The 57,002-nt window shown below is 71.9% G+C and carries 49 protein-coding genes (2 of these 49 cut by a window edge); 19 read left to right on the forward strand and 30 right to left on the reverse strand.

Annotated features, from left to right (window positions below; all coding sequences use genetic code 11):
- Positions 1-201, forward strand: partial view of a hypothetical protein gene (locus Sru01_RS10090; protein WP_203983736.1) — the 3' portion only. The gene continues 39 nt to the left of window position 1, outside the view; 201 of the gene's 240 nt are visible here — the last part of the coding sequence; its start codon lies beyond the left edge, outside the window; it ends in the stop codon at positions 199-201.
- Between the two features lie 187 nt (positions 202-388).
- Here the strand turns inward: Sru01_RS10090 and Sru01_RS10095 are convergent, their stop codons facing one another.
- The 12 genes from Sru01_RS10095 to Sru01_RS10150 all read right to left on the reverse strand — a co-directional run bounded on the left by Sru01_RS10095 (position 389) and on the right by Sru01_RS10150 (position 12,497).
- On the reverse strand, positions 389-1,132 hold the full coding sequence (locus Sru01_RS10095; RefSeq protein WP_203983737.1) for an MBL fold metallo-hydrolase: 744 nt from the start codon (positions 1,130-1,132) through the stop codon (positions 389-391).
- A 307-nt stretch (positions 1,133-1,439) separates the two neighbouring features.
- The gene (locus Sru01_RS10100) at positions 1,440-1,988 is read right to left on the reverse strand and encodes a DUF8788 domain-containing protein (RefSeq protein WP_203983738.1); all 549 of its coding nucleotides are present in this window, start codon (positions 1,986-1,988) and stop codon (positions 1,440-1,442) included.
- On the reverse strand, positions 1,985-2,443 hold the full coding sequence (locus tag Sru01_RS10105) for a DUF8788 domain-containing protein (protein ID WP_203983739.1): 459 nt from the start codon (positions 2,441-2,443) through the stop codon (positions 1,985-1,987). The genes Sru01_RS10100 and Sru01_RS10105 overlap by 4 nt, the downstream gene beginning before the upstream one ends.
- A 54-nt stretch (positions 2,444-2,497) precedes the next feature.
- Positions 2,498-3,277 (reverse strand): hypothetical protein, encoded by a 780-nt coding sequence (locus Sru01_RS10110; RefSeq protein ID WP_203983740.1) that lies wholly within the window; start codon positions 3,275-3,277, stop codon positions 2,498-2,500.
- A 25-nt stretch (positions 3,278-3,302) separates the two neighbouring features.
- Positions 3,303-3,782 carry a DUF8788 domain-containing protein gene (locus Sru01_RS10115; RefSeq protein WP_203983741.1) on the reverse strand — a complete coding sequence of 160 codons (480 nt, stop codon included), beginning with the start codon at positions 3,780-3,782 and terminating at the stop codon, positions 3,303-3,305.
- Positions 3,783-3,825: 43 nt separating this feature from the next.
- On the reverse strand, positions 3,826-5,367 hold the full coding sequence (locus Sru01_RS10120) for a phenylacetate--CoA ligase family protein (protein ID WP_203983743.1): 1,542 nt from the start codon (positions 5,365-5,367) through the stop codon (positions 3,826-3,828).
- Positions 5,364-6,935 (reverse strand): pyridoxal phosphate-dependent decarboxylase family protein, encoded by a 1,572-nt coding sequence (locus Sru01_RS10125; RefSeq protein ID WP_203983745.1) that lies wholly within the window; start codon positions 6,933-6,935, stop codon positions 5,364-5,366. Before Sru01_RS10125 ends, Sru01_RS10120 begins: the two co-directional genes overlap by 4 nt.
- A 651-nt stretch (positions 6,936-7,586) precedes the next feature.
- Positions 7,587-8,288, reverse strand: a complete 702-nt coding sequence (locus tag Sru01_RS10130; protein ID WP_203983747.1) for a hypothetical protein — start codon at positions 8,286-8,288, stop codon at positions 7,587-7,589.
- A complete protein-coding gene (locus Sru01_RS10135; RefSeq protein ID WP_203983749.1) occupies positions 8,285-9,184 on the reverse strand; it encodes a carbohydrate ABC transporter permease in 900 nt (299 codons plus the stop codon). Before Sru01_RS10135 ends, Sru01_RS10130 begins: the two co-directional genes overlap by 4 nt.
- The gene (locus Sru01_RS10140) at positions 9,181-10,101 is read right to left on the reverse strand and encodes a carbohydrate ABC transporter permease (RefSeq protein WP_203983751.1); all 921 of its coding nucleotides are present in this window, start codon (positions 10,099-10,101) and stop codon (positions 9,181-9,183) included. The genes Sru01_RS10135 and Sru01_RS10140 overlap by 4 nt, the downstream gene beginning before the upstream one ends.
- 58 nt (positions 10,102-10,159) lie before the next feature.
- Positions 10,160-11,455, reverse strand: a complete 1,296-nt coding sequence (locus Sru01_RS10145; protein ID WP_203983753.1) for an ABC transporter substrate-binding protein — start codon at positions 11,453-11,455, stop codon at positions 10,160-10,162.
- A gap of 25 nt (positions 11,456-11,480) precedes the next feature.
- Positions 11,481-12,497, reverse strand: coding sequence for a hydroxyacid dehydrogenase (locus tag Sru01_RS10150; RefSeq protein WP_239137225.1), 1,017 nt, complete (start codon positions 12,495-12,497; stop codon positions 11,481-11,483).
- Between the two features lie 189 nt (positions 12,498-12,686).
- Between Sru01_RS10150 and Sru01_RS10155 the strand changes: the two genes are divergently transcribed.
- Positions 12,687-14,645 (forward strand): DUF2264 domain-containing protein, encoded by a 1,959-nt coding sequence (locus Sru01_RS10155; protein WP_203983755.1) that lies wholly within the window; start codon positions 12,687-12,689, stop codon positions 14,643-14,645.
- Here Sru01_RS10155 and Sru01_RS10160 read toward each other — a convergent pair.
- The 3 genes from Sru01_RS10160 to Sru01_RS10170 all read right to left on the reverse strand — a co-directional run bounded on the left by Sru01_RS10160 (position 14,605) and on the right by Sru01_RS10170 (position 18,700).
- Positions 14,605-15,807, reverse strand: coding sequence for a substrate-binding domain-containing protein (locus Sru01_RS10160; protein ID WP_203983757.1), 1,203 nt, complete (start codon positions 15,805-15,807; stop codon positions 14,605-14,607). The genes Sru01_RS10155 and Sru01_RS10160 overlap by 41 nt on opposite strands.
- Positions 15,808-16,177: 370 nt before the next feature.
- A complete protein-coding gene (locus tag Sru01_RS10165) occupies positions 16,178-17,629 on the reverse strand; it encodes an RICIN domain-containing protein (RefSeq protein ID WP_203983759.1) in 1,452 nt (483 codons plus the stop codon).
- 507 nt (positions 17,630-18,136) lie between these two features.
- Entirely contained in the window at positions 18,137-18,700 is a 564-nt protein-coding gene (locus Sru01_RS10170; protein ID WP_203983761.1) for a dihydrofolate reductase family protein, read from the reverse strand.
- Positions 18,701-19,677: 977 nt separating this feature from the next.
- On the opposite strand from Sru01_RS10170, the gene Sru01_RS10175 reads away from it, so the two are divergent.
- From Sru01_RS10175 to Sru01_RS10185, 3 genes are all read left to right on the forward strand, one after another.
- Positions 19,678-20,061: a hypothetical protein gene (locus Sru01_RS10175; protein ID WP_203983763.1), complete on the forward strand. Its 384-nt coding sequence runs from the start codon at positions 19,678-19,680 to the stop codon at positions 20,059-20,061.
- A gap of 132 nt (positions 20,062-20,193) precedes the next feature.
- Positions 20,194-20,799 carry a carbonic anhydrase gene (locus Sru01_RS10180; protein WP_203983765.1) on the forward strand — a complete coding sequence of 202 codons (606 nt, stop codon included), beginning with the start codon at positions 20,194-20,196 and terminating at the stop codon, positions 20,797-20,799.
- A gap of 71 nt (positions 20,800-20,870) precedes the next feature.
- Complete coding sequence (locus Sru01_RS10185) at positions 20,871-22,340, forward strand: SulP family inorganic anion transporter (protein WP_239137226.1); 1,470 nt, start codon at positions 20,871-20,873, stop codon at positions 22,338-22,340.
- A 202-nt stretch (positions 22,341-22,542) separates the two neighbouring features.
- On the opposite strand, the gene Sru01_RS10190 is transcribed toward Sru01_RS10185, so the two are convergent.
- The 3 genes from Sru01_RS10190 to Sru01_RS10200 all read right to left on the reverse strand — a co-directional run bounded on the left by Sru01_RS10190 (position 22,543) and on the right by Sru01_RS10200 (position 25,013).
- Positions 22,543-24,027 carry a DUF1593 domain-containing protein gene (locus Sru01_RS10190; protein WP_203983767.1) on the reverse strand — a complete coding sequence of 495 codons (1,485 nt, stop codon included), beginning with the start codon at positions 24,025-24,027 and terminating at the stop codon, positions 22,543-22,545.
- A 253-nt stretch (positions 24,028-24,280) separates the two neighbouring features.
- Positions 24,281-24,631, reverse strand: a complete 351-nt coding sequence (locus Sru01_RS10195) for an SRPBCC family protein (protein ID WP_203983769.1) — start codon at positions 24,629-24,631, stop codon at positions 24,281-24,283.
- Between the two features lie 106 nt (positions 24,632-24,737).
- Complete coding sequence (locus Sru01_RS10200; RefSeq protein WP_203983770.1) at positions 24,738-25,013, reverse strand: hypothetical protein; 276 nt, start codon at positions 25,011-25,013, stop codon at positions 24,738-24,740.
- A gap of 79 nt (positions 25,014-25,092) precedes the next feature.
- Here Sru01_RS10200 and Sru01_RS10205 point away from each other — a divergent pair, with 79 nt between their 5' ends.
- From Sru01_RS10205 to Sru01_RS10215, 3 genes are all read left to right on the forward strand, one after another.
- Entirely contained in the window at positions 25,093-25,278 is a 186-nt protein-coding gene (locus Sru01_RS10205) for a hypothetical protein (RefSeq protein WP_203983771.1), read from the forward strand.
- 246 nt (positions 25,279-25,524) lie between these two features.
- Entirely contained in the window at positions 25,525-27,126 is a 1,602-nt protein-coding gene (locus Sru01_RS10210) for a BNR repeat-containing protein (protein WP_239137228.1), read from the forward strand.
- Positions 27,127-27,282: 156 nt separating this feature from the next.
- Entirely contained in the window at positions 27,283-28,035 is a 753-nt protein-coding gene (locus Sru01_RS10215) for an rRNA methyltransferase (protein ID WP_203983772.1), read from the forward strand.
- A gap of 77 nt (positions 28,036-28,112) precedes the next feature.
- Here Sru01_RS10215 and Sru01_RS10220 read toward each other — a convergent pair whose 3' ends face one another.
- Positions 28,113-28,640 (reverse strand): ATP-binding protein, encoded by a 528-nt coding sequence (locus Sru01_RS10220; protein WP_203983773.1) that lies wholly within the window; start codon positions 28,638-28,640, stop codon positions 28,113-28,115.
- A gap of 209 nt (positions 28,641-28,849) precedes the next feature.
- Here Sru01_RS10220 and Sru01_RS10225 point away from each other — a divergent pair, with 209 nt between their 5' ends.
- From Sru01_RS10225 to Sru01_RS10240, 4 genes are all read left to right on the forward strand, one after another.
- Complete coding sequence (locus Sru01_RS10225; protein ID WP_203983774.1) at positions 28,850-29,713, forward strand: helix-turn-helix domain-containing protein; 864 nt, start codon at positions 28,850-28,852, stop codon at positions 29,711-29,713.
- A 34-nt stretch (positions 29,714-29,747) separates the two neighbouring features.
- Positions 29,748-30,125, forward strand: coding sequence for a DUF397 domain-containing protein (locus tag Sru01_RS36455; RefSeq protein ID WP_307812002.1), 378 nt, complete (start codon positions 29,748-29,750; stop codon positions 30,123-30,125).
- A gap of 172 nt (positions 30,126-30,297) precedes the next feature.
- Positions 30,298-31,158, forward strand: coding sequence for an SDR family NAD(P)-dependent oxidoreductase (locus tag Sru01_RS10235; RefSeq protein ID WP_239137230.1), 861 nt, complete (start codon positions 30,298-30,300; stop codon positions 31,156-31,158).
- 10 nt (positions 31,159-31,168) lie between these two features.
- Complete coding sequence (locus Sru01_RS10240; protein ID WP_203983775.1) at positions 31,169-31,741, forward strand: MerR family transcriptional regulator; 573 nt, start codon at positions 31,169-31,171, stop codon at positions 31,739-31,741.
- Between the two features lie 268 nt (positions 31,742-32,009).
- Here the strand turns inward: Sru01_RS10240 and Sru01_RS10245 are convergent, their stop codons facing one another.
- Complete coding sequence (locus Sru01_RS10245) at positions 32,010-32,840, reverse strand: transglutaminase-like domain-containing protein (protein ID WP_203983776.1); 831 nt, start codon at positions 32,838-32,840, stop codon at positions 32,010-32,012.
- Positions 32,841-33,012: 172 nt separating this feature from the next.
- Here Sru01_RS10245 and Sru01_RS10250 point away from each other — a divergent pair, with 172 nt between their 5' ends.
- Positions 33,013-33,663 carry a uridine kinase family protein gene (locus tag Sru01_RS10250; protein WP_203983778.1) on the forward strand — a complete coding sequence of 217 codons (651 nt, stop codon included), beginning with the start codon at positions 33,013-33,015 and terminating at the stop codon, positions 33,661-33,663.
- Between the two features lie 433 nt (positions 33,664-34,096).
- Here Sru01_RS10250 and Sru01_RS10255 read toward each other — a convergent pair whose 3' ends face one another.
- Positions 34,097-36,160 carry an alpha-galactosidase gene (locus tag Sru01_RS10255; protein ID WP_239137232.1) on the reverse strand — a complete coding sequence of 688 codons (2,064 nt, stop codon included), beginning with the start codon at positions 36,158-36,160 and terminating at the stop codon, positions 34,097-34,099.
- A 453-nt stretch (positions 36,161-36,613) separates the two neighbouring features.
- Between Sru01_RS10255 and Sru01_RS10260 the strand changes: the two genes are divergently transcribed.
- Both Sru01_RS10260 and Sru01_RS10265 read left to right on the forward strand, forming a co-directional pair.
- On the forward strand, positions 36,614-38,044 hold the full coding sequence (locus Sru01_RS10260; protein ID WP_203983780.1) for a glycoside hydrolase family 10 protein: 1,431 nt from the start codon (positions 36,614-36,616) through the stop codon (positions 38,042-38,044).
- Positions 38,045-38,402: 358 nt separating this feature from the next.
- On the forward strand, positions 38,403-39,452 hold the full coding sequence (locus Sru01_RS10265) for a LacI family DNA-binding transcriptional regulator (RefSeq protein ID WP_203983781.1): 1,050 nt from the start codon (positions 38,403-38,405) through the stop codon (positions 39,450-39,452).
- A gap of 125 nt (positions 39,453-39,577) precedes the next feature.
- On the opposite strand, the gene Sru01_RS10270 is transcribed toward Sru01_RS10265, so the two are convergent.
- Genes Sru01_RS10270 through Sru01_RS10290 form a run of 5 tightly spaced genes read right to left on the reverse strand, consistent with a single transcriptional unit; the run spans position 39,578 to position 46,423 of the window.
- Positions 39,578-42,307, reverse strand: coding sequence for an exo-rhamnogalacturonan lyase family protein (locus tag Sru01_RS10270; RefSeq protein WP_239137234.1), 2,730 nt, complete (start codon positions 42,305-42,307; stop codon positions 39,578-39,580).
- Between the two features lie 33 nt (positions 42,308-42,340).
- Positions 42,341-43,228 (reverse strand): carbohydrate ABC transporter permease, encoded by an 888-nt coding sequence (locus Sru01_RS10275; RefSeq protein WP_203983783.1) that lies wholly within the window; start codon positions 43,226-43,228, stop codon positions 42,341-42,343.
- Between the two features lie 11 nt (positions 43,229-43,239).
- Entirely contained in the window at positions 43,240-44,208 is a 969-nt protein-coding gene (locus Sru01_RS10280) for an ABC transporter permease (RefSeq protein WP_203983784.1), read from the reverse strand.
- A 50-nt stretch (positions 44,209-44,258) separates the two neighbouring features.
- Complete coding sequence (locus tag Sru01_RS10285) at positions 44,259-45,809, reverse strand: extracellular solute-binding protein (RefSeq protein WP_239137235.1); 1,551 nt, start codon at positions 45,807-45,809, stop codon at positions 44,259-44,261.
- Entirely contained in the window at positions 45,806-46,423 is a 618-nt protein-coding gene (locus Sru01_RS10290) for a YesL family protein (protein WP_239137237.1), read from the reverse strand. The genes Sru01_RS10285 and Sru01_RS10290 overlap by 4 nt, the downstream gene beginning before the upstream one ends.
- A 387-nt stretch (positions 46,424-46,810) precedes the next feature.
- On the opposite strand from Sru01_RS10290, the gene Sru01_RS10295 reads away from it, so the two are divergent.
- Entirely contained in the window at positions 46,811-48,088 is a 1,278-nt protein-coding gene (locus Sru01_RS10295) for a Gfo/Idh/MocA family oxidoreductase (RefSeq protein ID WP_203983785.1), read from the forward strand.
- A gap of 95 nt (positions 48,089-48,183) precedes the next feature.
- On the opposite strand, the gene Sru01_RS10300 is transcribed toward Sru01_RS10295, so the two are convergent.
- From Sru01_RS10300 to Sru01_RS10310, 3 genes are all read right to left on the reverse strand, one after another.
- Entirely contained in the window at positions 48,184-50,232 is a 2,049-nt protein-coding gene (locus tag Sru01_RS10300; protein ID WP_203983786.1) for a bifunctional aldolase/short-chain dehydrogenase, read from the reverse strand.
- Between the two features lie 67 nt (positions 50,233-50,299).
- Positions 50,300-51,454: an L-rhamnose isomerase gene (gene rhaI / locus Sru01_RS10305; protein WP_203983787.1), complete on the reverse strand. Its 1,155-nt coding sequence runs from the start codon at positions 51,452-51,454 to the stop codon at positions 50,300-50,302.
- 13 nt (positions 51,455-51,467) lie between these two features.
- Complete coding sequence (locus Sru01_RS10310; RefSeq protein ID WP_203983788.1) at positions 51,468-51,785, reverse strand: L-rhamnose mutarotase; 318 nt, start codon at positions 51,783-51,785, stop codon at positions 51,468-51,470.
- Between the two features lie 277 nt (positions 51,786-52,062).
- Here Sru01_RS10310 and Sru01_RS10315 point away from each other — a divergent pair, with 277 nt between their 5' ends.
- Together Sru01_RS10315 and Sru01_RS10320 are read left to right on the forward strand one after the other, a co-directional pair.
- Positions 52,063-53,097 carry a LacI family DNA-binding transcriptional regulator gene (locus tag Sru01_RS10315; protein ID WP_203983789.1) on the forward strand — a complete coding sequence of 345 codons (1,035 nt, stop codon included), beginning with the start codon at positions 52,063-52,065 and terminating at the stop codon, positions 53,095-53,097.
- Positions 53,094-54,515, forward strand: a complete 1,422-nt coding sequence (locus tag Sru01_RS10320) for a rhamnulokinase (protein WP_203983790.1) — start codon at positions 53,094-53,096, stop codon at positions 54,513-54,515. Before Sru01_RS10315 ends, Sru01_RS10320 begins: the two co-directional genes overlap by 4 nt.
- Positions 54,516-54,608: 93 nt before the next feature.
- Here Sru01_RS10320 and Sru01_RS10325 read toward each other — a convergent pair whose 3' ends face one another.
- Entirely contained in the window at positions 54,609-55,640 is a 1,032-nt protein-coding gene (locus Sru01_RS10325) for a LacI family DNA-binding transcriptional regulator (protein ID WP_203983792.1), read from the reverse strand.
- A gap of 564 nt (positions 55,641-56,204) precedes the next feature.
- On the opposite strand from Sru01_RS10325, the gene Sru01_RS10330 reads away from it, so the two are divergent.
- Positions 56,205-57,002: the 5' portion of a cellulase family glycosylhydrolase gene (locus Sru01_RS10330; protein WP_203983793.1), read on the forward strand. It continues 741 nt past the right edge of the window; 798 of the gene's 1,539 nt are visible here — the first part of the coding sequence; it begins with the start codon at positions 56,205-56,207; its stop codon lies beyond the right edge, outside the window.

The following is a 57,002-nucleotide window of genomic DNA, read 5'->3' on the forward strand; positions in this document are numbered from 1 at the left end:
AACGCGGCCGGGCGCGACAAGCCGAGCTGGGCCGTGATCGCGACCGAGGACAGGGCGTTCGACCAGGCGATGCTGCAGCACATGGCCAAGCGCATCGGTGCGAAGATCACTGAGGTCCCGGCGAGCCACGCCCGGTACGCGACGCGGGCCGGTACCGTCGCCGACGTCATCGTCGCCGCCGCGCAGCACGCTCTCGGCTGACCGGCGGCCGCACCATCCGGGCCGGCTCGCGAGTCCCCGGAACGTGAGCCGGACTTCGGCGCCATCGGCGCCTCCAAGGCGCGCTCGCTCGGTGCCGGCGCGCGCCTTGAAAGCCGATGGGGCACCCGGTGAAGGTGAGAGATCAAGGTGGCCGGTCCGCGCGGTTCCCGCGAGGGCGGGCCGGTCGCTACAGGGTGACCGGCCGGCCCGGGGGCGGGGAGAGCAGGAGGTCGGTCAGGCCCGCCTCGGCGAAGGCGGCGTGGACGTCCGGCGGGCCCTCGGTGAAGTGGGCCCAGCCCTCGACGTGCAGCGGAACCACCTTTCCGGCCTTCAGCAGGCGGGCGGCGGCCGCCATGCCGGCGGCGTCCAGGGTGAGCGGCTCGTCGAACATCGGCGCCCGGGCGGCGCCGCCGAACAGCAGCGCGACGTCGACGGCCGGGAACCGGGCGGCGACCGCCTCCACGTGCTCCAGCGCGGCGTTGTCCCCGCTGATGTAGACGGTGGGCAGCCCGGCGCCGGTCAGCACGAAGCCGGTGACCTGGCCGACGACGGGCTCGCATCCCGGCGGGCCGTGCCGGGCGGGCACGGCGGTGACGCGGACCGGGCCGATGTCGTGGTGCTGCCACGGGCGCAGCGGGGTCGCCCCGGTACGCGCGGCGGCCTCGGGCGTGGTCAGGGTGAGCGGCGCGGCGGCCATCACCTCGCGCCCGAGGTCGTCGAGGTTGTCGGGATGCTGGTCGTGGCTGAGCAGCACCAGGTCCACCCGGCCGGCGCCCGCGGGGGGCACCGCCGGGCCGGTGGTCTTGGTGAGGGTGAGCGGCCCGGCGGGGTGCTCGCCCGGCGGGTCGAAGGTCGGGTCGGTGAGAATGCGCAGGCCGCCCAGTTCCAGCAGGGCGGTCGGACCGCCGATCACGGTGATCGTGGCCGTCATGGGCGGCTCCGTTCGGTGCGCGGTCCGGATCGTCCAGATCACGCTAACCGAACTGATCGCGGGGCACCAGGACACGCCGCGGCGGGGCGCGGGAGCGGCGGGACGCACCGGGCGGGGCGCAGGAGCATCGAGACGCCGGGGTGCGGGACCACCGGAAGCGACGGGTCGAGCGCGGGAGCATCTGGACCCGGCGCGGCCGTACGGGGCCGGCACCTGCCGCGTTCCCCGTTCCGACCGTGGTGGGCCGGTCGCCGGCGGGAGGAGGCCATGGCCGGCGGGCGGCCATGGCCTCCGGGTCAGGCGGCCGTCAGACGGGCAGCACCCGCAGTGCGGGGTAGCGGACCGAGTTCAGGTACAGCTTGTCGGTGCCGTGCTCCTTCTCCAGTTCCAGCACCATCCGGTAGCGGTAGAGTCCCGGCCGGGCGTCGCTCATCACCGCCCCGGCCCAGTAGTAGTAGACGGCGGTGTACTGGTCACGGATCCGGTCGGGGGCGCCGTACACCTTGAGCTCGGTCATGATCCGGCGTTCGGCGACGTCGTCCTCGTCGCCCTTCTCGATGTCCAGGAAGACCAGGTTGTTGATCTTCGGCATCGGCGGCCAGGTGCCGTCCGCGCGGCGGTGCATGTCGATCGGGCGGATGATCCAGTTGATCACCTGCCCCTGCTTGCAGATGGTCTCCAGGTGGTCGGCGCCCTGCCCGACCCCGCCGACGCTGTTGTCCATCATGTAGAGGCAGCCGTCCAAGGACTTGGTCGCGGCGGCCTTCTCCATGTCGACCAGCGTCACCACGTTGAGCTGGACGGAGTTGAGCTGGCCACGGTCGGCGAAGTCCGTCGCCGCGTACGCCTCGGTCATCGGCGTTCCTTTCCTTCGCCGGCGGCGCCGGCCAGGGCCGGACGCGCATTGGGGGTGAACGGGGTGCCGACCGTGCCGAGCAGGAACGAGAGCCGGTAGAGGGCCGGTTCGGTGAGGTCCTGCTTGACCTCGGCGGTCCAGAACACGATGTCGGTGCCGGGGTACACCTTGCGGGTGGGCTCGGCGATCCGCGGGTCGATCTCGATGTCGGCGAGCGCCACGAAGGTCTCGCACTCCAGCGGGATCACGTTCCACAGCAGGGTGTCGCCCTTGCGCACCCGGCTGTGCAGCGCGGGGGTGCCGAAGCCGCTGGACCCCGCGATGCGGTTGGTGTCGTAGAGGTAGAGGTTGTCGTCCAGGTTCTCCGACGCCAGCGCGGCCACCGGGTCGACCACCGCGGTGATCGTCACGGGCCGGGCCGGCCGGCGTTCTGCTTGCCTGCTCTTGGGGGGCATGCCGCTCCTCCGCTCGAAGGTGCTCCGGGTTGGACGGTGAACGGATCCGCCGGGTCAGCCGGCGGCCGGGACGGCGGGCAGCGGGAGCTCGCCCAGCCCGGCACCGGTGAACCCGTTGCGCTTCGGATCGCTGATGATCTTGAGGCTGGACTCGCAGGTCAGGTCCACCGACCGCCACACCATCTCGCCGCCCTGCTCGACCAGCTCGTGCAGCTGGACGTGCATCGTGTACGGGTAGACCCCGGGCCGGCTGGTGTCCACGGTCGCCGCCCAGTACCAGCCGTCGTAGATCATGTCGGGCGACCCGTACTGGGCCGGGTACATGATCTTCTCGACGACCGCCTGGCCGGTGATGTCGGTGATCACCGGGGCCGGGTAGTTGTACGCGGCGGCGCTGCCGGTGGTCCTGCCGGTGACGTCCAGCAGCTTGCCCTCGGTGAGTCCGCGCCCGGTGCCCGGGCGGGCCCGCTTGCCGACCCGGCGCTGCAACCGCTTGACGTCGGCCTCCTCGACGCCGCCCTCGGCGTCGAGCGAGGCCAGCTCGTCCAGCGTGCGCCGGTCGTCGGCGCGCTCCTGCTCGGCCAGGTAGTTGCGCGGCACCGTCGGGGGGATCGCCCCGAGGGCCGCGGGCAGCCAGTTGAGCACCTGCTCGGTCGCCTGCGATCCGTCGGAGAAGTAGGTGCCGGGCACGATCGTCACCAGCTTCTCGGTGCCGACCCCGGCGGAGCCGAACAGCTTCATGTTGTCGAACCAGTACGTGTTCCCGGCGAGCGTGCGCTCCTTGAGCGCGTTCTCGACGTCGAAGAGCACGATGATCCCGTGTTGCTGGGCCATGGAACCGCCTTTCCGGAGAGGTGGCTCACACCCGCAGCAGCGCGGGGGAGTCGACGTGCAGCACGGCGTTGGGTCCTTCGTGGAGCCGGACCGAAAGCCGGTACCGGTAGGGGACGCCGGGTGTCATGCCGTAGGGGACGACGCCCTCCCAGACCAGCAGGTCGTAGTTCTCGTGCCCGCCGGAGTCGGTGGCGTCGACCGTCGGCGCCGGGACGGCGGCGGGCGCCGCCGTCCCGGGCGCCGCGTCCGGCCCGGCCGGCGCGGGGACGGCCCCGGCGGGCAGGAACTCGATGGCCTGGATCTCGACCGGGGTCTGCACGTCCACGTGGATGGGGGTCCACTGGACGATCTGCCCCGGGGACACCACCGTGACGAGGTCGGGGGTGCCCTGGTGCCGGCTCGCCGGGCCGTCGTCGACCAGCGAGAGGTTCCCGTTGTGCAACGTGCGGTCGGACAACGCCCCCACGGCGTCGACCATCACGACGATGCTGATCCTGTCTGACATCGATCCTCCTCCTTGTCGAAGGTCAATCGGACGTTCCGCGTGTTCAGCCCCGGTCCCGGACCAGCGGCGTCTTGCCGACGGCGGTCCGCTCGATCCGCGGTGAGGAACGGGGGACGAACACCAGCCGGAACCCGTATCCGGTCTGCTCGATGGACGCGGCGTTGGCCTCCCGGTCGTTGAAGAGCGACAGGGAGTCCGGCAGCGCCTTGGTGAACAGCTCGCGCGTCCCGCCCTGGCCGAGGGCCTGCTCGACGGCCGCCGTCGTGCCCTCGGCGTCGTCCACCGCCGCCAGCAGGGTGAGCGTCCGGTCCTCGCGGTGGTTGTGGAACTGGACCTCGTGCGCCGCCACGTCCAGGTCGACGCCGGTCGCCGCGCGCAGCCGGCCGCGCAGCGCCGCGTAGGCCAGCGTCGCCGAGTACTGGCTGTCGTTGAGGTGCAGCACGTCGGCGGTGCGGCCGGCGAACTCGAACCGCTCGGTGCGCAGCCCGGGCCCGTCCAGCGCCGGACGGCGGATCATGCGGTCGCCGAGCTTGAGCCGCAGCAGCGGCGTCTCGTCGGCGTGCAGCCGGGTGACGACCAGCTCGCCTTCCTCGCCCTCGGCGACGGCGCGGCCGTGCTCGTCCACGATCTCCACCAGGTGCAGTCCCGGCACGGCGGACAGCGCCTGCGAGGTGTGGTCGAGCTGCAGACCGACGCACTCGGCCTGCGTCGCGGCGAAGTAGCTGAGGATCGACACGTTGGGGAAGAACTCCCGCAGCTCGTCGCGCTTGCGCCGCGGCAGCGAGCCGCTGCCGTACATCGCGACCCGGAAGCTCGCCCTGGCCTGCGGGGACAGGCCCGCGCCCAGCTCGGGAAGCAGCGCGATGCCGGCGGTGATGCCCATCAGCGCCTTCGGGCCCGGGTAGGAGAACATGTGCTCCAGCACCGGCGCGCTCACCGGCCCGGCGCCGATGTAGTTGACCCCCGGGACGTGCGACAGGACGCCGCCGACCATGGTCCCGCTGCTCCACATCTGGTAGTCGGCCAGGGTGGTGAACAGCCAGCGCGGCGCGGGGCCGCGCAGGTAGCGGCCGAGCTGGTAGGCGCCCATGAACGCCCCGGCGATGCGGTAGGTGTCGCGCAGCTCCCGCAGCGAGTACACGATCTCCAGGGGCATGCCGTCCCCGGTGCCGCCGCTGGCCACCACCTCGAACCCGCCGCGGTCGATCGGCACGACCATGCCGGCCCGCGTACCCATGAACATGTCCCGCTGCACGGCCTTGTCCGACAGCGGGATCCGCTCCCACTCGGCCAGGTCGGCGGGGGCGTCGCGGATCCCGAAGTAGTGCAGCCGCTCACGCCACAGCGGGTTGAGCAGCGCGATCCCGACCAGCTGCCGCAACCGGCGGAACACCAGCGCGTTCTGCACCTCGAGGGGGGCCTGGCAGTACGGGACGCCGGTGCGCCGCCCGTACTCTTCCAGCTTCCCCGCGAACGACGGCAGCCGGGTGACCTCGTCCACCGAGCGGGGCCGTAGCTCCTCGTCGGTGATCAGGCGTGCCGCCGGCTCCGCCGCGGCGGCGACGCCCGGATTCGTCATGGTCATGAAGGACTCCCGTTCCGGTGGCCGGGCCGGGCCGTGGCGCTCGCGCCCAGCACCCGCCGCCCGACGTCCCTGATCTCGGTGATGAGCATGGCCAGGTGGCCGGCGTCGATCAGGTGGTTCATCACGACCACCCGCAGCGCCGCCACCCCGTCGATGTCGACCTTGGAGATGAAGAAGCGCCCGCCGCTGCGGATCCGGTTGCGGATCTCCAGCTGGAGCCGGTGCGTGGTCGCCGGTTCCAGGCCGTCCGGCAGGTAGCGGAAGCACAGGATGTTGGACTCCGGCTCGTGCGCCACCGCGAAGTCCGGCTCGGCGTCGATCATGCGGTACGCCTGCCGGGCCACCGCGCACAGCCGGTCGATCTTCTGGGCGAACAGCGCCGGGCCGTAGACCGACCACACCGTCCAGAGCGGCATGATCATCGGGCGTTTCGTGCATTCGAGGGTCTTGTCCGCGCTGTCGTAGGCGCGGTAGATGTCCGGCTCCTCGTCGAAGACGTAGCTGGCGCGCTGCCGGAACGCGCCGCGGGCCGCCGCGCCGTCACGATAGAACAGCAGCGTGCACGGCGCCGGCATGAACAGCATCTTGTGCGCGTCCCAGGTCAGCGAGTCGGCCCGCTCGATGCCGCGCAGCCGGTCGCGGTGCCGGTCCGACAGCAGCAGGCTCGCCCCGTGCGCCCCGTCCACGTGCAGCCACAGCCCGTGCCGGTGTGCGACGGCCGCGAGGTCCTCCAGCGGGTCGAAGGCGCCCATCGAGGTGGTGCCCGCCGAGGCCACCAGGCAGAACAGCCGCAGGCCGCGCCGGGTCGCCTCCTGAAGCACCTTGCCCGCCAGGTCGGCGCGGATCCGCCCGGCATGGTCGACCGGGAGCCGGACGATCTGCCGTTCCCCGATGCCGAGCACTCCGGCCGCCCGGGTGACGCTGTAGTGGGCCTCCTCGCTGACCGCGATGGCCGGCGGTCCCGGCAGGCCGGCGGCGCCGCGCGTCCAGATCTGCGGGAAGGCGCGGTCGCGGGCGGCGAGCAGCGCGGTCAGGTTGGCCAGCGAGCCGCCCGAGGTCGTCACCATGGCGAACCGGTCGCGGTCCCAGCCGATGAACCGGTTGAGCTCCTCGGCCATCAGCCGCTCGGCGACGTTAGGGAGCTGCCCGGCCTCGTAGAAGGAGGAGGGCTGGTTGACCACCGAGCCGACCATGTCGATGAGACCGGCCAGCGGCACCACGCCGGAGAACTGCCGCCCCATGTAGCCGGGCGAGTGGACCGGGATGCCGGTCCCGGTGTACAGGTCGACGATCCGGTTCACCCGGTCGGCGTCGAAGTCGGCGACGCGCCGCCGCTCGGGGGTCATCAGGTCCCGGGCGGCCTTCAGCAGCACCGCCGGGTCCAGCAGGTCGAGCCCCCGGACCGACCGGTCGCGCAGGTGGCTCGTCAGGCGGCCGGCGATCTCGACGGCGCCGTCGTGGAAACGCTCGGGGTCGAAGGCCGCGGTGAGGCCCGGCGTGGGCGCCGGGGGACCTTCGGCGGTGGGCTCTGGCGGGGAACCGTGGACATCGGAAAGCGAACTCGTCACGAAGAATACTCCAACCGGTCCGGCGTCGGGACATCTTTATGGCCGCGACCGGGCGTGAATTCACAGACGACGAATCACGCCGGACGGCGGTCACATGAATGGTTCTCGCGGGCTGATTCCTGATCTTTTGCCGTTGCGTCGAGCGAGAAAACAACCCTCGGCCGGCGGAAGCGCGAGGTGAGGTGATGGCCGGGCCGCCCTGGCGCGGTGGGAACGGTCCAGTGATGGATGGAACATCGATCGATACCGGCGTGAGACGGCGCGGGGGATGTAATGTCCCCTGCTCACGCCCTTGTCGAGCGGTCGGGAGGTCCGGGGCGAGGTCTCGCCGGCGCTCGGGCCGCGAACGGTGCCGTCGCGGGCGGACCGCGGTCAACTCACATTGATTTCGCCTGTCATATCGGTCCGCACGCCTGTCATGTGACCGACCTAATCATTGATTGCGGGAGATACGCAAGGCCTCTGTCGCCGGCGGGATTGACAGATTCCGGCCATGGTTATCCAGGGATGACGATTGGGATGAGGAGACGTCCGGTCCGTCCCGGCCGATTCGGCGGCACGTGAGTTTTTCTCGCCGATGCGTCGGTTCCGATATTCTGGCATTGGTCCCGATATTCGAACTCTGGCGGCGCGGGATGACCATCCGGCCGGTCAGCGTGCCGGGTGCGGGGGGAGTAGCGGGGCGAGAGCGAACCGGGTGGTGGCCCAGGCGACGTACAGCAGGGGGGAGGCCGTCAGAAAGATGCCCGCCACCGGCTTCAGCAGGACGGCGGCCACGGCGAGGCCGAGCACGGCGAGGCCGAACGCCGGCAGGTACCAGCGCCGGACGACCAGATAGAGGCAGGGGAGGATGAGAGGGCGCAGCCGCACCGGCTCCGCCGCGCCGGCCACCAGCACCAGGAGCGCGAACACCACCGTCACGACCAGTGCCGACATCACGAGGAAGAACGGAACCAGCGCCGGTCCCCACGCGGTGGGCGCGACGGCGGCGACGTCCACGGCGAGCACGCCCACGGCCGCCGCGCCACCCGACCACAGCAGCAGCGCCCGCGGTGCCGCACGCCGGTAGCCGCGCCAGAACGAGCGCGCCACGTCCGCCGACCCGTCCCCGAGCGCGGCGAAGCCCCCGAACGCACCCGCCAGGGCCGGCCCGCACGGCAGCGAGAGCACGGCGAGGAAGGGCCACGAGGCGTCGCCCACGATCGCGAGCGCGGCGAGCAGCGGCGCGCACGTCAGCGCGAGCAGGACGTTGGTCATGAGCCCGGCGTAGACGGTGGCGAACAGCAGCTCGTAGGTCTCCTGCCGGGCCGGTCTGAGCAGGCGCGGTGTTCGCCGGTCGCCGCGGGCGCTCATCCCTTGAGCCCGCTCGTCGCGATGCCGCGGATGAAATACCGCTGCCCGAACAAGAAGACGACCAGGATCGGCAGTACCGACAGCACCGCGCCCGTCATGATCATCGCGTACTCGGCGTCGTACTGGCCGACGAACGAGCGCAGGCCGAGCTGGACGGTCCACAGATCGTTGCTCGTCAGGTAGATGAACGGCCCCATGTAGTCGTTCCAGGTGTTCACGAACGTGAGCATGGCGAGGCTGGCCAGCGCCGGTTTCGACAGCGGCAGCATGATGCGCCGGTAGATGCCGTACTCGCTCAGGCCGTCGATCCGGGCGGCCTCGCACAGGTCGTCGGGGATCGACAGGTAGTACTGCCGCATGAGGAACACGCCGAACGCGCCGAACGCCTGCAGCAGGATGATCGACCAGTACGTGTCGGTGAGCTCCGCGCGCTGCATCATGATGTACTGCGGCACCATGTACGCCTGCCAGGGCACCGCGATGGTGGCGATATAGGCCAGGAACAACGCGTCCCGGCCGGGAAAGCGCACCTTGGCGAACCCGTAGGCGGCGAAGCTGCCGGTCAGCACCTGCAGGACGGTGATGGCGGCCGACAGGAAGGCCGAGTTGCCCAGGTAGGTGAGCATCGGGATCCGGTCCCAGATCTCGACGAAGTTCGACCAGCGGAACTCCCGGGGGATCCACTCGATGGGCACGGTGAGGACCTGGTTGTCCCGCTTGAGGGAGGACGACACCATCCACCCGAAGGGCACCAGCACGAGCAGGGCGACGGCGAGGAGGGACGCGTACGCCAGTGCCGTCCTGAGCGGGCGTGGCCGTCGAGAGCGGGGGCCTGCTGGCCGGCCGGGCGGCGAGGGCGGGGCGACGACCGCCGGAGCGTCGGGCAGTGCGGTCATCGGTCGCTCCTGCGTTCGTTGAGGCGGAACTGGACGACGGTCACGGTGAGCACGATGACGAAGAGCACCAGGGCGATGGCCGAGGAGTAACCGAACCGTCCCTCGGTGATGCCCTCCCGGTAGACGAGCTGGGCCAGGACCAGGGTGCTGCGGCCCGGACCACCGTCGGTCATGACCACGATCAGGTCGAGCACCTTGAAGCTCTGGATCGTCAGCATGACCACGACGAAGAACGTCGTGGGGCGCAGGCACGGCAAGGTTATCCGCCGGAAGCGATGCCAGGCGTTCGCGCCGTCCACCCGGGCGGCCTCGTGGTACTCCTTCGGGATCGCCTGCAGGCCGGCGAGGAACAGCACCATGTAGTACCCCATGTCCCGCCACACGCTGGTGATGATCACGGCGGGCATCGCCCAGTCCGTACTGGCGGCCCACCGGGGCGGGTCGTCGACGCCGAGCGCCTGGAGGATCTGGTTGACCGGTCCGGCCGTCGGGTTGAACAGCATGTTCCACACGACGGCCACCGCGACCAGCGAGGTGATGTACGGGAAGAAGGCCGCGGTGCGGAAGAACCCCACCCCGCGCAGCCGGCGGTTCAGGGCGAGCGCCAGGCCGAGCGCCGCGGCCAGCGTGAGCGGGATGTGGCCGGCCGCGTAGTAGAGGGTGTTGCGCAGCGCGACGAAGAAGGTCTCGTCCCGCAGCAGCCGCTGGAAGTTGTCCAGGCCCACCCACTCCGGGGTGCGGTAGGAGTCCCAGTCGACGAACGCCAGCGCGAACGCCGCGAGCATCGGGACCAGGGTGAACAACGCGAAGCCGAGGAAGTTCGGGAGGATGAAGCTCCATCCGACCAGGACGCCGCGCCAGGCGCGCCGCTTTCGCGGCGGAGTCTCCGGCGCCGGTTGCGTTATCACTTGAGCCATGGCCGTCCTTGGTGTCTTCCCGCTCCGCCGCCGGCGCGGCCGGCGCCTGCCGGCTCCGCTAGTCGAGCACTTCGCTCTTGACGCGGTCCCCCATCGAGCCGATGCCCTCGTCGATCGACTTGTCGCCGACCATGATGAGCTCGTGCTCCTCGTTGAGGATCGTGTCGATGTCGGAGGTGTGCTCGCTGACCGGCATCTCCAGCACCACCTTGCCGGGCTGGAAGGCCTTCTTGGAGATCTCGTCGGCCGGCATCCCCTTGAGGGAGAAGTACGCCTTGGTGATCTCGGGGCTCTGCAGCGCCGGCACGACGCCCACCTTGCCGATCGCCTCCGCGCCGGCCGGGCCGGCGGCGAACCTCACGAACTTCTTGGCCGCGTCCGCGTGCTCGGTCCGCCTGTTCACCGCGAAGGCGGTCGGCGAGCCGAACGTGGTCGCGCCGGTGGCTCCCGGCCGTTGCGGCATCGGTGCCAGGGCCCAGTCGACGTCGGTGGCGCCCTTCTCCTTCGCCGACAGGATTCCGGCGATGTACCAGGTGCCCATCGGCAGCATCGCGGTGGCACCGCTCTCGAACATCGTCTTGTAGTCGGACTTCTGTGCCTTGGCCGTGCCGAAGTCGAGGGTCGCGCCGTCCTTCTGCAGCCCGAGCGCCAGCTGGTACTGGTCGCGGAAGAACGAGTAGTCGCCGCCGAGCTGGTCGCCGCCGGTCTGCGCGGCGGCGATGGCCTGCACCACCGACCGCCAGGTGTGGTGGTAGGCGCCGTAGACCTTCTTGCCGCCCTTCTCCTTGGTGAGGGTCCGGGCGAGCTTCGCGTACTCGTCCCAGGTCAGGTGGTCGGTCATCTTCACGCCCGCCTGCTCGAAGTACTTCTTGTTGTAGTACAGCAGCCAGAAGTCCTGCCGGTAGGGCAGCGCGTAGTACTTGCCCTGCACGTTGAAGGCGGGAAGCCCGGCCAGCTTGGCGCCGTCCGCCGAGGTGGCGAGGTCGGTGATGTCCACCAGCTGCCCGCGGCTGGAGTAGCGGGAGTAGTCCGTGACGTTCTTCATCGTGATGACGTCGGTCCGGTCACCGCCCGCGAGCATGGTCGTGACCTTCTCGGGATAGTCGTCGGCGAGGATGTCCACCGGCTTGATCGTGATGTCGGGGTTCGCGCGCTGGAAGGCGTCGAACAGCGCGGTGAACTCGGGGGTCTTGGCGAGGTTCCACACCGTGACGGTCAGGGTGGTCTTCCCGCCGCTCGCCTGCTCGCCGGAACCGCCGCCACCGCCGCACGCGGTCACCGCCAGCGCGAGCGCGGCCGCCACTCCGGTGCACCTGACGAAGCGGCGGCGCTTTCCCGCCTTCGAAGCGATCATCGTCCGGTCTCCTTTCCGGCGCCCGTCAGGCGCTGACCTTGAACTCGTCGGCGGTCACGGCCGCGCGCGGCGGCCGACCGGACAGATAGCGCTCGAGCTCGTCGAGGGCGCTCTCGCTCATCCGCCTGGTCTCCGAGCCGAGGGAGCCGGCGACATGCGGGGTGATCATGACATTGGGCAGGTCGTACAGCGGCGAGGTGGCCGGGAGCGGCTCGGGGTCGGTCACGTCGAGGATCGCGTCCAGCCGGCCCCGGGCGCACTCGCGCTCCAGCGCGGCGGTGTCCAGGACCGCGCCGCGCGCGGTGTTGATCACGGTGGCCCCGTCCGGCAGCAGCGCCAGCTCGGCCGCCCCGATGAGGTGGCGGGTGGCCGGAAGCGCGGGCACGTGCAGCGTCAGCACATCGGAGCGCGGCAGCAACTCGGGCAGCGGCACCAGGCGGGCGCCCGCGTCGCTCACTCCGGCCGGGTCCGCGTACGGGTCGGCGACGAGGATCTCCACCTCCAGGCCACGCAGCCGGTCGACCACCCGGCGTCCCACCCGGGAGAAGCCGACCACGCCGATCGTCCGCCCGCGGTTGGACAGCTCGCCGCGGCGCGCCGCGTACGACCAGTTCTGCCGGTGCCTGCGCGCGTCCTGGGCCAGGAACGGGGCCTTCTTCCCGGCGAAGATGATCGCGGCGAGGGTGAACTCGGCGACCGGGACGGCGTTCTCGTCGGCGGCGTTGGTGACCAGGATCCCGCGGCGCCAGATCTCGTCGGTGACGAAGCCGCGCACCGTGCCCGCGCAGTGGAAGATCGCCCGGAGCCGGGGCGCGTCCGCCAGCCGCTCGGCCGTCAGCGGCGGGCAGCCCCAGGAGGTGACGAGCACCTCGACCTCGCGCAGCCGGCGTCGCACGTGCGGCGCGTCGAGGTCGCCGGTCACCAGTGGCTCGCCGAGCTCGACCAGGCCGCGCAGCCGGCGCAGCTGCGGCTCCTGGAACTGCACGGCGAACTTCGCGGGGTCCATGACCAGCAGGGCGTGGGGCGGATGTTCGTTCGTCACGCACGATCCTTAGGGAAAGCGCTTACCGGTCCGCCGATCATCCCTGATCATTTCAATCAGGTCAATAACGTATTAATCGAAGTTTTCGCTCAATATGCTCAGCATTGATCAGTGGCCACCTGATCACCTGAACCTGCCATGGTGGACGGCGGTGCCGGCCGGCACCGCCCATCCGAAGGGACGTGCGGGATGCCGGGCGAATTCGATGACCTGCGGCTGTCACCGTTCACCGGGTGGACCAGGGCGCACTGGGCGGCCCTCGCCGATCGGCTGCTGCTGGCGGTGCGCCCGCACGCGTCGGCGTCGCACGCCCGCATCACATTGCCCGGAGCTCCCGGCGGGTACGGCACGGACGTCGACGGGCTGGAGGGCTTCGCGCGGACGTTCCTCGCCGCGGGCTTCCGGGTGGCGGGGGAGCACGGGCGCGACCCGCTGAACCTCATGGAGTGGTACGCCGAGGGCCTGGCCGCGGGCACCGACCCCGCGTCGCCGGAGCGCTGGGTGCGGCTGGACGAGCACGACCAGGCCAAGGTCGAGGCCGCGTCGATCGCGTTGGTCCTGCACCTCACCCGGCCGTGGTTGTGGGACCGGCTCGGCCCGCGGGTGCGGGAGCGGGTCGTCGAGTACCTCGCGCCGGCGATCGGCGCGACCTATCCGCCGATCAACTGGATCTGGTTCCAGATCGTGGTCGAGCAGTTCCTCGCCTCCGTCGGCGGCCCCTTCGAACGTGCGGACATCGAGGCGGGGCTGGCCCTGACGGACGGCTTCGCCCGGGAGAACGGCTGGTACGCCGACGGCGCGGACCGCGCCTACGACCACTACGTCGGATGGGCCCTGCACTTCTACCCGCTCATCTGGACCGAGATGGCCGCCGGAGACCCGGACGCGGACGCGCGGCGGCCCGGCTACCTGCGCCGGCTCGAACGCTACCTCCACGACGCCGTCCACCTGGTGGGCGCCGACGGCTCGCCCCTCATCCAGGGCCGCAGCCTCACCTACCGCTTCGCCGCGGCGGCCCAGTTCTGGCTGGGCGCGCGCTCGGGCGTCGCGACGCCCGCGCCCGGCCTGCTGCGCCGCGCCGCCTCCGGCATCGCCCGGCACTTCGCCGACCACGGGGCACCCGACGAGGACGGCCTGCTGACGCTGGGCTGGCACCGGGCGTGGCGGCCGATCGCCCAGTCCTACTCCGGACCCGGGTCGCCGTACTGGGCGGCCAAGGGCTTCCTCGGACTGTCCCTTCCCGCGGATCACCCGGTGTGGACGGCGACGGAGGAGCCGCTGCCGGTCGAGTCCCGCGATTTCCACCTTGCCGTCGCCGCGCCCGGGTGGCTCGTCAGCGGGACGCGCGGAGACGGCATGGTGCGGGTGATCAACCACGGCACCGACCACTCCCGCCCCGGGTCCCGGCTGACCGACTCCCCGCTGTACGCCCGCCTCGGATACTCGACGGCCACCTCGCCCATCCTCGCCGGGGAGCACGCGACCCGGCCGGTGGACCAGTCGGTCGTGATCCTCGCGGCCGACGGCGAGCCCAGCCATCGCACCGGATTCGAGACCCTGGTCATCGGCCGCCTGCCCTCGGGGGCGCTGGTCGGCGCGTCCCGATGGCAGGCTCACTGGGTCACCCCCGACGGCCACGCCCCCGACCATGGATACGGACGCGGCGGGCGGGTGCGTCTCGGCCCGTGGCTGCACACGGTCTCGATCGTGCGCGGCGCCTGGGAGGTGCGCCTGATCCAGGTCGGCGACGCGGGGGACGGGCCGGGCTCGCTCCGCGTCGGCGGCTGGCCGCTGCCGGGTACCGGAGAGGTCCGCGAGGCGACGGCGACGGCGACGGTGTCGCACGACACCGGGCACTCGCTGGTGGCCGGCGGAGCGGGACTGGAGCTGTGCGGCCTGGTGTCCGCCGAGGACGCCTCGCCGCTCGCCTCCCGGGTCCTCGTCCCGTGGTGCGCCACGACCGGACCGGCCCGGGCCGGCACCTGGTACCACGCCGCGGTCTACCTCGGCGGCCGCGAACCGGGCGAGCCGCCGGCCGTCCACCGGAACGGCCCGGCCACCGTCGTCGGCTGGCCGGACGGGAGCACCGACGAGCTGGAACCCCGGTTCATGACGAGGACGACCGGACGATCAGGCGAGGTTCGATGACCACCCGATGCACGGGGCGGTGCGCGTCCCGATCGGCGATGCGGTCCGCCAGGAGCGCGAAGGCCGCCCGCCCGATGGCCGCCTTGGGCGGACGCACCGCGGTCAGCGGCGGGTCGCAGAGCTCCGCCACCTCGTCGTCGTAGGTGACGACGGCGAGATCCGCGGGTACCCGGACGCCGCGCTCCTGCACGCGTTCCACCAGGGAGATGGCCTCGGGGTCGGAGTGGACGAGCAGCGCGGTCGTCCGGGACGCGACGCACTCGTCGAGCAGGCCGTCCAGCACCCGGGACCACTCGCGATCTCTACGGTCGACCGTGTCGGCGTCCAGCACGCCGTCCGCCGGCAGGCCGAGCTCCTCGCAGGCGCGCCGCCACCCGCGCCGCACGTGCGGACTGGTCGGGCTCGCCATGGTGGTGACCACGCCGATCCGCCGGTGGCCCAGCGCGGCCAGGTGCCGCACCGCCATGGCGGCCCCGAACACGTGGTCGCTGACCACCGACTCCATCGCCTCCTGGTAGGGCCCGACGGCGGCGGCCCGCTCCACCAGGACCACCGGCACCTCGGCGTGCTGGAGCCAGCGCACCAGCGCCTCCCCATCCTGTCCGGTGGTGGTCGGCGCGACCAGCAGGCCGTCGACTCCCATGGAGTCGACGAGCCAGGAGAGCTGACGCCGTTCGTCGGCGGCCTGGTAGGTCGCCCCCCGCAGGACGACGCGCGTGCCGGCGGCGGCCGCGGCCTCGCGCACCCCGCGGATCACGTCGGGCCAGTAGTAGTCCAGCGACGGGACCACCATGCCGATCGTGAGCCGGGACCCGGGGTGGTGGGCGGTGCCCGGCACATTCTGCGGCACCGTTTGCGGCAGGGCCTGCGGCACCGGCTGCGGCGCGGCCTGGCCGATCGGCGGTTCCGCCGGGGCCGGGCGGGCGAGGGGGGCGGCTCCGCCGCGGACGCGGCGGATGAGCCCCTGGGAGGCGAGCAGGGCGATGTCGCGGCGGACGGTGATGGCCGAGACGTCCAGCTCGGCGGCCAGCTCGCTCACCCGCAGCACGCCGCGCCGCCGGAGCAACTCGACGGCCTGGGCCCGTCGCTCGTCCGGAAGCGGTGCGGCCGGGTCGGACACCGTCATAGGTCCGTCGCCGGAGCCGGTGCTGGTTCCAGTCATCGCCCTCCTCGCCGGCCCCAGTTTAGCGATCGAAGTTGATCGAAGGTGATGCGACGACCACGGGCGGCGCTGAAGACGCACCTATGACCGTGGTCGATCGATCAGATGGCCGCGACCACGACCAGGCGGTGCGCCGGCATCGGCCGGAATCGTGCCGTCAGGCCGATGCCGGCGATGATCCGGCTGAGGGCCGCCCCCGGCACGACGGGAGCCGAGGAGCCGAGGAGGCGATGAGACCGGACGGCCGGCGTGCCGGTTCGGGTGATCGGGGGCCGGACCGGGGCAGGCTGCGGTCCTGGCGCGAGTGCCGGTGTTCACCTCCCGACATCGCCGTCGTGGGCCCGGCCGCGCATCGGCCGGGCCCGGTACCTCATGATTCGGTGCGGGTCCACTGCTGGTTGGTGCCGCCGTTGCAGGTGTACTGGGTGATGTCGGCGCCGTCGGCGGTGGAGGCGTCGACGACGTCCAGGCACTTGCCGCTGTGCCGGGCCCTGAGCTGGTAGTAGCCGCCGGTCGCGACCCACTGCCACTGCTGGTTGGCGCCGCCGCCGCAGGTGTACTGGATGATGTTCGCCCCGTCGGCGGTGGACCCGTTCGCCACGTCCAGGCACTTGCCGCTGTTCTGGCTCACCAGCCGGTAGTAGCCGCCGCCGGCGTCCTGGAACTGCCACTTCTGGTTGCCGCCGCCGTTCCACGGATACTGCTTCACCTCGGCGTTGTTCGCCGTCGAGGCGTTGACCACGTCGATCACCTTGCCGCTGTGCCGGGCGGTGATCCGATGGTAGGGGGAGGTGGACCCGGCGCCGGCGACGACGCCGGTGGCGGTGTCGATGGTGATCTGCGGGTACCAGGTCAGGCTCATGCTGGTCTCGGACGGGAAGGTGATCGGCAGCCAGACGTACTGGGAGTCGTTCACCCGCCCGCCCCAGGCGCCGGCCCAGCGGTCGCCCAGGTACAGGTAGCTGGTCGTCGACGAGCCCTGCACGGGCAGCACGTACGCCGGCTGGGAGTTGAAGGTGGTGCCGTCGCCCACGTTGGTCCAGCCGGTCCAGGGTCCGGAGATGCTCGGCGCGGTCGCGTACCGCGCCTGGTTGGGGTTCCAGCCGGTCGCCGCCGAGGTCAGCAGGAAGTAGGTGTTCCCCCGTTTGAACATGGCCGGAGCCTCGCGAACGGCGTCGTTCCAGAAGTTGCCCACCAGCGTGCTGACGTTCAGGTAGTCGGAGGTGAGGCGGTAGATGAGCAGGTCGCGGTTCTCGTCGGCCGCGGAGATCATGTAGGCGGTGCCGTTGTCGTTGTAGAGGGTGATGTCCCGCGACATGTACTGGCCGAGCGGGCGGAAGCTGCCGTGGTAGGTGTAGTCGCCGTCCACGGTCGCCGAGGAGGCGACCGCGGCGCGGGCCTGGCCGTAGTCGGACCCGTTCTCCTTGTGCATCCACATGACGTATCTGCCGGTGGCGGCGTTGTAGATGACCTTCGGCCGCTCGATGTTGGCCACGTTGAGCTCGGCCGCCGACGAGCGGGTCAGCACGTCCCGGCGGAACTCCCAGCGGCTGAGGTCGGTCGACCGGTAGACCGACACCGCCCGGAAGGTGTTGTCCGGATTGCGGTTCTCCCCGAACCAGTAGTAATAGTCCCCCACCTTCAGGACGCCGCCGCCATGAGCGTGCACCACGGCCCCGCCGGTGTCGAGGAACTGGGTGCCGTTGGTCACGGTCACCGCTGCCGCGTGCGCCGTCCCGGCGGGAGCGGCGATCGCGGCGGCGAGCAGGATCAGCGCGGCGATCGCCCGGCGAACGCGCACGATGGGAACAGCGGGGGTCATCGTCTCTCCCGTCAACCTGTCGATACCGTCGTGCACGGCCGCCCGACGCGGTCGGCGCCCGCGTCCGCCGGTGTACCCGCACTACGACGAGCCGTCCGGGGAGCGGCCTGCCCTTCATCGCCGGCATCGCCGGGGCCGGATCGCGGTTCGGCGGCCCGACGGGTGCTTCGCCTCGATGGACTGAAACGATTGAAGAGGAGCATCGGGGCGTCAAGTGCCGGAGTCCCGGGTGCTCCGCCCGCAGCGGCCCACCAGCACCTTCCGGGATCGGCATGGACCCGGCGCGTGAAAGATTCAAGCCTACGGAGGGCGCGCGCGAGTCGCCCTCGCCCTTTGCCGGCCGGCTCACTTGACACGCGCGGAGCCGTGAGAGATCCCATGTAACTGGTCACAGAATGTGTTCCGCTGAAGAGCACGGGTCGCCGGTGGGTGTCACACGCTACCTCCGGCTCGCGGACCACGCGCGGTGCATCTCGCGGATCGGCCCCCAGGTCGGGCGGGTGCAGGTCAGCGGGGGCGGCGGTAGCGCAGCTCCAGCAGCTCGCCGCCGACGGCGGTGCTGGACACCAGGTCGAGCCGGTAGGACGGCGGGACGTCGTCGAACAGCCGGGTGCCCTCGCCCGCGACGTAGGAGAACAGGCTCAGACGCCACTCGTCGATCAGGTCGAGCCGCATCAGTGACCGCCACAGCCGGACGCCGCCCCAGACCACGATGTGGCCGTCGCCGCCGCGCCGCAGCCGGTCGATCTCCTCACCCGTGTCGCCGGCGGCGATGGTGGTGCCCGCCCACCCGGCCGTCCGCATCGTCCGGGAGAAGACGACCTTGCGGGCCGGGTTCAAGATGGCGGCGAAGGGATGGCCGGTGGACGTCGTCATGGCCCTGGACATGCCTTCGTAGGCGGTGCGCCCCATGACGTGCGCGTGCGCGCTCCGCAGGAAGTCCAGGTGCGCCGGGTCGTCGGGGACCTTGTTCTCCGGCACGTCGAAGCAGAACTTCCAGAAATCGGTGTCCTCGTCGGCGAGCAGGCCGTCGATCGACAGGTTGAACGCCGTCGCGATCATCGTCCGCATGGTCAGAACTCCTTGTTCGAGGTGGTCCACGGCCGGGTTCACCAGGGAACGCGCCGATCTTGGGCCGTACCGGCCGGCCGGTCGCATCGCCGGCGGCCCGCCGCCGGTGAGACAGACCTGATCGCCACCGGAAACTCATCGGTGCCCGGCGCGCGGTCCGGCGGCTGAAAGTTGCACGGCCTGGCGCGCTCCACTCTGCCGGCCACCGCCGCCGGGGTCGGCGGCGGCCGAGCCGGCATTCCGGTCGGAGGTCCGGCGGCCGGTGCCTGTCCTGTGGGTTCGTCCTGAGTCCACATGGTCTGGGGGCCTGCATGATTGATTGGAGGGCCGGCCCATTCATATCACGCTAGAGTATATATATTCATTGGTGAATGTGGCTTGAGGTAAGTTCGATTTCATGTGATGATGACGGTCGATCGCGCAGGAGCGGGTGAACCCCGTTCTCGACCGGGCGTCAAGGCGACATCAATCGCGGCGAACGGGCGGTTCACCCGTCGATCGACGCGGGCTCGCCGCGGAACGTTCAGTGAGGGAAAAGCGGTGTACGCATCTGCCGTGGTGTCGACGGGAAAGGAGTAGGCCGCATGAGGCCCGATGCCGGCTCTGCACGGTACGCCCTGGTGAAGCTCGGTTCCGGCAGTGCGAGAACGGCGCTCCGTCGATGGATGCGCGGCCGATGGCCTAGCAGGAGATCAGAAGGTTCTACCGTCCCGTTCGTATCATGATGAGCGGCCGCTATCACCTGGCGGTTCATGGGAATGCGTGGGTGAAGTCCGGCTGACATCGAGGTCGGTCCGGCAGCGCGAACAGATCCATGGGAAAGGGAAGAAGCAGATGCTTCTTCCGATCCGGCCGCGATTTTCGGCAGGCCGGGCGATGAACGACAGGCCCGTTGAGTTCCATTGTCCGCGAACTCGGTACGCCTGCTCGGATTACGTGATTTCCAGTGGAATTCGTGCTACGCGAGGAGGCGCCCGGTGCGCAGAGTGGCGGTTCTGGTCACCTTCCTGCTGTCGGTGATCGTCCTGGTCGTCATGCTCGCCGAGCAGGGGGCCGATCCGGCCGCGGCAGAGGCGCCGATCGTCACCTCGTCCCAGGTCCCGGCCGGGGGCCCGGAGACCCCACCCGACCGGCCGGACGACCACGGGGACCCGCCCGACGGTGACCCGGCCGACCAGGTCGTGCTCCAGGCCCTCGGCCACCGGCACACCTCCGCCCACCCGCCCCGCCGGCAGCCTCGCCGGCTCGCCGTTCTTCCGGTCCTCGCCACCGGGCCGGCTCCTTTCACCATGGGTGACAGATTCCCCGCCGGTGAGAGGTGGCGTCTGACGCCTGCCTCCCTCCAGGTCTTCCGCTGCTGATCGGCGGCGCGTTCGGGTGTACCGCCGAACCGTCGTTCGCCCGGTGGGTCCGGTCCGCCGGGCCGGGCGCGGGCCGCGGGACCCGGACGCCGCATGCCGAGTCCCGGTCGTCTGGAAGATCACGAGGTCATCATGAAAGCTCTCATCGACCATGCCCGCATGTTCCCGCAGCAGATCGAGGACAGGCGGGACGAGTTCGCCGAACTGGCGCACGGCCAGCGGCCGCAGGCGTTGTTCATCTCCTGCTCCGACTCCCGGGTGGTGCCGGCGCTGTTCACCGGCGCGCGTCCCGGAGAGATCTTCGAGCTGCGCACCGCCGGCAACATCGTGCCCCGGTACGGCTGGCCGGCCGCCTGCGCTGTGGCCGGGACGCTCGAGTTCGCCGTCGAGGCACTGCAGGTGCCCGAGATCGTGGTCTGCGGGCATTCCCACTGTGGTGCCGTGCGGGCCCTGATCAACCGGCGGAGCGTCCGGGACATGCCACTGGTGGAGCGCTGGATCACCCGGGCCGGTCACGCTCCCGACTCGCCGGCCGAGCACGACCTGTTACCGGACCCCGACCACGAGGCGGTGGCCAGGCGCCATCTGCTGACCCAGCTGGGGCACCTGACGACCTATCCCTGTGTCGCCCGGCGCCTCGCCGAAGGGCGGCTGCGCCTGCACGCCTGGTTCTACACGATCGACACGGGCCGGGTGTTCGCCCACCGGCCCGACACGGGCGCCTTCGACCCGCTGTGACCGCCCGGTGGCGGCCTCGCGCCGTATCCGATCCGGCAAGCCGCCATTCCCCTGTCGTGGAAGGACCTCCGTTGTCCGTCGTCAACTCAACGCTCCGCCGTGCCCTGCGCACCGACCTGACCGCCTCGATGGTGGTCTTCCTCGTCGCCCTGCCACTGTGCGTGGGCGTGGCCGTCGCCTCCGGCGTGCCGGCCGAACTGGGCCTGATCACCGGCATCGTCGGCGGCCTGGTCGTCGGCATGCTCCCCGGCAGCAGCATGCAGGTGTCCGGGCCCGCCGCCGGCCTCACCGTCCTGGTGGCCGAGGCCGTCGGCACCTACGGGCTGCGCGCGCTCGGAGTCATCGTGCTCGGCGCCGGGCTGCTGCAACTCCTGCTCGGCGCCGTCCGGCTCGGACGCTGGTTCCGGGCCATCTCCGTCGCCGTGGTGGAGGGCATGCTCGCCGGAATCGGCCTGGTCATCATCGCCGGCCAGCTTTACGCCATGGCCGGCGCCCCGCCCCCGGCGAGCGGCCTCGGCAAGATCTTCGGACTGCCCGGTCTCGCCGGCGTGCTGGCCGGATCGGCTCCGGCGGCGACGGCCTTCGCGCTGGGCGCCGGCACCATCGCGGTGATCGCACTGTGGTCCAGGCTGCCGGCCCGGGTGCGCGTCGTCCCCGGCGCGCTGGCGGCCGTCGCCCTCGCCTCGGGCCTCACCGCGCTGCTCGGCCTGCCGGTGGCCAGGATCCAGGTGGAGGGTCTGGCGGCGGCGATTCAGCCGCCCGGCCCGGCGCAGCTCGGGCTGCTGGGCGACGCCGGTGTGCTGGCCACCATTGCCGCGTTCGCCCTCATCGCCTCGGCGGAGACGCTGTTCTGCGCGGCGGCGGTGGACCGGATGCACGACGGGCCGCGCACCGACTTCAACAAGGAACTCCTCGCGCAGGGCGTGGGCAACGTCCTGTGCGGGATGCTCGGCGCGCTCCCCATGACGGGGGTCATCATGCGCAGCGCCGCGAACGTGCACGCCGGCGCGAAGACCAAGATGTCGCGGGTGGTGCACGGCATGTGGCTGCTACTGTTCGCCGCGCTGCTGCCCGCCGTGCTCGGCCTGATGCCGGTCGCGGCGCTCGCCGGGGTGCTGATCCACGCGGGGTTCAAACTGCTGCCGATCCGCACGCTGGTCCCGCTGTGGCGGGCGAGCCGGGGGGAGGCGCTGATCGTCGCGGTCACCGCGCTGTCGATCGTGGCCGTCAGCATGTTCGAGGGCGTGCTGATCGGCCTGGCGCTCGCCGTGATCAAATGCGCCTGGGAGACCTCGCACATCCAGGTCGAGGTCGACGACCGCGGCGAGGGCCCGGTGCTGGTCGTCCTCACCGGAAACGCGACCTTCCTGCGGTTGCCGAAGATGCTCGACACGCTGGAGGCCCTGCCGACGGACCGTCCGATCGAGCTGAACCTCGCCGGACTGCGGCATCTCGATCACGCCTGCCGTACCGCGCTCACCGCGTGGACCGAACGGCACAACAGCGAGAGCGCCGTACCGGTCCGTCTCATCCACGCCTGAGCGGGATCGGCCACCGCTGCGGCGTCGTGCCCCGTCCCCGGCCGTCACCGGTCCGGGCCCGGGGCGCGGGCGACGAGACCGGCCCTGGACCCGCCGGCGCGGGTCCAGGGCCGGTGAAGCACCGGTCACCGCTCCCTCGCCTCGATCTTCACGGGTGCGGGGAAAGGGGCGGGATGGTCTCCCGGCCGCGGCGACCGGCCGGTCAGATCACCTGGATGAGCACGCGCGCGTAGCGGGTGAGAGGGAACTCGCCGTCGTCGGTGCCCTGCAGGATGATCGAGACGCTCTGCCCCGCCGCGTCGTCCGGGACGGTGACCGAGGCCCGGCCGTGGCCGTGGTCGGCGATCGTGACCCGGCCGGGGTAGGTGCCCTCCTCCCGGTACTGCCACCAGCGCAGCGTCACGCGGTCGTGATCGGGGTCGGTGGCCCGGCCGGTGAGCGTGACGACCGAGCCGGGGCGGGCCCGGACCGTGCCGCCACCGTCGATCCGGACGGTGGGCGGGTGGTCGGCGGCGCGGTAGTCGGGGGTCAGCGTCCAGCGCATCCGGGCGGCGAAGTCGTTCTGCGCGGCCCCGGCCCACCGCAGGGTCGTGTAGTTCTGCACTTCGGCACCGGTGCCGTCCTGCTCCGCCGGTGCCAGGGTCCACAGGTTCGGGGTGGTGCTCCGCCGGATCGAGCGGCCGCCCCAGCCGCCGAGCGCCGGATCGTCCGGGGCCTGGATCCCGGTGTCCAGCAGCGGGTTGAAGGCGACGTTGTCGCCCTCGGACAGGAAGTCGTACGGGTCCAGCGGCTTGCACCAGCCGCTCGGCGCGCGTTCGGCGTCGCCGAAGATGTCGAGCGGGTCGCCCGGCATCGCCTGCCCGTCCAGCCAGGACCGGTACAGCGAGCCGAGCGGGCCGATCTGGATGTTCTCCCTGGTCCACGCACCGCTGAAGTAGACACGGTCGGCGGGCAGCCCCCGGACGTTGCCCTGTCCCCACTCGCAGTTGAAGCCCCAGGTGGCGTAGCCGCCCTCCAGGTTCTGCACCCGGACGTCCGGCCAGGACGGGGCTATGTACTCGGCATAGGTCTCGTCCTGGAAGCCGCTGGCCAGGATGACCGCCTTGGCGGAGACCGCGGCCTTGATCCGGGGCCAGCGCCCGGTGCCGGCGAACCGGTCCTCGATGGACTTCAGGGCGCGGGCGATGGTGCCGGTGCCGCCCCAGGCCTGCAGGTACACCGGCCGGGGGTCGTCATCCAGCAGCAGGTCGCGGATCAGGTCGGAACCTTCGGTGTCGGTGGCCATCTCGCCCTCGAACGCGATGTTGCCGACCTTGACCGTGGCCAGCAGCGCGCCGGGCGCGGGATAGCGCGGGTCGTGGCGGCGCAGGTTGGGGTACACCTCGGCGTACGCGCGCAGCACCTGGTCCTGGATGGTGCGCGTCCCGGTCCACCGCCACGACGTCTGCGGCGTCTGGTACTCCCGGCCGGGCAGGAAGAACCGGGTGCCCTTGCCGTCCCCGGCCCAGTGGTACCTGCTGCTGGTGTAGACGATGCCCTGGGTGTCGAGCTCGTTGGTGTAGAGCAGGTACCGGATGAGCGAGGCGAGGTCGTCGCTCTCCATGTCGGTGGTGACGACCGTGCGCGGCCGGTTCGCGTGCTGGGAGGACCGGGCGGGTTCGGCCGCGGCGGGCGGTGTGCTGGTCATCGTGATGACACCGTGCAGGGCAAGGACGCCGCAGGTCAACACGCGCACGCGGTACCGGTGCCGGGAAGCGGATGGGCCGGGAGGGGACACGGCGTCTCCTTTTCTAAATCCCTATTCGGTAAGGAATAGAGATGTGGGTCCCTGGCAGTATCCGGTCCCGAAGAGAAGGCGTCAACCCCGCCCTGGCATCCCCGGCGCGCGGGCGCCCGCATGCCTGCCGGCGGCACGCGGGGACGTGGCCGAATGGCCGGGCTCACAGGTTCGCGGCGATCCGATCCAGCATCGCCTCGACCGCGGCGATGTCGCCGGCGCCGGCCGCCGGGCCGTCGTAGGCGTAGACCAGCTCGGTCCCCCCGGCGGACGGGGTCAGGGTGACGATGACCCGCTCGCCATCGCCCGGGTGGAACACGATCCGCCGGGGAGGGTCCAGCTCGCCGAAGCCGACGGTGAAGGGCAGCCGGGTGGCGCCGTCGTCGGAGACCATGGTGGCCGACACTCCGCCGCCGGGTCGGGCGTCCACCCGAACGGTGCCGGCAGGGGTGCGGAAGCCCGGGACGACGAACCACCGGGCGAACGCGTCCGGCTCGACGAAGAACCGGAACACCGCCCGCCGCCGCCACGACCTGATCGGCTGGGCGGAGGAGACCGACGGGTTCGTCCTGGAGGACGACTACGACGCCGAGTTCCGCTACGACCGCCGGCCGGTGGGGTCATTGCAGGGCCTGGCGCCCGGCCGGGTCGTGGCGCTCGGCTCGGTGAGCAAGACCCTGGCGCCCGGCCTGCGGATCGGCTGGCTGCTCGCGCCGCCACCGCTGCTCGGGCCGCTCACCCGGGAGAAGCTGCTGGCCGGTCGCGGCATACCGGCGCTGGACCAGCTCGCTCTCGCGGTGATGATCGAATCCGGCCGGTTCGACCGGCACATCCGCAAGATGCGCGACGTCTACGCCACCCGCCGGCGCGCCCTGGAGGCGGAGTTCGCCCGGCACGCGCCCCAGGTGCGGCGGGCTGGACGCCGGCTGCCACGCGCTGCTGCCCCTGCCGCGCGCGCTGGCGGAGGAGGCCGTGGTGGCGGGCGCCGCGGCGCGCGGCGTCCGGGTTTACGGGCTCGGCCGCTACCGCGTGCCGGCGGCCACCCCGGACCGGCGTCCCGCCCGCCCGCACGACCCCGCGTTGGTCGTCGGCTTCGGCAACGTCGGCGAATCCGCGATCCGCGCCGGGACCCGGATCCTCGCCCGGCTGCTGACCGGCTGACCGGCCCGCCGCGCCCGCGCCGGCGGCACGCGTGCTGATCCTGGACCCGGAAAGGCTGAAAATTTCACCGCCCGTCCAATGAGGCCGGACGCCCCGCCGGCCGCGTGTCATCCGGTTCCGCCGTCATGTGCCCAGGCACCGGCCGCCTCTGCACGGGCCGGCTCCGGCCCGCGGGGCCGGCCGGCCACGCCGGCGAGACGTCCCGGCGCGTCGGCGTCCTTGACGGTGCGGAGGGCGATTCCTACCGTGCGATCGATCACAGACGACCGGCCGTTCCGGAAGGTGCTCATGCCGCAGAACCTCCCGATCGGCCTGGAGAGCGGCGGCGCGGCGATGTTCGTGTTCGGGCCGGCCTACGCGGTGCGTGCCGGGCCCGTCGACCGGCTCCTCGAAAGGCTGCTGCGCATGCCACTCATCCCTGTCCTCCGCCCGGGCCTCAGCGGGTCGGTCCGCGCCGCCCGTCTCCTCGCGGCGGCGCTCGTCCTGGCGGGCGTGGCGGTCGCGTCACCGGCCTCCGCCGCGAGCGGACCGGCCCTGACCAGGATCGGCGACACTCTCCTCGATGCGTCCGCGCTGTACTTCGTCTCCTACGACGGCCTGGTCAACAACGGGTCGTTCCAGCGCAGCGGCATCATCAGCTACGCCGGGTACCAGTACGCGGCGTGGTACACGGCCGACCGGACCGTCGTCGTCGCCCGCCGCGCGTTGCCGGGCGGCCCGTGGCAGACGCTGCGGCTGCCGCACACGCTCAGCACCAACGACTCCCACAACGTCATCTCCCTCGGCGTCTCGCCGTCCGACGGGCGGATCCACGTCGGCATGGACGTGCACAACACGCAGATCTACTACCTGAAGTCGGAGGCCGGCCTGGCCACCGACCCCGGGTCGCGGAGCTGGACCGCCGCCCGGTTCGGCGCCGTACAGCGCACGCTGGACGGGGTGAACCTCGGCGATATCAGCTACCCGCAGTTCGTCCCCACCCCGGAGGGCAGGCTCCAGTTCGCCTACCGCACCGGCGGCGCGGGCAACGGCACGATGGAGCTGGCGGAGTACGACGGCTCGACCTGGCGCAGGCTCGGCAGGTTCTCCTCCAACACGGGTTCGTGGAGCCAGCACGGCGCCACCAGCACCACGCGCAGCATGTACGTGCACGGCCTGACCTACGGGCCGAACGGCCGGCTGCACGCCACCTTCACCTGGCGCGAGGGCAACGGCGCGGTCATGTGCGCCTCCGGCGGCCTGGCCAACCACGACACCGGATACATCTACAGCGACGACCGCGGCCGCACCTGGCGCGACGGCGCCGGCCGGCAGGTCGGCACGACCGGCGGGACGCCGGTGTCGGTGTCGTCGCCGGGCCTGGTCGTCGACCCGCTCAACGCCGATCACGCGCTGATGAACCAGGAGAGCCAGGCCGTCGACTCCGCCGGGTACCCGCACGCGATCATCAGCTACGTCCCGGGCCGGTTCGGCCAGTGCGTGGCGAACTACGCCGCCGGACGCACGGCCAACGGCCGGGCCTTCCACCTCTACCAGGACGGTTCGGGCTGGCACAAGGTGGAGATCCCGGTGCCCTTGCAGGCGGTCGGCCGCTCCCGCATCGTGTTCGGCGCGTCCGGCGACGCCTACGTCGTCATGCCCTACGGCCGGGTGGTCGCGGCGAGCAAGGCGACCGGCTGGACCGACTGGCGGGTGCTCTTCGACGGCAGCGGGCTGAACGCGTTCGGCGAGGTGCTGGTCGACTACGAGCGGCTCACCGCCGACGGGGTGCTGTCGGTGCTGTACCAGCAGAAGTCGTCGGGCAATACGCCGTCCGCCATCCGGGTCCTGGACCTGCGGCTCGGCTGACGGCCGCCCTTCTCGGCCGGCGGTTCATGTTCGCGCTACCACCGATCCAGATCCGCCGGCCACGTTGCCGCCGCCGACCTGCGCGCTGCCGGACACATGGCACTGTAGGAGACCGCCCACCACAGTGACCCATGATTTCGGAGGCGAGCCGCGAGCATGACCTACCGTCACGCGACCGTACGGGAGAACCACCAGGACCTCGCCAGTGGTGCGGTGCTCCACTCCGCCGCCGGGTTCCCCGCCTTCCCGGTCAGGCTGGCCAGCGAGGTGTTCCAGCGCGCTCTCGAACTGCGCGGCAAGGAGCCGGTGACGGTCTGGGACCCCTGCTGCGGCAGCGGCTACCTGGTGACGGTCATCGCGTTGCTACACCGGCGCCAGATCAAGGCGGTACTGGCCTCGGACATCGCTCCGGAGGCGCTGCGGTTGGCGGAACAGAACCTCGGCCTGTTGAGCCGGACCGGCCTGACGGCCCGAGCCGATCATCTCGACGGACTGGCCGAACGGTGGGGCAAGCCGTCGTACGCCGCGGCGGCCCAGGCGGCCGGACGCCTCAGGCGCAGGCTGTCGGCCGACGGGGGCGACGTCCCCACTGCGGTGCGCCACGCCGACGTGTTCGACCCGGACGTACTGGAGATGCTCGGCGGCGCCCGGCCGGACATCGTGATCACGGATGTGCCCTACGGCGAGCAGACCTCCTGGCGCGGGCCGGGCGCGAAGACCGGGATCTCCGGCATGGTACGCACGCTGGCGTCGACACTCGCCGAGGACACCGTCATCGCCGTGGCGGCCCGGGGCCGGACGATCCCGCTGGACGACGGGCTGCGCCCGCGCACCACTTTCAAGATCGGCACCCGGACCGTGGCCCTGTTCCAGAACGCGCTTCGCCCTACGCTGTCAGGGTCCCCTTGAGGCAGGCGCCGGGCCCCAGTACCTGATCGGTCTGTCTCCAGACACCGTTACCGGCCCGTCGATGTCGCCGCCGCCCGTCAGCCGCCTGCGCACTGGAACCAGACCACTCGGCCGGCGTCGCACTCCACCCAGCCCCAGGCGGAGGCGAGCGCCTGGACCAGCCACAGGCCGCGGCCGGTGCAGCTCTCCGCGTCGGTGTCGGTACGCACCCAGGGGACGCTGGTGGCCGATCCGGCGTCGATGACGTCGATGTGCAGCGTGCCGCCGTGCTGGGCGACGGCCACCGTCACCTTGCCGCCGGGCAGCCGGGAGTCGGAGTGCCGGGCCGAGTTGGCGACCAGCTCGCTGACCAGCAGCACCGCGTCGTCGGCCCGGGGGTGACCGAGGCCGGCCAGCACCACCCGCAGGTAGCCGCGCGCCTTGGCCGCCGACGCCGGTTCACCGGGCAGGTCGATCTGCCCGAGCAGCCGGATGTCCTGCGGCGGGCGGCCGGCCGGGCCGGTGCGGCCGGCGTCGATCCGCAGCTCGGGCGTCAGCCACCCGCCCGGCGGCGGCAGGAACGCGGCCGGTGCCTCGGCCCGCTGTCCTTGGTCGCCCGTATGCATCTTTGGACCCCTTTCGCCGGCCTGATCGCCATCTGCGGACTTCATGTGATCGATCAATCACTCACCGTGAATGTGCGTCCGATGGTCACTGATTCCGGCCCTGGTCGGCAAGCGAAACTGCAAATTTTCCTGGAGATGCTTCTTTGGCATTCCGCCGGTACGGTCTCTGTCGCGATGGCACACTGTGCGTAACCAAGCGGGAGGTTTCCGTGACGACTGGACGTGGACCTACGGTGCGGCGCAGGCGGCTGGCCGGCGAGCTGCGCAGGCTGCGCGACCGCAAAGAGCTGACCCTGGAGGAGGCCGCCGAGCAGCTGGGCTGGTCGGCGGCGAAGCTGTCCCGGATCGAGACGGCCCGCGTCGGGCTGATCGCGCCGGACCTCACCCGCATGCTCGACCTGTACGAGCTGGCCGACGATCGGCGGGCCGCGCTGCACGCGCTGGCCCGGAACGCGCGCACCCGCGGCTGGTGGGACGCCTACACCGACTCGCTGCCCAGCGACTACGCGGCCTACATCGAGCTCGAAGCCGACGCGGCGTTCATCCGCAGCTACGACGGCATGGTCGTGCACGGGCTGCTGCAGGCCGACGAGTACGCCCGCGAGGTCATCCGGGCCGCGCTGATGGGCATGTCCAGCCCGGCCGAGATCGAGCGGCGGGTCGACGTGCGGATGACCCGGCAGCGGCTGCTGCTCCGGGACGAGAACCCGCTGCGGTTCTGGACGGTCCTGGACGAGGCCGCGCTCACCCGGCGGGTCGGCTCCGAGGCGATAATGCGCAAGCAGTACGCGAGGCTGCTGGAGTTCGCCGAGCGCGACAACATCACCATCCAGGTGCTGCCCTTCGACAAGGGCGCGCACCCGACGACGGCCGGGACTTTCGCACTCCTCGAATTCCGGGAGGCCTACGAGCCGGACGTGGTGTATATCGAAAGCATGACAAGTAATCTGTATGTAGAGCGCGACGCCGAAATATATCGGTATTCGCTCGCTTTCGATCACCTCCGCGCGATGGCGCTCGACCCCGAGGCGTCAAGGTCGCTCATCGCGCGACTAGTCGAGCAGACCCGGTGAAGCAGTCCTGCGAGTAGAAGGCAGAGGGGCGCCCATGGACCGGTTCCACGTCATGTGGCGGAAGAGTCGTCGCAGTGGCACCGGCTCGGACTGCGTCGAGGTCGCCGTCGCCGACCCCAGCAAGGCGCGCGTCCGGCAGAAGGCGGATGCCGAAGAAGTCAGGAGGTCGTCCATGAACCTGTCCCGTGTCACGTGGCGGAAGAGCCGTCGCAGCGGCAATGGCTCGAACTGCGTCGAGGTCGCCGTCGCCGATCCGACAGAGGCGGGCGTCGCGCATAAGGCGGATGCCGATCGATTGTTCCTGTTTCGCGACTCGAAGGATCCGGAAGGTCCGATTCTCGCATTCACGCCATCCGAATGGGCTGCCTTTGTCGGCGGCGTCAAGGACGGCGACTTCGACGACCTGAGGTAACTCCTGATCACCTCGCCCGAGCGGCGGCGCCGCACCTTGCGCTGCCGCGCCGACAACCTATGTGTCCGGCTCCGCCCGAACCTGCCCCCGACCGGCTGGCGGTCACGATCTCCCGTTCTGGTGGTCACGTCGGTTTGCGTTCGAGCGCGCTCGAAGGCATAGCGTCCCCGCCATGACGACACAGAGCTGGATCATCACCGGCGCGTCGCGGGGGTTCGGACGCGCGCTGGCGGAGTCGGCGCTCGCGGCGGGCGACCACGTGGTGGCGGCGGTGCGCCGGCCCGAGAGCGTGGCCGATCTGGCGGCCGGGTACCCGGACGACTGCCTGCTCGCGACGTTCGACGTCCGGGACGTCGCCGCGGCCCCGGGGCTGGTGCGCGACACCATCGACCGCTTCGGCCGGCTCGACGTGCTGGTCAACAACGCGGGCCGGGCCGTGGTCGGAGCGGCCGAGGAGGTCGGCGACGCGCAGCTGCGCGAGCTGATGGATCTGCACCTGTTCGGCCCCGCCGCGCTCGTCCGGGCGGCGCTGCCCGCGATGCGCGAGCAGGGCACCGGGACGATCGTGCAGATGAGCAGCCAGGGCGGGCGGACGTCGTTCCCCGGCGTGTCGGCCTACTCCGCGTCGAAGTTCGCCCTCGAAGGCTGGTCGGAGGCGCTGGCCGGGGAGGTCGCGCCGTTCGGGATCCGGGTGATGCTCGTCGAGCCCAGCCGGTTCCGGACCGGCTTCAACGGGGGCGACGTGCTCGAGTTCGCCGAGCCGTCCGCGCCCTACCGTGACCTGCTGGCCGGCGTGCGGGCGGACATGGCCGGGGCCGACGGCCGCCAGGAAGGCGACCCCGCGCGGGCGGCCGAGATCATCGTGTCCCTCGTGCACGGCGACGAGGTGCCGCTGCGGCTGCCGCTCGGGCGCGAGGCGGTCGAGCGGATCTCGGCTGCCTACCGGCGGGGCCTGGCCGAGGTCGAGCGGTGGGCCGAGACGGCCCGCGGCGCCGACTTCGCGGGCCTCCCCGCATCGGTACGGCCCGTCTAGGCTCGCAGGCATGGCCACCGACGATCTGATGACCAGGGCGCTCGAGGCGCTCGGGGACGACGGTCCGCTGTCGGCCGAGGCGATCCACCGCCTCGCCGGTCCGGCCGGCCTGGCCGATCTGCCGGCGACGATGACGATCGCCGATGTCGCCGGCCTCCTCGACATCTCACCTCACACGCTGCGCTATTACGAGCGGGCCGGGCTGGTCGAGGTGGCCCGCGACGGTAACGGTCATCGCGTCTACGACGCCGGAGCCGTTCGGCGCCTGGTGTTCCTCACCCGGATGCGGCTGTCCGGCATGCCGATGCGCGACCTGCGGCACTACGTCTCGCTCGTCGATGCCGGCGGGCACACGGTGCCGGAGCGGCTCGACGTGCTGGTCGAACATCGCGACACCATCCGCCGCCGCATCCGCGAGCTGACGCTCTCCCTCACGGCGGTCGAATACAAGATCGCCACGTACGGGGGTTCGACCGGACCGGACGTTCCGGCCGGCGGCCCCCTCACCGGTACCGGCCGCACGGCGCCGCCGGATGAGCCGCTGCGGCGGACACTCGCGACACCCACGACTATGACGCGCTGAACCGGGTCCTACTCGATCCGCTCGGTCCGGATGGAGATCGACGCTTCCAACACGCGGTCTACGATCGCACGACGGATACCGCGTTGCCCTCACCGGTCACGGTTGCCTCCGCCGGCGCTGTGCTGCTCTTCGACGGTGTCTTCCTCATGCGCCCGGAACTGGTCGAACGATGAGGGCTGCGCATCTTCGTGTCGACCACGCTGGAGCAGACCGTGGATCGCGCGGTGATCCGGGAGCGCCGGATGTCACCCCAGGCCGAAGCCGACCATCAGTCGAGCAGGTGGGCGGGAACGGCGAGGTCGGGGTGGTTGGAAAGGCCGGAGAGGGCGGGGGGACGAGCGGCGGCGCAGGTGTCGGCCAGGGCGTCGAGAAGAACGTCGTAGTCTGGGCCCGTCCTGCCGGCGTAGGCGTCGGCCATCCGGCCCCATTCGTCCCAGGGCAGCATCTCTTTTTTACAGAGTGCGGCGAGGTCGCGAACCGCGTTGCCGCGGATCTCGGACGGTCCCCAGGCGTGGTCCGTGCGGGGAACGCCGAAACGGTGGCCGTCGATGTGGCCCTGGCGATAGCGGGTCCAGGCTTCGCCTCCGGTCAGGAACTCGCCTTCGGCCAGGTCGTCGGGGCGGGCGACGAAGCCGCGGCCGAGGTGCTCGGTGTCGACCCGCACCCAGCGGTCTTCCCCGTCGTGCCGGTATTCGGTGATCCAGTGGTCGAGGCCGTAGCCCTCCTCGAAGTACATGCCGAACCCGCATCTCGCGCGTGCGGGGATGCCTCGTAGCCGCAGCAGGGCGCAGGCGAGCGTGGCGAAGTCCCGGCAGGTGCCGACGACGCGCCTCTCGGGAGGTCGGGCCTGGTGGAGAGGGGACGGGTCGAGCGTGGTCAGCGCGGTGATCAGGGCGCTGACCGGCCTGATGTCCTTTTCGGCGAGGCGGTCTTCGGGAAGGTTCAGCGGGCCGACGTTGGCGATGTGGATGACCAGGCCCTGCGCTACGGCGCAGATGCCGACGGGGTCATCGGGCAACCCCTCGGCGAGCCGGAGCTGGGCGGGATCGAGACCCGTGAGCGGGCCGGGTAACGAGTAGTAGAGCACGTCATCCGTCATGGTGCGGATCATAGGATTTTGGGCCCGGTACGAGAAGGCCACCCGGCCCGTCGCGTTCCTGCGGCTCATCCTGGACACCCCGGCAGCGGGCGTTGATCATCTCGATAGGGTCGGCGTACCGGCATTCCGCCGGGGATCGCCTCCATGTCGTCCATCTCCGAAGAGAGGTCGAATGCGTCTGTACCCAGGTGAGCCCGAGGCCTCCGGCTGGCAGGTGATGCCGCTGCTCGACGCCGTCCGGCGACTGAACGGCGCGGCACCCGGCGTCACCGGGCGGCCCCGGGTGATCGCGATCGACGGCCGGGGCGGGGCCGGCAAGACGACCCTGGCCAGGCGGTTGCGCGAGGTGGTGCCCGGCTCCGCCGTCGTGCACTCCGACGACATCGCCTGGAACCACGCCTATTTCGACTGGGGCACCGTGCTCCTGGAGAACATCCTGCTTCCCCTGCACCGGGGGGAGGCGGTGGACTTCCGGCCCGAGGCCTGGATCGCCAAGGACCGGCCCGGATCGATCACCATCCCGGCCGGTACCGAGTATGTCTGGGTCGAGGGCACCGGCATCATCCGGCAGGAGCTCGCTCCGTGGCTGGACGCCTCGGTGTGGATCCAGGGCGACCTCGATGAGCAGGAGCGCCTCCTGGTCGCCCGGGACGGTGACTCCCCCGAGCAGCAGGAACACGTGGCGAACTGGCTGCTGGAAGAACTGCCGTTCCTCTTGCGAGAACAGCCCTGGGCCAGCGCCACGATGATCATCGCCGGCTCCCGGCAGATCGACCATGACCCGGCCGCCGAGCTGGTCATCGCCCCGCCGATCAGGTCCTAGAGCCAAGGTGGCGGGCCAGTCGGCCAGGCTCGCGCAGGTCTCCGTCCCCGCGCGTCCACCGGGAATCGAGTCGCATCTCTGCCGATCGATGGATTGGCGGGCAGGGCGCGGCTTCGTACGCCGGGCCGGTGACTGACACGCGGGCGGCGGACGCGCCACCGGACCCGGCAGGCGGGCCTCCGCGCTCCGTCGCGTCCTGGCCGACGCCGGTCTGGCGCTGCTCATCGGCCCGCCCGGTGGCCGGTGAAGATCAGTACAGGACGGCCGTGTGGAGCCGGGCGCGCCTCACAAGCGACTACGTCGACTGATCGACCGGCGTCGCCCGGACGGTGACCGGGGCCGATCCCGGTCACCGGACCGGCGTCACCAGGCGCACGGGTGCCACCAGGTCCGGCCGGTGTCCACCGGTGACACCCGCCACCCGGCGGCGGGTTCAGGTACGGGTGAGGCGGAACAGGAAGGCGGTGCCGGGGCGGTCGGCGTAGCGGGGGGCGGCCAGGCCGACGGTGGCCAGGGCGCGGCCGGTGAGCCGAGGCCGGCGGGCGGCCCACTCGGGCCAGTGGCCGGCCGGGCCGGACACCGCGCCGGGGATCGCCTGGACGGTGTACTCGGCGTCGGGGTCCAGGCCGGGCGGCCGGATGGGCGCGGGGCGTTCGGTGACCGAGGTCGCCAGCTGGACGTAGGCGAACACCGCCTGGCTCCGGTCGGCGGCGACGACGCCGTGCACCCAGGCCGCCGGGTCGGGATGGTCGGCGCGGACCACCTCGCCGGTGTGCAGCAGCGGCCGCAGCTCCTTGTACAGGGTGATCCACTCGGCCAGCGCGGCCCGGTCCTCGGCGGGCCAGGCGGTGATGTCGGACTCGATGCCCGCGTGGCCGAACAGGGCGGTGGCCGCGCGGAACCCGATGCTCGTGGTCCGGTGGCTGATGTGCGCGCGGGCCGAGCCGACGTGGCTGCCGATCAGCTCGTACGGCAGCAGCAGGCCGGTCCAGCGCTGGATGTGCTGGCGTTCGAACGGGTCGATGTTGTCCGAGCCCCAGATCCGGTCGGTGCGCGCAAGGATGCCGAGGTCGGCGCGGGCACCGCCGGAGGAGCAGGACTCGATCTCCAGGCCGGGGAAGCGGGCCCGCAGCTCGTCCAGCAGCCGGTAGACGGCCCTGGTCTGCGCGTGCGTGCCAGGGACGCCCTGGTGCACCGGGTCGGCCAGGTCGCGGTTGTGGTCCCACTTGATGTAGTCGATGCCGTACTCGGCGACCAGGGCGCCGATGCGTTCCAGCAGGTAGGCGTACACCTCGGGCCGGGCCAGGTCCAGGGTGTGCTGGTCGCGCTGGGGGAACGGCAGCCGTTCGGGGTCGGCGAGCAGCCAGTCGGGGTGCGCGCGCACCAGGTCGGAGTCGGGGTTGGCCATCTCGGGTTCGAACCACAGCCCGAACTGCATGCCGTGCTCGCGCACCCGGCGCACCAGCGCGTGCAGCCCGCCGGGCCAGACGGCCTCGTCCACGTACCAGTCGCCCAGGCCGGCGTTGTCGCTCCGGCGGTGCCGGAACCAGCCGTCGTCCACGACGAACCGCTCGGCGCCCGCCTCGGCGGCGGCATCGGCCAGCGCCAGCAGCCGGTCCTCTCGGTGGTCGAAGTAGACGGCCTCCCAGGTGTTCATCGTCACCGGGCGCGCGGTGCGCGGGTGGCCGTCCCGGGCGCGCACCATCTGGTGGAACCGGCGGCTCAGCCCGTCCAGCCCGGTGCCGGAGCTCGCGAAGTACACCCACGGGGTGCGGTAGGTCTCGCCCTGGCCGAGCCGGATCTCGCCCGGCTCCAGCAGCTCGCCGCCGGCCAGCACGGTGGTGCCGTCGGGGAGCCGCTCGGCGTAGTGGACGTGGTTGCCGCTCCAGGCGACGTGCACCGCCCACACCTCGCCGCTCCGGAACCCGAAGCCGGGGGTGCCCGCGACCAGCGGGCCGGCGTCGAACCCGGTGCGGCCGCGGCGGCTCTCCCGCGACCACACCCCCTGCCCCAGCGGCGCCCGCTGCGGGACGCGCTCGCGCGCCCACCGGCCGGCGAAGTCGAGCACCTCGCCGGCCTGCGCGGGCAGCGGCAGCAGGCAGGCCAGCCGGTCCAGCGTGTACGGGTCGACGGCGGTGTTGACCAGCTCGTAGCGCATCCGCGCCACGCCGTGCGAGGTCAGCTCGATCTCGGCCCGCAGCTCCAGCCCGGCACCGGGGTCGGCGGCGCGGGCGTGCACGCGGCTGCCGTCCACCTTCACCGGTTCGGCCAGGGTGAAGCGGTGCGGCCGCCAGGCGCCGTCACGGTGACCGGCCAGCGCCGGCCGGCCGAACCAGTCGTCGCCCTGGGCGGGCACCAGATCCAGCGCCGGGCCGGGCGGCGGCTCGGCCGGGTCGCCCTGAGGTCCCGGGCAGGCGCCCCAGTACAGCACCCGGGGCAGGCGCGGGCCGGCGACGTCGAGCATCAGCGCGACGCCGTCCGCGGAAAGTACGATCACCGGCACTCCACGGCGGTCGGGGGGAGGTCAGCCGATCAGAACCTACCCGCCTCCCCGGCCGGGGAGGCGGGGCGGGTCAGCAGGTGACCGGACGGCCGCCGAAGGTCACGGCCGTTCGCCCGCCGCGGCCGGCGTGGTCGGGCCGGGAGACGGAACACCCGCGGAGCGCGAAACTTTCAGGACCGCACGCGATTAACGTGCGGGAACGCCGGCCCGCCGGGGCCACGGGTGGCCTGATCCGGGAGGGCGGCGGTACGGTCCCCGGCGTGCGGGGACTGCCGGTGGTCGGGACGGCCGGCTCTGCGGACCACCGGACGGCCCGCCGCGGACGCGCCGTCCGCTCCCGCCGACGATCGCTGATCCAGGCCGGCGGCCTGGCCCGCACGTTCGAGCGCCGGACGCCGGCACGGCGGCACGGCCGCAGTTCAGCATCGGATCTCCGCTGGAGGACACATGAGACCGTCCGATACCGTGGCGCGACCGTCCAGGGCCCGCGGGGCGGCCGCCACGCTGGCCGCGGTCATTTCGGTGGTGACCGCCGTCGCGGTGGGCCTGGCGATGCCCGCCCAGGCGGCGTCCACGCTGAAGGCCGCGGCCGAGGCCAAAGGACGCTATTTCGGCACCGCGCTGACCAGGGGAGATCTGAGTAACACCAGCCTGACCACCCTGGCTGCCGCCCAGTTCGACATGGTGACGCCGGGCAACGAGATGAAGTGGGACGCCACCGAGCCGTCCCGGGGATCGTTCAACTACTCCGGGGGCGACCAGATCGTCTCCTTCGCCCAGGCACGCGGCATGCGGGTGCGCGGGCACACCCTGGTGTGGCACAACCAGCTGCCGTCATGGGTCAGCGCGCTGCCGCTGAACCAGGTGCAGAGCGCGATGGAGAACCACATCGCCAACGTGGCCGGCCACTACAAGGGCAAGATCTACGCCTGGGACGTCGTCAACGAGCCGTTCAACGAGGACGGCAGCTACCGCAACGACGCGTTCTACAAGGCGATGGGCACCGGTTACTTCGCCGTCGCGCTGCGGGCCGCCCGCGCCGCCGACCCGAACGCCAGGCTGTACATCAACGACTACAACGTCGAGGGCGTCAACGCCAAGAGCGACGCGCTGTACGCGCTGGCCCGGTCGCTGAAGTCGCAGGGCGCCCCGCTGGACGGCATCGGGGTGCAGGCCCACTTCATCGTCGGCCAGGTCCCCTCGACGCTGCAGGCCAACCTGCAGCGCTTCGCCGACCTCGGCCTGGACGTCGCCATCACCGAGCTGGACGACCGCATCCAGATGCCGGCCGACAGCTCCGAGCTGCAGCAGCAGGGCACCGACTACGGCAGGATCGTGAATTCCTGCCTGGCGGTCGCCCGCTGCGTCGGCATCAGCCAGTGGGGCGTGGACGACGGCCACTCCTGGATACCCGGGACGTTCCCCGGCTACGGCGCGCCGATGATGTGGGACGCGAGCTACCAGCCCAAACCCGCCTACACCGCGGCCCTCAACGCGCTGAACAGCGGCACCTCCTCGCCGTCCCCGTCCCCGTCCCCTTCGCCGAGCCCGTCGCCGAGCCCGTCGCCGTCGCCGGGTCCCGGTGGGGCGTGTTCGGCGACGATCTCGACGGTGAACAGCTGGGGCGGCGGGTTCCAGTCCGAGGTCACCGTCCGGGCCGGTAGTTCGGCGGTCAACGGCTGGACGGTGAAGTGGAGCTGGCCGGGCGGCCAGTCCATCAGCAGCCTGTGGAACGGCATCCAGACCGTCTCCGGGTCCGCCGTGACGGTGAAGAACGCCGCCTACAACGGCTCGGTGCCGGCCGGCGGCTCCACCACCTTCGGCTTCACCGCCAACGGCACCGCCGCCACCCCCACCGCGACCTGCACCAGTCCCTGAGCAGGCCCCGCGGGCCGGCCGGGAACGCCCCCGGCCGGCCCGGTTCGCCCGCTGCATCCAGGTCGGCGGTGCCGCGGTGGCTGCCGGTGCGGACGCCACCGACCACCGCACGGATGGAATATCAACCGGCGTTCGTTGGCTGAGTTGAATCCTTTCACTGCCTGGATATAGTGACAGAAGTGGTGTGGTGTTGCCGCGAAGCGGGACATGATTCGCGTTCGTCAGCCAATGCCGCGGGCTTTGCCGCGTCACCGGGTCGGGCGGAGGATCGGAGTGGGCGCCGCCGGGCCACCGGGGGTTGATCAGCCGGCGCGGCCGCCGGCGACGCGCGGATCAACGATCACGGGGTGGGCTGAGCATGGCATCCGCCAATATCAAGGAAGTGGCGCGGTACGCGGGGGTGTCACTCGGCACCGTCAGCAACGTGCTCAACCGGCCCGAGGTGGTGGCGTCGACCACGCGCCAGCGGGTGCTGGACGCCATCCACAAGCTGGGGTACGTGCGGAACGACTCCGCCCGGCAGCTGCGCGCCGGCCGCAGCCGGACCATCGCCATCGTGGTCCTGGACGTGTCCAATCCCTTCTTCACCGATGTGATCCAGGGGGCCGAGCAGGTCGTCGAGAGCTCCGGCGGGATGTTGGTGGTCTGCAACAGCGGCGAGAACGCCCGGCGGGAGGACCGGCATCTCGACATGCTCGAGGAGCAGCGGGTTCAGGGGCTGCTCATCACCCCGATGTCCGACGGCAGGCACGAGCGTCTGGACGCGCTCATCGCGCACGGTATTCCCGTCGTGCTGGTCGACCGGGGTTCCGGTCATCCGAACCGCTGTTCCGTCGCCGTGGACGACATCGCCGGAGGCCGCCTGGCGGCCGAGCATCTCGTCGGCCACGGCCACGAGCGGATCATGTACGTCGGTGGACCGCTGTCGATCCGGCAGGTGGCCGACCGCCGGGCCGGCGCGACCGCGGCACTGGCCGAGCGGGCTCCGCGGGCGAGGCTGGAGACGTACGAGACGGCCGGCCTGTCGGTCGCGGCGGGCCGGCAGGCCGCCGATGACCTGGCGGCGCGGCCGGAGGGCGAGCGCCCGACGGCGGTGTTCTGCGCCAACGACCTGCTGGCGCTCGGCGTGCTGCAGGGACTCACCGTGCACGGTATCCGGGTGCCGGAGGACGTCGCGCTGGTCGGCTACGACGACATCGACTTCGCGGCGGCCGCCGCCATTCCGCTCAGCTCCGTGCGCCAGCCTCGCGCCCTTCTCGGTCGCACGGCCGCGGAACTGCTGCTGGAGGAGGCGCTGGAGGGCGACCGGCACGGGCACCGGCACGTCGTCTTCCAGCCGGAGCTGGTGGTCCGGACATCGAGTGACCACCGGCGCGGCCTCGTGGCGGGCCATCCCCCAGCGCGGTGATCGTGGCCCAGTCGCCGCGAAGGGTTCACACCGGCGGCCCCCGGATCCGGAGCGGCCGGCCGGCATGCCTCCTCCGGGCCGCCGGCACGCGCGGCGCCGGCCGGGGATGTCGCCGCCGCCAATGATCAGGGGTTGGGGATGCGCGGGCCGACCAGGGCGAGGTTCTGGATGGCGGCCAGGCCGTACAGCGCGGTGGTGTTGGTGGACACCCACGGGGCCTGCTCGGTCGGGTTGAGCGTCGAGGTGACCTTCTCCGCCCGCCACGGCAGGTTCGGCGCGTAGCCGTCGCCGGTGTAGAACTCCCGCCACGCCCGGTCGGCCAGGTCGTCGCGCTTCAGCCGGGCCGCGGCGTAGGCGGTGAGCCGGGAGTGGCCCTGCCGCAGGATGAGGTTGCCGAACCCCGCGCCGGTCTCGGCGGTCTGCTCGGCGGTGGTGGCGTTGAACAGCCGGCAGTACTGCAGCCACGCCTTCTCGAACTCCGGCATGTCCACCAGGTCGATGAGCTCGGCGCACACCTCGACCTGGCCGAACATCGCCGACAGGTGGGAGACCGCGACCTTCTTGGCGGCCGGCGCGAACTCGCCGGTGGAAAGGTCGTACAGCCCTTCGCCGGTGACGAAGCCGTTGGGCATCGCGGCGATCGTCCGCATCGTCGCCTTGAGCTTTGTCTCCGCCACCGGGTCGCCGCCGCGCTCCCACTCGGTCAGCCAGGCGGCGGCCAGGCCGCTCCAGTCGGTGCCCAGGCCGATGGCCAGCGCGTGCGGGTCCGGCGTGTACGGCTCGGTGCGGATCTTCCGCAGCGGGTCGAGCGCCAGGAACGTCTCGTCGGAGTCGACCAGCGACCGCATGAGGTCGCCGGTGCGCTCGTCGGCGGTGAGGTAGTAGTAGAAGCGGCGGTAGATCGCGGTGGAGATGCGCTGCTGCTTGGCGCTGTCGGCCCAGTGCTGCACGCCGTGCCGGGTGCCCAGGCCAGCCCACTCGCCCAGGTGGTAGACGTCCACCTCGCTGGTGTGCCGGGTCATGGCCTCGGCGAAGCGGAACACGTCGGCACGTCCGGACCGCAGGTAGGCGTACCACAGCCACAGGTCCGGGGACAGCTCGGAGTTGTCCCACGCGTAGCCGCCGACGTCGTACCGCCACACCTTCCGGTCCTCGTCGAAGGTGTGCATGATGTCGCCGTGGTTCCAGAAGCCGTACCAGTGGCGCTGCTCGACCTGCCCCCGGTAGAAGTCGAACAGGAAGTCCAGGTGGTCCTCGACGGCGGCGCGGGCCGGGGTCGAGCGGTCCACCGGCGCGAACAGCCCGCCGAACACCCGGGCCGACACCAGGTGCGCGACCGGGTTGGCCAACTGCGGGGGAGTGCGGAGCTGGTCGGCCATGGCCCCGAGCCGCTCGGCCGGCGGGGTCGCGGGCAGCGCCCAGAACATCAGCTCGTGAGTGCGGGCGACGCCGTAGGGGGTGCCGAAGCCGGCCTCGTAGTCCTCGTAGGTGATATTGAGCCCTTCGAGCTGCTCGGGGAAGGTGTCCTGGCCCATGCCGTCGTGGTAGAACCGCATGTCCATCGGCCCGGCCTCGGGTGACCAGAGCCAGACGGTGACCTCGGCCTCGCCGGTGTGCGCGTCGCGGACGTCGAGCTGCGCGGGGTGGCGCTGCCAGAAGTCGCGCAGCCCGAATGCCAGGCCTCCGCTGACGCCGCCCACGTAGCCGAGCCCGGAGGCCTGCCCGCCCTGGTCGACGGCGACCCAGCCGTAGCCCTTCTTGGTGCGCTTCTTCAGGGTGAAGCCCCGCGCCGACGGCTGGCCGAGCGAGTAGTCGCCCCACGTGGGGATGTACTGCAGGCGGGTGGTGACCCGCTGGTCCCAGGTGGCGGGATCGGGCAATTTGCTGCCCGCGATCTGCGCGGCCCGCACCGCCGCTCCGGGGTCGCGGCGGAGGCCGGTGATCCCCTGCACCGCCTCGGCGAGCATGCCGTGCCCCTCGCCGACGAAACGGACGTGCCGGTCGTAGGCGGCGTCCCGCATCGGCACCGCGAACCGGACGCCGAGCCCGGCGATGAAGTCCTGCCGTCCATCCCGGTCGTAGACGAAGGTGTGCAGCATGCGGATCGACTCGGCGCCGGCGTAGAAGTAGAGCCGGACGGTGAACGGCAGCCAGGACTTGCCCTTCTTGCCGGCGTAGCCGCCCTCGATCCGGATGACGGCGCGCACCGGTCCGGCCTGCTCGACGACGACCTGCTTGATGTCGCTCTCGTAGCGGTCCAGGACGGTCGTCCGGTCATCGTGCTCGTCGATCTTCTCCTGCTTGAGGTTGACCAGCCGCCCCTTACCGGCGATCTCCACATCTCCCCGCCAGATCCGGCTGATCAGGTCGGTGCCGCTCTTGCGGATGCGCGCCCGGATCACGCCGGTGTCCACGTCCACGTGGTTCTTCTGGTCCCGGACGGTGACCGGCGTGGCGGGCGCGGCCGGGGTGCCCGCGCGCAGGGTATAGGACTCGGCGGGGGCGGCCGCGGCGATCGCGTGCGCGGTCCACTTCAGCGAGCCGTCCGGCCAGTAGGCCAGCGGCCAGCTCTGCACCGGGGTGCCGTCGGCGATCGAGAAGGTCTGGCCCTTGGCCACGACCCCTTTGGGCCACGGGGTGCCCCAGGTGGAGGCGGCGGCGGTGCCCGGCCTGCCCTCCAGCCAGGTCAGCCGCACCTCCGGCACGGCGGCCGCCGCGGCGCCCTCGGCGCCGGGCCGGCGGTCGCCGGGTCGCGGACCGCCGGGTGCGGCACCGCCGGGTCCGCCGCCCTCGGACCTGGCGAACAGCGGGACGCCGGCGATGCCCGCCAGGACCTCGCGCCGGGTTACTTCCATGCGTCGAACCTCCATCGGTGGGGGCGGCCTGAGTCACTCCTTGACCGAGCCGATCAGGACGCCCTTGGCGAAGTGCTTCTGCAGGAACGGGTAGAAGAACAGGATCGGCAGGGTGGCGATGACGACGACCGCGAACTTCATGCCCTCGACCGGGAACAGCACCGAGTCGAGCCGTGACAGGGCGTTCTCCGCGTCGGCGCCGGTCAGCTGCCGGACGATCACCTGGAGCGTCCACTTGCGGGTGTCGTCGATGTACAGCAGCGGCGACATGTAGTCGTTCCAGATCGCCACCGCGTAGAACAGCGAGAACGTCGCGATGATCGGTTTGGACAGCGGCAGGACGATCCGCCAGAAGACGCCGAACTCGCTGCAGCCGTCGATCCGGGCCGCCTCCTCCAGCGTCTGGGGCAGCTCCTGGAAGAAACTCTTCACGATGATCAGGTAGAACGGGTTGATCGCCAGCGGCAGGATCAGCGCCCAGTAGGTGTCGAGCAGCCCGAGGTCACGGACGACCAGGTAGGTGGGGATCAGCCCGCCGCTGAAGACGATGGTGAAGATGACCAGGTTGAGCACCAGCGCGCGGCCGGGCAGGTACCGCTTGGCCAGCGGGTAGGCCATCGTGAAGGTCAGCAGCACCTGGATCACCATGCCGGCCGCCGTCACACAGATGGTCGTGATGAGCGCCCGGACGAAGGTGCCGGTCTCGAAGATGTACTCGTAGGTCGAGGTGATGAAGCGCCGCGGCCACAGGAAGAACGGCCGGGAGGCGATCTCCGACTCGGTGGCGAACGACGCCGCCAGCACGTAGAGCAGCGGCAGCACGGTGACCAGCGCCAGGCCCAGCAGCAGCGCGACATTGAGGATGTCGAAGAGTCTGCTGCCGGGCGACCGGTACTCGCCGGGCGGGCGCCTGAGGGACATGGGTCTCCTGCCTAGAACAGTCCGCGCTGGCCGAGGCGCTTGGCCAGCCAGTTACAGCCGAAGATCAGCAGCACGCCGGCCACCCCCTTGAACAGGCCCACCGCCGTGGCGTAGCTGTAGCCGCCCTGGGTGATGCCGACGTAATAGACGTAGGTGTCGAAGACGTCGGCCACCGAGCGGTTCAGCGAATTGGTCATCAGCCAGATCTGCTCGAAGCTGTTGTCCAGCAGGTGGCCAGAGGTGAGGATGGCCATGACCACGATGGTGGGCCGGATCGCCGGCAGCGTGACGTGCCAGAACTGCCGCCACCGCCCGGCGCCGTCGATGCGGGCGGCCTCGTACAGGTCGGCGTTGACCCCGGCGAGCGCCGCCAGGTAGATGATGGTGCCCCAGCCGGTGGACTTCCACAGCGTCTGCAGCACGATGACGGGCCGGAACCACTCGGCCTGGGCGACGTAGTCGACCCGGGTGCCGCCGACGACGCCGTGCACCAGGCCGGCGATCACCCCGTAGTCCACCGAGAACAGCAGGTACGTCAGCGACGCGACGATCGTCCAGGACAGGAAGTGCGGGATGTAGATCAGCGACTGGACCGCGCGCTTGAGGACGCCCAGCCGCAACTCGTTCAGCAGCAGCGCGACGACGATGGGCGCCGGGAAGGCGAACACGATGGTCAGCGCCGCCAGGATCAGCGTGTTGCCGAGCAGCCGGCCGAAGTCCGGCCCGGTGAACAGCTCCTCGAAGTGCTTGAGGCCCACCCACTGGCTGCCCTCGTAGCCGAGGAACGGGACGAAGTCCTGGAAGGCGATGGTCAGCCCGCGCATCGGCAGGTACTTGAAGACCAGGAAGTACGCCAGACCGGGCAGCACCATCAGGTAGAGCCATCGGTAGCGCAGCAGCGCGGTGCGTGGCGACATCCGCGTCCGGCGCACCGGCGCGGGGACCGCCTTCACCTCGGGCGGCGCCAGGTCGGTGGCCACAGCGGCCTCCTTTCCGGTGCGGGTCCGGGACGCCGCCCGGGGTCCCACGATCAGTTGCCGCCCTTGGCGATCAGGTCCTGGAACTCGGTGACCGCCTGGCTGCCGCCGCTGTCGTACCAGCGCTTGATCTCCGCCTTCAACTGCTCCTCGGTGATCTCACCCGCCAGGTACTTGACCCGGGCGTCGGTGACGATCGGGTTCAGGGTCGCGCCCTTGGCGGTCAACGCGGGGGAGATGTAGGGCAGGGTCGGATCGTGCACCGCGGTCTGCAGGTCGAGCTTCTCCAGCTCCGCGCGCAGCCGCAGGTTGTCCTGCTCGGCCTTGCTGGCGGGCTTCCACGCGTAGGCGTCGCCGCCGACGCCGACGCTGGCGGTCGTGCCCAGCTGGATGAAGGCGTAGTCGACGTCGTTGTTCATGGTCTTGACGGCCGGGTCGTCCTCGTTGATGTGCACGGCGTAGCCGTCCTCCACCCGGAAGTTGCGGCCCTCGATGCCGTTGGTGAGCAGCACCGCGCCTTCCTTGGACGCCAGCCGGTCCAGGACCTTGAGCACCTCGTCCAGCTGCGCGTCGGTGCGGATCGTCTGCTTGGAGATGGCCAGGACGCCGTTGTAGCCGGTGAAGGGCAGCGAGAACTTCTGCCCGTCCGGGCGGGCGAGGTTGCCGGTCATCGCGAGCATGTCGGTGTACCGGTCGGGATCCTTCTCCTTGAGCAGCCCGTACAGCTGGGTGGCCCGGACGTTGACGTCGATGATGATGCCGCCCTTGCCCTGCACGAACGGGTCGTTCCACTTGCCGGTGTCGAGGGTGGCGAAGTCGCGGTTGACCAGCCCTTCGTCGATCATCTTCTTGATGTAGCGGTTGGCCGCGAAGAACTCGGGGGTGTCGAACTCCGGGACGAGCCGGCCACCCCGCATGCCGAAGCCGTTCGGGGCGCCGAACCACACGTCGATGGCGTTGTACGGGTTGGAGCTGTTGAACACCGGGGTCGGCCACTTGGGAATGATGAGGCCGTAGGTGTCCTTCTTGCCGTTGCCGTCGGGGTCCTTCTCGGTGAACGCCTTGGCGATCTCGTACAGGTCGTCGGTGGTCTTCGGTGGTCGCAGGCCCAGCTTGTCCAGCCAGTCCTTGCGCAGCAGGACGGCCGAGCGGAGCAGCGGGCGGACCCGGTACACGCCGAAGGTGCGGCCGTTGACCGAGGAGTTGAGCCGGGTCTGCTCGTTCCGGGGCTTCAGGTTCGGGTACTTGTCGAGCTTGCCGGTGAGATCCCAGAACGCGCCGGCCTCGGCGGCCTTCACGAAGGACGGGCCCTTCTGGTCCTGGACCACCATCAGGTCGGGGAGCTTGTCGGAGGCCAGCGTGACGTTGGTCTTGTCGCCGTACTCGGCATTCGGCACCCAGGTGATCCGGAGCTTCTTGCCGGCCAGCTTCTCGACCGCCTTCTGCATCTCGCCCGCCGGGTCGGGGGCGGTGCCGAAGAGCGGGACCATCATGGTCAGCTCGTTGGTCGCGCCCGGCTCGTCACCGGAGGAACAGGCGGTCGCGGCGGTCGCGGTCGATATCGCGAGCAGTCCGGCCAGCAGCCGGCGGGAGGTAAGGTTCATCGGTTGCCTTTCAGGAGCAGGCGGGCCTCGTTCTCGGCGAAGAAGCGCAGGCAGAGCCAGGTATTCAGCTGGATCCAGCCGCCCACGGCGACCGTGGGCAACAGGACCGGGAACGACACCGCCGCCACCGTCACCGCGGCCAGGCAGAACAGCAGCAGGATCGAGCCGGCCGGCCGGGTGAGCGCGAACAACGACGCCCTGGGCAGGCAGGCCAGCGGCCGCAGGTCGTAGTGCACGTACATCGGCAGCAGGTAGGCGGCCACCACGACCAGCACGACGAGCGCCAGGTAGGTCACCAGCCGGAGTCCCTGCGTCCCGGTGGCCGTGAAGTACACGTAGTCGGCGGCCAGGATCAGGCCGGCCGCGGCCGGCGGCAGCACCAGCAGCGAGCCGCGGGCGAACTCCCGGCGGTAGGCCGCCGCGAACTCCGGCCAGGCACGGACCGTCTCGCCCATCGCGTGCCGCCTGGCCAGCGTGTACGCCGCGACCGTGGCCGGTCCGACGCCGAGCACGATGCCGCCGAGCAGGGTGAACACCAGCCACATCAGGTTCAGCCGGGCCGCCCACAGCAGCTCGTCGCAGCACAGATGGAGCCGGATCGACCAGCCGGTCATCGCGCCCCGCCGTCCTGGCCGGGGATGTCCGGGCGAGCGTGTGGTTTCACCGGGTCTCTTCCTGCCGTCGGGGCGCGGTGGGAACGGTCGGTGGCGCGGCCGCGCGGTCAGGCATCGTCGCCGATGTGAACCGCGCGTTACGGGGATTAAAACGTTCTTGTGGTACTTTCACAAGACCCAACGCACGCGGGATCTCGCCGTGGACAGCTCAGCGCGACGATGTCCGGCTGGGCGCGGTTACCGGTACAGCGGTGCGGTGTCCTGGTCGCAGAAACGTTTCAGTCGCCGGCCGGGCGGTTCGCGCCGCGGCCGGCGGCGCCCTGGCGTGACCCGCGCGCGAGGTCGGGCGACCGGCGCGGCCGGCGCCGCACCGGACGGGAGGGGCGGATGAGGTACGGGTTCGTCGGACTCGGGCATCGCGCGCAGCTGTACGTCGACGCGCTACTCGGCGGATGGCGGGACGCCGGGGAGATCGTCGCGCTGTGCGACGTCAACCGGACCCGGATGGACTACCACGCCGAACGGATCGGCCGGGACGTTCCCCGGTTCGCCCCGGAGGAGTTCGGCAGGCTGCTCGAACTCGCCGACACCGTCATCGTCACCACCGTGGACGCCACGCACGCCCGCTACGTGTGCGCCGCGCTGGACGCCGGGCGCGACGTCGTGGTGGAGAAGCCGCTGGCCACCACCGCCGCCGACTGCGCGGCGATCGCCGCCGCCGCCGAGCGCGGCACCGGCCGGCTCGTCGTCGCCTTCAACTACCGGTACGCGCCGCGCAACTCCACGGTGCGCCGGCTGGTCATGGACGGGGCGATCGGCGAGGTGACGTCGGTGCACTTCGAATGGACGCTCGACACCATCCACGGCGCCGACTACTTCCGGCGGTGGCACCGGCGCAAGTCCCACTCCGGCGGCCTGCTCGTGCACAAGTCGACCCACCACTTCGACCTGGTCGGCTGGTGGCTCGCCGACGCCCCGCGGACCGTCTTCGCCCAGGCCGCCCTGCGCTTCTACGGCGCCGGCAACGCGCGGGCCCGCGGGCTGGCCGGCCGGCCCGAGCGCGCGGCGGGCGCCCCCGGCCTGGGCACCGACCCCTTCCTGCTGGACATCGCGGCCGACCCCCGGCTGCGGCGGCTGTACCTCGACGCCGAGCACGAGGACGGCTACCTGCGGGACCGGGACGTCTTCGGCGAGGGCATCACCATCGAGGACAACATGGCGGTGCTGGCCACCTACACCCGCGGCGCCCAGCTGACCTACTCCCTCAACGCGCACGCCCCGGTCGAGGGGTACCGGGTGGCGCTGAACGGCACGGGCGGGCGAATCGACCTGGAGGTGGTGGAGCGGGCGTGGACCCCGCCGCACGCCGCCATCGACCCCACCGCGGGCGAGCACCCGGCCGGCTCGTGGGAACGGCTCACCCTGCGCCGGCACTGGCGCGAGCCGGAGGACGTCCCGATCCCGGCGGCCGGCGCCGCGCACGGCGGCGGGGACGCCCTGCTGCTGGACGACGTGTTCCGCGGTCCCGGCGACGACCCGCTCGCCCGCCAGGCGGGGTACCTGGACGGCATCCGCGGTGTCCTGCTCGGCGTCGCCGCCGACACCTCGGCCACCACCGGCCGGCCCGTCCGGCTCACCGCCGCCGGCACCCGGCTCGCCGGCTGACCCCGCGGTCGTCCCGGCACCCGGCCGTCGTCCCGGCGGAAACGTCGCCCGGCCGGCCGGTCCGGGCGGATCCGGCGCCGGGACGGCCGGCCGGTTCAGCGCAGGAAGGCGGCGGCCACCCCGGCGTCCACCGGGAGGTGCGTCCCGGTGGTGCGCGACAGCTCGTCGCAGGTGAGGACGTAGACAGCCGCCGCCACGTGCTCAGGTAGCACCTCGCGTCCCAGCAGCGTGCGCCGGGCGTAGAACGCGCCCAGCTCCTCCTCCGGCACGCCGTACACCGCGGCCCGGTCGGCGCCCCAGCCGCCGGCGAAGATGCCCGAGCCCCGGACCACCCCGTCGGGGTTGATCCCGTTGACGCGGATGCCGTGCTCGCCGAGTTCGGCCGCGAGCAGGCGCACCTGGTGGGCCTGGCCGGCCTTGGCCGCGCCGTAGGCCACGTTGTCCGGGCCGGCGAACACCGCGTTCTTGGAGCAGATGTAGACGATGTCGCCGCCCATCGCCTGCGCGATCATGATCCGGGCCGTCTCGCGGGAGACCAGGAACGAGCCGCGGGCCATCACGTCGTGCTGGCGGTCCCAGTCGGCCGCCGTGGTCGAGAGCAGCGGGCGCGACAGCGACAGCCCGGCGTTGTTGACCACCAGGTCGACCCCGCCGAAGGCCAGCACCGCCTGCCGCACCGCCGCGGCGACCTGCCCCTCGTCGGTGACGTCGGCCCGCACGGCCACCGCGGCGTCGGCCGGGCGGTGCGCACCCGCCCCGATCTCGGCGGCGACCTTCTCGGCGGCGGCCAGGTCGCGGTCGGCGGCCACCACGCACGCGCCTTCGGCGGCCAGCCGCCGCGCGGTGGCCGCGCCGATGCCCGAACCCGCCCCGGTGACCAGCGCGACCCGGGTGGCCAGCGGCCTGGGTGCCGGCCTCCGCCGCAGCTTGGCCTCCTCCAGCTCCCAGTATTCGATGCGGAACTTCTCGGCCTCCGCGATCGGCGCGTACGCCGACAGCGCCTCGGCGCCGCGCATCACGTTGATCGCGTTGAGGTAGAACTCGCCGGCGACCCGCGCGGTCTGGGCGTCCGCGCCGAAGGAGAACATGCCGACCCCGGGCACCAGCACGATCGCCGGGTCGGCGCCGCGCATCGGCGGGGAGGCGGCGGTGGCGTGCCGCTCGTAGTAGGCCCGGTAGTCCTCGCGGTAGGCGGCGTGCAGCTCGCCCAACCGGTCGGCCAGCTCGCCGAGCGGCGCGCCGGCCGGCAGATCGGCCACCAGCGGGGTGACCTTGGTGCGCAGGAAGTGGTCGGGGCAGGAGGTGCCGCGGGCGGCCAGCTCCGGGTGCCGCTCGCGGGACAGGAAGTCGAGCACCTCGAGGGTGGCGGTGTAGTGGCCGACCCGCCGGGCGTCGGTGGAGCACAGGCCGCGCAGCACCGGGAACAGCGCCGCCGCCCGCTCGTGCCTGGCCGCCTCGGGCAGCGGCTCGTACCCCGGCCGCACCGGCCCGAACGGGTCGGCCCGGCCGTGCTCGGCGATGTACGCCTCGGCGGTGCGGATCATCCACAGCGAGTTGTCGGCGCATTCGGCGGAGGTGGCGCCCCAGGCGGTGATGCCGTGCCCGCCCAGGACGCAGCCGACGGCCGCCGGGTGCGCGTCCTTGATCGCGGCGATGTCCAGGCCGAGCTGGAAGCCGGGCCGCCGCCAGGGCACCCACACCACCCGGTCGCCGTAGACGCGCCGGGTCAGCTCCGCGCCGCCGGCGGCGGTGGCGATGGCGATCCCGGCGTCGGGGTGAAGGTGGTCGACGTGAGCCGCGTCGAGCAGGCCGTGCATCGCGGTGTCGATCGACGGCGCCGCGCCGCCCTTGCCGAAGGCGCAGTGGTCGAGCGCGGCGACCATCTCGTCCTCGCGCTCGACGCCCGGGTACACGCCGGGCAGCGCGCGCAGCCGGTCCAGGCGCAGCACGGAAAGGCCGGCCTCGGTGAGCGTGCCGAGGTCACCGCCCGAGCCCTTCACCCACATGACCTCCACCGGCGCCCCGGTCACCGGGTCCACCGCGGTGCCCTTGGCCGAGGCGTTGCCGCCGGCGTAGTTGGTGTTGCGTGGATCGGCCCCGAGCAGGTGCGCGCGCTCCAGCAGCGGCTCGACCGGCGTGGTCATGAGATCTCCCTACGGGTGGTGCGGGGACCGGCGGGAACGATGGCGGACGGGCCGGGGCCGGGGCGGGTCAGGCGCCCCAGCCGGCCTGGGTGCCGCCGACCCGGTCGGCGCGGATCTTCTCGAAGTAGCCGGACCGGGCGTAGGCCGCCATCGGGTCGGGGTCCAGGCCCATCTCCGCGCGCACCTCGGCCAGCAGCGGGCGGACGTCGGTGTCGTAGGCGTCCATCAGCACGGCGTTGGCGCCGAGCACGTCGCCCGCCGCCTGCGCGGCGGCCAGCGCGCCGACGTCCACCAGCAGCGCCTTGGCGGTGGCCTCCTGCACGTTCATCACCGAGCGGATCTGCCCGGCGATCTTCGGTTCGATGTTGTGGCACTGGTCGAGCATGAACGCGACGTGCGGGCCGAGCCCGCCGCCGCGCACCACCTCGTACATGATCCGGAAGAGCTGGAACGGGTCGGCGGCGCCCACCATCAGGTCGTCGTCGGCGTAGAAGCGGGAGTTGAAGTCGAAGCCGCCGAGCCTGCCCTCACGCAGCAGGAAGGCCACGATGAACTCGATGTTCGTGCCGGGCGCGTGGTGACCGGTGTCCACCACGACTCGCGCCTTGTCGCCCAGCTTGAGGCAGTGCGCGTACGCCGTCCCCCAGTCGGGCACGTCGGTCAGGTAGAAGGCGGGCTCGAAGAGCTTGTACTCCAGCAGCAGCCGCTGCCCGTCGCCCAGCCGGGCGTACACGGCGGCCAGCGCCTCGGCGAGCCGGTCCTGCCGGGCGCGGATGTCGTCCTGCCCGGGGTAGTTGGTGCCGTCGGAGAACCACAGCTTCAACGTGGCCGACCCGGTGGCGTCCATGATGTCCACGCACTCCAGCAGGTGGCCGAGCGCCTTGCGCCGCACCGCCGGGTCGGGGTTGGTGACGCTGCCCAGCCGGTAGTCGTCGTCCTGGAAGACGTTGGAGTTGATCGCGCCGATCTCCACCCCGAGGCCGGCCGCGTACCGGGCCAGCCCGGCGTAGTCGTCGACCCGGTCCCAGGGGATGTGCAGCGCGACGGCCGGCGCGACACCGGTGAAGGCGTGCACCTGGGCGGCGTCGGCGAGCTTCTCGTAGGGGTCGCGGGGCACGCCCTGCTGGGCGAACACCTTGAACCTGGTGCCGCTGTTGCCGTACGCCCACGACGGCGTCTCGATCCGCTGCCCGCGCAGCACCGCCCGGATGTCGTCCCTCATCGGACCCTTCGCCTCAGTCAAGGTGGAAGACCTCGCGCAGTGCGGCCATGCCCTCGTCGGGACGGCCGTCGAGATCCTCGAAGAACGGCGCCATCTCGGCCTGCCAGCGGGCGTTGACCTCGCGTCCGGCCATCGCCGCCCGGGCCGCCGCGAAGTCGTCGGTCTCCAGGTAGCCCACCAGCAGCCCGTCGTCCCGCAGGAAGAGCGAGTAGTTGCGCCAGCCGGTCTCGCGCAGCGCCGCCCGCATCTCCGGCCACACCTCGCGGTGCCGCTCCCGGTACTCGGCGAGCCGGTCGGGCCGCACCCGCAGCAGGAAGCAGACACGCTCCATGGTCACGCTCCTCCCCGCGGACGCGGCGTGCGCCAAGCCGGTGCGCACGCCGCGCCACGACCGCGACGGACTGATCGAAACGTTTTAGTAGGAGCTGCCCGGGACGTTACGTGGCACGGCCGAGGCTTGTCAATGGGTCCGGACCCGCCGGTCCGCACCGGGTCGCCGGGTGGCGGGCGGCTGCCCGGGTGCTGCTGGGGTAGGGTCGGGCCAGCGGGTGATAAGACGTTTTAATACAGTGGACGCCGAGCCGACCTGGACACCGCCGAGGAGGGCCGTGGGCAGCGTGAGCATCCGGGAGGTCGCCGCCCGCGCCGGCGTCTCTCCCGGCACCATCTCCAACGTGCTCAACCGGCCGGAGCGGGTGGCGCCGCAGACGCGCGAGCGGGTGATGCGCGCGATCCAGGAGCTGGGGTTCGTCCGGCACGGATCGGCCTCGACGCTGCGCGCCGGGCACAGCCGGACGATCGGCCTGTCGGTCATCGACATCGGCAATCCCTTCTTCACCGACGTCGCCGCGGGCGTGGAGGAGGTGGCCAGCGACCTCGGCTACGCGGTGATCCTCGGCAACTCGGCCGGCGCGCGCGACAAGGAGGAGCGCAACCTGCTGGTGCTCGCCGAGCAGCGGGTGCGCGGCGTGCTGATCACCCCGTCCGACGACGACCCGGCGCGGCTGGACGCGCTGCGCGAGCGCGGCATCCACGTCGTGCTGGTGGACCATCCCGCGCACCGGCCCGACCAGTGCTCGGTGGCCGTGAACGACTTCTCCGGCGGGCAGATGGCCGCCGCCCACCTGCTGTCGCTCGGTGCCACCCGGATCGGCTACGTCAGCGGCCCCGGCTCCATCCGGCAGTGCGTGGAGCGGCGGCGCGGTGTCGAGCAGGCGGTGGCCGCCGCCGGGCTGGACCCGGACGAGGCGATCGAGGTCGTCGAGACGCCCGCCATGACGGCGCGGGACGGGCAGCGGGCCGCCGCGGCGCTGCTGGCCGCCGGCCTGCCCGGCGCGGTGTTCTGCGCCAACGACCTGCTGGCCCTGGGCTTCCTGCGCGAGCTGCTGCGCGCGGGCGTGCGCGTCCCGCGCGACGTCGCGCTCATCGGCTACGACGACATCGACTTCGCCGCGGCGTCGGCCGTGTCGCTGAGCTCGGTCCGCCAGCCGACCCACCGGCTGGGCCGGATCGCCACCGAGCTGCTGCTCGACGAGTGCGACCATCCCGACACCCACGTGCACCAGCAGGTTATGTTCCAGCCCGAACTCGTGGTCCGGGAGTCCACCACTGGCCGCGCCCTCGCCGGCCGGGACGACGCGTGAGCGTCCACGCCGCGGTGGACCTCGGCGCGTCCAGCGGCCGGGTCATGCTCGTGCGGGTGGCCGGCGGGCGGGCCACGCTGGCCGAGGCGCACCGGTTCGCCAACCGGCCGGTGCGGGTGAACGGCACCCTGCACTGGGACGTGCTCGCCCTCTACCAGGGCGTCCTCACCGGCCTGCGGGCCGCGGGCCCGGTCGACTCGGTGGGCATCGACTCCTGGGCGGTCGACTACGGCCTGCTGGACGGCGACGGGCGGCTCATCGGCAACCCGGTGCACTACCGCGACGCCCGGACCGCCGGGATCATGGAGGCCGTCTCCGCCCGGATCGGCGCGGCCACGCTCTACCGGATCGGCGGCCTGCAGTTCCTGCCGTTCAACACCGTGTACCAGCTGCTCGCCGAGCCCGCCCTGGACCGGGCGCACGCCATGCTGCTGATCCCCGACCTGCTGGCCTTCTGGCTGACCGGGGCCATCGGCGCCGAGGCGACCAACGCCTCCACCACCGGCCTGTACGACGTGCGTGCCCGCGCCTGGTCGCACGAGCTGGCCCGGCGGCTGGACCTGCCGCCGGCCATCCTGCCGCCGCTCCGCGAGCCGGGCACGCCGGCCGGGACGCTGCGGGCCGAGGTGGCCGAGGAGGCCGGGCTGCCCGGCGGCGTCGAGGTGACCGCGGTCGCCTCGCACGACACCGCCTCGGCGGTGGCGGCGGTACCCGCGACCGGTGACCGGTTCGCCTACATCTCCTCCGGCACCTGGTCGCTGGTCGGCCTGGAGCTGCCAGGGCCGGTGCTCACCGAGGAGAGCCGGCTGGCCAACTTCACCAACGAGGGCGGGCTGGACGGCACCATCCGCTACCTGCGCAACGTCATGGGCCTGTGGATCCTGCAGGAGTGCCTGCGCGCCTGGGGGGAGGACGAGCCGTCCCGGCTGCCCGGGCTGCTGGCCGCCGCCGGGCAGGCGCCGCCGTTCGCCGCGCTGATCGACCCGGACGATCCGGCGTTCCTCCCGCCGGGCGACATGCCCGCCCGGATCGCCGCGTACTGCCGCCGTACCGGCCAGCGCCCGCCGGACGGGCGGGCCGCGACCGTCCGGTGCGTGCTGGAGAGCCTCGCCCTGGCCTACCGCCGCACGCTGCGCGCGGCCGTCCGGCTCAGCGGGCGGGACGCCGAGGTCGTCCACCTGGTCGGCGGCGGCGCCCGCAACACCCTGCTGTGCCAGATGACCGCCGACGCCACCGGCCTGCCGGTGATCGCCGGGCCGGTCGAGGCGGCCGCCCTCGGCAACGGGCTGGTGCAGGCCCGCGCCCGCGGCGAGATCGACGACATCCGGGAGGTCGTCCGGCGCGGCGAGCCGCTGCGGACCTTCCACCCGCGGCAGGAGGCGGCCTGGGATCGCGTCGCCGCCCGCCTCCCGGACTGACCGCCCGGGCCCGGCGCCGCCGGGCGGATCCGCCGGTCGCGCGCAGGGCACCGGGCCGGCGATCGCCGCTCGCGTCCGGGCGCCCGCAGCGGGTCAGGCCGGTGGCGCGGCGGTGCTCGATCGGACGGCCAGCGTGGCCGTGGCGACCTGCAGCGAGCCGGGCGAGCGTCCGTCGATCCGGTCCATCAACACCCGTGCGGTGTGCACGCCGTACGCCTGGATGTCCCACGACAGCGCGGTCAGCGCCGGCCGCACCATCACGCAGAGCTGCGAGTCGTCGCCGGCCACGATCGACAGCTCGCCGGGTACGGCGATGCCCATCTCCTGGGCGACGTTGAGCGCGGCGGTGGCCATCACGTCGTTGTCGTAGGTGATCGCGGTCGGGCGGTCGCGGCCGGACAGCAGCGTCCGGGTGGCGCGCACCCCCTCCTCCCAGGTGTAGTCGGTCTCGAGCACCCGCGGCTCGCCGAGGCCGTGACCGGCCACCGCCCGGCGGAAGGCCGCCACGCGCACCTGGGTGTGCTCCAGGGCGGGCAGCCCGGCGACCCGGGCGATGCGGCGATGCCCGAGGGCCACCAGATAGTCGACCGCCGCGACCGCGGCCGCCGCGTCGTCGGTCCACACCGCCGGCAGGTCGGTGCCCGCACGGGGCCGGCCGACCAGGACGGCCGGGATCCGCAGCTCCGCCAGCACCGGGAGCCGCGCGTCGTCGGTCCACAGGTCGGTGACGACCATGCCGTCGACGCGCCGTTCGGCCCAGCACAGGCGCATGGCCTCGATCGCGGCCCGGTGGTCCTCCACCACCTGCAGCAGCAGCGCGGTGCGCCGCCCGGACAGCTCGCGTTCCAGCCCGGCGATGAACCGCATGAAGAACGGCTCGACCCCAAGGGTGTCCGCCGGCCGGGCGATGACCAGGCCGACGCTGTGCGCCCGGGAGCCGGACAGGGACCTGGCGGCCGCGTTCGGCCGCCAGCCGATCTCGTCGGCGATGTCGAGGATGAGCTTGCGGGTCTTGGCGGAGACCCCCGGCCGGCCGTTGAGGGCGTACGACACGGCACCGATCGAGACGCCGGCCCGGGCCGCGATCTCGGCGATGGTCGGCCGCTTCACCGCGTCATCTCCCATCTCGGGTGATCCCGTTCCCTTCTCGCGTTCAGAACCTACCGGCCGGTGCGGACGAGCCGGTCGACGGCCGGGCCACCCCGCCGCCGCACCCGGGGCCGGCCCGCCGGCGCGCGTGGCGGTGCGCGCCGGGCGATCGATGATCATTCTCGCACGTGCCGTTCCGGCGGCGCCGCCGCGGGTCCGCCGGAACGGCACGGTGAACGACGCCATTATTAAACGCTTAAGAGGGCGACGCGGCCGGGTCATGGTGGCGTCGGCGCGCAGGTGATTCCCGGCCGGCCGGGCTCCGGGGGCCGGCTGAAACATTCCCGCGCCCGGCGGATCTCCGGCGAGCGGGTGGACCTACCGGCGATGGCTTCATCGGGCGGGCCGGGCTTGCCGGGACGGCCGTTTAGATCGGGGTGTGTCACCGAGTGACCGGACCGGTGCCCGAAGTGATCGGCTGCATCGGGCGGCCGGGCGGCGGGGCGCGATCCGGCGAAGTTGACTTAAACCCTTAAGTGCCGCACGGTTCAGCCACGGCACCGCCATCGATGGTCATCCCGTCATAGCGAGGAGTCTTGAATGCGACTACGTAGGAAACTCGCGGCGCTCGCCGCCGGGATACTGGCCACCGCCGGCCTGTCGGTGGCGGCCTTCCCCGCCGCGGCGGCCCCCGCCGGCTGCTCGGTCAAGTACAACGTGACCGGCCAGTGGCAGGGCGGCTTCCAGGGGGACGTGGCGATCACCAACCTCGGCGACCCGCTGTCCGGCTGGACGCTGGAGTTCGACTTCCCGGCCGCCGGCCAGGCCGTGACCAACGGCTGGAGTGCCGACTGGTCGCAGTCCGGCGCGCACGTCACGGCCAGGAATCTGGCCTGGAACGGTGGCGTCGCCGCAGGCGGCACGGTGTCGATCGGGTTCGTCGGCAAGTGGAGCGGCGCCAACCCGGTCCCCACCGCCTTCAAGGTGAACGGGGTGACCTGCGGTGGCGGCACGTCGCCCAGCCCGTCCCCGAGCCCCAGCGGCAGCCCGTCGCCCTCCCCGTCCCCGTCCCCGTCGCCGAGCCCGCAGCCGGGCGGCGCGGCTCCCGCGCTGCGCGTGTCGGGCAACAAGCTGGTGACCTCGGCGGGCCGGACCTACCGGCTGCTGGGCGTCAACCGCTCCAGCGGCGAGTTCGCCTGCGTGCAGGGCAAGGGGGTCTGGGACGGCGGGCCGGTGGACCAGGCGTCCATCGACGCGATGAAGACCTGGAACATCCACGTGGTGCGGATCCCGCTGAACGAGGAGTGCTGGCTCGGCACCTCCGGCGTCCCCGCGGGCGGGCCGAGCGCCGCGACCTACCAGCAGGCGGTCAAGAGCTACGTGAACCTGCTGGTGGCG

Source organism: Sphaerisporangium rufum, from assembly GCF_016863395.1.
In the GTDB taxonomy this organism is placed as follows: Bacteria; Actinomycetota; Actinomycetes; order Streptosporangiales; family Streptosporangiaceae; genus Sphaerisporangium; species Sphaerisporangium rufum.

Excerpts from the sequence above, each read along its gene's own strand:
- Sru01_RS10095 (WP_203983737.1), bottom strand. The coding sequence starts at position 1,132 with ATGACGGCCACGATCACCGTGATCGGCGGTCCGACCGCCCTGCTGGAA.
- Sru01_RS10100 (WP_203983738.1), bottom strand. The coding sequence starts at position 1,988 with ATGACCGAGGCGTACGCGGCGACGGACTTCGCCGACCGTGGCCAGCTC.
- Sru01_RS10105 (WP_203983739.1), bottom strand. The coding sequence starts at position 2,443 with ATGCCCCCCAAGAGCAGGCAAGCAGAACGCCGGCCGGCCCGGCCCGTG.
- Sru01_RS10110 (WP_203983740.1), bottom strand. The coding sequence starts at position 3,277 with ATGGCCCAGCAACACGGGATCATCGTGCTCTTCGACGTCGAGAACGCG.
- Sru01_RS10115 (WP_203983741.1), bottom strand. The coding sequence starts at position 3,782 with ATGTCAGACAGGATCAGCATCGTCGTGATGGTCGACGCCGTGGGGGCG.
- Sru01_RS10120 (WP_203983743.1), bottom strand. The coding sequence starts at position 5,367 with ATGACCATGACGAATCCGGGCGTCGCCGCCGCGGCGGAGCCGGCGGCA.
- Sru01_RS10130 (WP_203983747.1), bottom strand. The coding sequence starts at position 8,288 with ATGAGCGCCCGCGGCGACCGGCGAACACCGCGCCTGCTCAGACCGGCC.
- Sru01_RS10135 (WP_203983749.1), bottom strand. The coding sequence starts at position 9,184 with ATGACCGCACTGCCCGACGCTCCGGCGGTCGTCGCCCCGCCCTCGCCG.
- Sru01_RS10140 (WP_203983751.1), bottom strand. The coding sequence starts at position 10,101 with ATGGCTCAAGTGATAACGCAACCGGCGCCGGAGACTCCGCCGCGAAAG.
- Sru01_RS10145 (WP_203983753.1), bottom strand. The coding sequence starts at position 11,455 with ATGATCGCTTCGAAGGCGGGAAAGCGCCGCCGCTTCGTCAGGTGCACC.
- Sru01_RS10155 (WP_203983755.1), top strand. The coding sequence starts at position 12,687 with ATGCCGGGCGAATTCGATGACCTGCGGCTGTCACCGTTCACCGGGTGG.
- Sru01_RS10160 (WP_203983757.1), bottom strand. The coding sequence starts at position 15,807 with ATGACTGGAACCAGCACCGGCTCCGGCGACGGACCTATGACGGTGTCC.
- Sru01_RS10165 (WP_203983759.1), bottom strand. The coding sequence starts at position 17,629 with ATGACCCCCGCTGTTCCCATCGTGCGCGTTCGCCGGGCGATCGCCGCG.
- Sru01_RS10170 (WP_203983761.1), bottom strand. The coding sequence starts at position 18,700 with ATGCGGACGATGATCGCGACGGCGTTCAACCTGTCGATCGACGGCCTG.
- Sru01_RS10180 (WP_203983765.1), top strand. The coding sequence starts at position 20,194 with ATGAAAGCTCTCATCGACCATGCCCGCATGTTCCCGCAGCAGATCGAG.
- Sru01_RS10190 (WP_203983767.1), bottom strand. The coding sequence starts at position 24,027 with ATGACCAGCACACCGCCCGCCGCGGCCGAACCCGCCCGGTCCTCCCAG.
- Sru01_RS10215 (WP_203983772.1), top strand. The coding sequence starts at position 27,283 with ATGACCTACCGTCACGCGACCGTACGGGAGAACCACCAGGACCTCGCC.
- Sru01_RS10220 (WP_203983773.1), bottom strand. The coding sequence starts at position 28,640 with ATGCATACGGGCGACCAAGGACAGCGGGCCGAGGCACCGGCCGCGTTC.
- Sru01_RS36455 (WP_307812002.1), top strand. The coding sequence starts at position 29,748 with ATGGACCGGTTCCACGTCATGTGGCGGAAGAGTCGTCGCAGTGGCACC.
- Sru01_RS10235 (WP_239137230.1), top strand. The coding sequence starts at position 30,298 with ATGACGACACAGAGCTGGATCATCACCGGCGCGTCGCGGGGGTTCGGA.
- Sru01_RS10240 (WP_203983775.1), top strand. The coding sequence starts at position 31,169 with ATGGCCACCGACGATCTGATGACCAGGGCGCTCGAGGCGCTCGGGGAC.
- Sru01_RS10245 (WP_203983776.1), bottom strand. The coding sequence starts at position 32,840 with ATGACGGATGACGTGCTCTACTACTCGTTACCCGGCCCGCTCACGGGT.
- Sru01_RS10250 (WP_203983778.1), top strand. The coding sequence starts at position 33,013 with ATGCGTCTGTACCCAGGTGAGCCCGAGGCCTCCGGCTGGCAGGTGATG.
- Sru01_RS10260 (WP_203983780.1), top strand. The coding sequence starts at position 36,614 with ATGAGACCGTCCGATACCGTGGCGCGACCGTCCAGGGCCCGCGGGGCG.
- Sru01_RS10265 (WP_203983781.1), top strand. The coding sequence starts at position 38,403 with ATGGCATCCGCCAATATCAAGGAAGTGGCGCGGTACGCGGGGGTGTCA.
- Sru01_RS10270 (WP_239137234.1), bottom strand. The coding sequence starts at position 42,307 with ATGGAAGTAACCCGGCGCGAGGTCCTGGCGGGCATCGCCGGCGTCCCG.
- Sru01_RS10275 (WP_203983783.1), bottom strand. The coding sequence starts at position 43,228 with ATGTCCCTCAGGCGCCCGCCCGGCGAGTACCGGTCGCCCGGCAGCAGA.
- Sru01_RS10285 (WP_239137235.1), bottom strand. The coding sequence starts at position 45,809 with ATGAACCTTACCTCCCGCCGGCTGCTGGCCGGACTGCTCGCGATATCG.
- Sru01_RS10290 (WP_239137237.1), bottom strand. The coding sequence starts at position 46,423 with ATGACCGGCTGGTCGATCCGGCTCCATCTGTGCTGCGACGAGCTGCTG.
- Sru01_RS10295 (WP_203983785.1), top strand. The coding sequence starts at position 46,811 with ATGAGGTACGGGTTCGTCGGACTCGGGCATCGCGCGCAGCTGTACGTC.
- Sru01_RS10300 (WP_203983786.1), bottom strand. The coding sequence starts at position 50,232 with ATGACCACGCCGGTCGAGCCGCTGCTGGAGCGCGCGCACCTGCTCGGG.
- rhaI (WP_203983787.1), bottom strand. The coding sequence starts at position 51,454 with ATGAGGGACGACATCCGGGCGGTGCTGCGCGGGCAGCGGATCGAGACG.
- Sru01_RS10310 (WP_203983788.1), bottom strand. The coding sequence starts at position 51,785 with ATGGAGCGTGTCTGCTTCCTGCTGCGGGTGCGGCCCGACCGGCTCGCC.
- Sru01_RS10325 (WP_203983792.1), bottom strand. The coding sequence starts at position 55,640 with ATGGGAGATGACGCGGTGAAGCGGCCGACCATCGCCGAGATCGCGGCC.